The 54,717-nt window shown below is 64.0% G+C and carries 54 protein-coding genes (1 of these 54 cut by a window edge); 28 read left to right on the plus strand and 26 right to left on the minus strand.

Annotated features, from left to right (window positions below):
• The 4 genes in view from AC1DVV_RS20440 to AC1DVV_RS20455 are tightly spaced (at most 60 nt apart) and all read right to left on the minus strand, a layout consistent with a single transcriptional unit that may run on beyond the window.
• Positions 1-701: the 5' portion of an ABC transporter substrate-binding protein gene (locus tag AC1DVV_RS20440; protein ID WP_457281808.1), read on the minus strand. The gene continues 652 nt to the left of window position 1, outside the view; the window shows 701 of its 1,353 coding nt (coding positions 1-701); its start codon is at positions 699-701; its stop codon lies beyond the left edge, outside the window.
• A 40-nt stretch (positions 702-741) separates the two neighbouring features.
• The gene (locus tag AC1DVV_RS20445; RefSeq protein WP_457281809.1) at positions 742-1,647 is read right to left on the minus strand and encodes an NAD(P)-dependent oxidoreductase; all 906 of its coding nucleotides are present in this window, start codon (positions 1,645-1,647) and stop codon (positions 742-744) included.
• 60 nt (positions 1,648-1,707) lie between these two features.
• A complete protein-coding gene (locus AC1DVV_RS20450; protein WP_477701560.1) occupies positions 1,708-3,651 on the minus strand; it encodes a bifunctional 5-dehydro-2-deoxygluconokinase/5-dehydro-2-deoxyphosphogluconate aldolase in 1,944 nt (647 codons plus the stop codon).
• Complete coding sequence (locus AC1DVV_RS20455) at positions 3,648-4,538, minus strand: MurR/RpiR family transcriptional regulator (RefSeq protein WP_457281811.1); 891 nt, start codon at positions 4,536-4,538, stop codon at positions 3,648-3,650. Before AC1DVV_RS20455 ends, AC1DVV_RS20450 begins: the two co-directional genes overlap by 4 nt.
• A gap of 180 nt (positions 4,539-4,718) precedes the next feature.
• Here AC1DVV_RS20455 and AC1DVV_RS20460 point away from each other — a divergent pair, with 180 nt between their 5' ends.
• Genes AC1DVV_RS20460 through AC1DVV_RS20475 form a run of 4 tightly spaced genes read left to right on the plus strand, consistent with a single transcriptional unit; the run spans position 4,719 to position 7,856 of the window.
• Positions 4,719-5,738, plus strand: coding sequence for a branched-chain amino acid ABC transporter permease (locus AC1DVV_RS20460; RefSeq protein ID WP_457281812.1), 1,020 nt, complete (start codon positions 4,719-4,721; stop codon positions 5,736-5,738).
• The gene (locus AC1DVV_RS20465) at positions 5,735-6,478 is read left to right on the plus strand and encodes an ABC transporter ATP-binding protein (protein WP_457281813.1); all 744 of its coding nucleotides are present in this window, start codon (positions 5,735-5,737) and stop codon (positions 6,476-6,478) included. The genes AC1DVV_RS20460 and AC1DVV_RS20465 overlap by 4 nt, the downstream gene beginning before the upstream one ends.
• A complete protein-coding gene (locus AC1DVV_RS20470; protein WP_477667003.1) occupies positions 6,475-7,221 on the plus strand; it encodes an ABC transporter ATP-binding protein in 747 nt (248 codons plus the stop codon). The genes AC1DVV_RS20465 and AC1DVV_RS20470 overlap by 4 nt, the downstream gene beginning before the upstream one ends.
• A 5-nt stretch (positions 7,222-7,226) precedes the next feature.
• Positions 7,227-7,856 (plus strand): ATP-binding cassette domain-containing protein, encoded by a 630-nt coding sequence (locus AC1DVV_RS20475; RefSeq protein WP_477667004.1) that lies wholly within the window; start codon positions 7,227-7,229, stop codon positions 7,854-7,856.
• Between the two features lie 20 nt (positions 7,857-7,876).
• Here the strand turns inward: AC1DVV_RS20475 and AC1DVV_RS20480 are convergent, their stop codons facing one another.
• Positions 7,877-9,679 (minus strand): sigma 54-interacting transcriptional regulator, encoded by a 1,803-nt coding sequence (locus tag AC1DVV_RS20480; RefSeq protein ID WP_477667005.1) that lies wholly within the window; start codon positions 9,677-9,679, stop codon positions 7,877-7,879.
• A 257-nt stretch (positions 9,680-9,936) separates the two neighbouring features.
• Between AC1DVV_RS20480 and AC1DVV_RS20485 the strand changes: the two genes are divergently transcribed.
• The 8 genes from AC1DVV_RS20485 (at position 9,937) to AC1DVV_RS20520 (ending at position 21,062) form a co-directional block, all read left to right on the plus strand.
• Entirely contained in the window at positions 9,937-11,391 is a 1,455-nt protein-coding gene (locus tag AC1DVV_RS20485; RefSeq protein WP_477667006.1) for a benzaldehyde dehydrogenase, read from the plus strand.
• Positions 11,392-11,479: 88 nt separating this feature from the next.
• Entirely contained in the window at positions 11,480-12,247 is a 768-nt protein-coding gene (locus AC1DVV_RS20490; RefSeq protein ID WP_477667007.1) for a coniferyl-alcohol dehydrogenase, read from the plus strand.
• Between the two features lie 84 nt (positions 12,248-12,331).
• Positions 12,332-14,011, plus strand: a complete 1,680-nt coding sequence (locus AC1DVV_RS20495) for a DUF1302 domain-containing protein (RefSeq protein WP_457281819.1) — start codon at positions 12,332-12,334, stop codon at positions 14,009-14,011.
• A 23-nt stretch (positions 14,012-14,034) separates the two neighbouring features.
• The gene (locus tag AC1DVV_RS20500; protein WP_457281820.1) at positions 14,035-15,393 is read left to right on the plus strand and encodes a DUF1329 domain-containing protein; all 1,359 of its coding nucleotides are present in this window, start codon (positions 14,035-14,037) and stop codon (positions 15,391-15,393) included.
• On the plus strand, positions 15,393-16,472 hold the full coding sequence (locus tag AC1DVV_RS20505; protein WP_477667008.1) for a WD40/YVTN/BNR-like repeat-containing protein: 1,080 nt from the start codon (positions 15,393-15,395) through the stop codon (positions 16,470-16,472). Before AC1DVV_RS20500 ends, AC1DVV_RS20505 begins: the two co-directional genes overlap by 1 nt.
• A 39-nt stretch (positions 16,473-16,511) precedes the next feature.
• On the plus strand, positions 16,512-18,938 hold the full coding sequence (locus tag AC1DVV_RS20510; protein WP_457281822.1) for an efflux RND transporter permease subunit: 2,427 nt from the start codon (positions 16,512-16,514) through the stop codon (positions 18,936-18,938).
• The gene (locus AC1DVV_RS20515; RefSeq protein WP_457281823.1) at positions 18,935-20,074 is read left to right on the plus strand and encodes an ABC transporter substrate-binding protein; all 1,140 of its coding nucleotides are present in this window, start codon (positions 18,935-18,937) and stop codon (positions 20,072-20,074) included. Before AC1DVV_RS20510 ends, AC1DVV_RS20515 begins: the two co-directional genes overlap by 4 nt.
• A gap of 31 nt (positions 20,075-20,105) precedes the next feature.
• Positions 20,106-21,062, plus strand: a complete 957-nt coding sequence (locus AC1DVV_RS20520; RefSeq protein WP_477667010.1) for an alpha/beta hydrolase — start codon at positions 20,106-20,108, stop codon at positions 21,060-21,062.
• Positions 21,063-21,071: 9 nt separating this feature from the next.
• Here the strand turns inward: AC1DVV_RS20520 and AC1DVV_RS20525 are convergent, their stop codons facing one another.
• On the minus strand, positions 21,072-23,189 hold the full coding sequence (locus tag AC1DVV_RS20525; RefSeq protein WP_477689699.1) for an acetoacetate--CoA ligase: 2,118 nt from the start codon (positions 23,187-23,189) through the stop codon (positions 21,072-21,074).
• Positions 23,190-23,282: 93 nt separating this feature from the next.
• Between AC1DVV_RS20525 and AC1DVV_RS20530 the strand changes: the two genes are divergently transcribed.
• The 5 genes from AC1DVV_RS20530 (at position 23,283) to AC1DVV_RS20550 (ending at position 27,408) form a co-directional block, all read left to right on the plus strand.
• Positions 23,283-23,726: a ribonuclease HI family protein gene (locus AC1DVV_RS20530; RefSeq protein WP_457281826.1), complete on the plus strand. Its 444-nt coding sequence runs from the start codon at positions 23,283-23,285 to the stop codon at positions 23,724-23,726.
• A 107-nt stretch (positions 23,727-23,833) separates the two neighbouring features.
• Positions 23,834-24,226 carry a RidA family protein gene (locus AC1DVV_RS20535; protein WP_477667011.1) on the plus strand — a complete coding sequence of 131 codons (393 nt, stop codon included), beginning with the start codon at positions 23,834-23,836 and terminating at the stop codon, positions 24,224-24,226.
• Between the two features lie 76 nt (positions 24,227-24,302).
• Complete coding sequence (locus AC1DVV_RS20540) at positions 24,303-24,923, plus strand: TetR/AcrR family transcriptional regulator (RefSeq protein ID WP_457281828.1); 621 nt, start codon at positions 24,303-24,305, stop codon at positions 24,921-24,923.
• A 226-nt stretch (positions 24,924-25,149) separates the two neighbouring features.
• Positions 25,150-26,034 carry an alpha/beta hydrolase gene (locus AC1DVV_RS20545; protein ID WP_477667012.1) on the plus strand — a complete coding sequence of 295 codons (885 nt, stop codon included), beginning with the start codon at positions 25,150-25,152 and terminating at the stop codon, positions 26,032-26,034.
• Between the two features lie 87 nt (positions 26,035-26,121).
• Complete coding sequence (locus AC1DVV_RS20550) at positions 26,122-27,408, plus strand: solute carrier family 23 protein (RefSeq protein WP_457281830.1); 1,287 nt, start codon at positions 26,122-26,124, stop codon at positions 27,406-27,408.
• A gap of 151 nt (positions 27,409-27,559) precedes the next feature.
• Here the strand turns inward: AC1DVV_RS20550 and AC1DVV_RS20555 are convergent, their stop codons facing one another.
• From AC1DVV_RS20555 to AC1DVV_RS20565, 3 genes are all read right to left on the minus strand, one after another.
• Positions 27,560-28,711, minus strand: coding sequence for an ABC transporter substrate-binding protein (locus AC1DVV_RS20555; RefSeq protein ID WP_457281831.1), 1,152 nt, complete (start codon positions 28,709-28,711; stop codon positions 27,560-27,562).
• 247 nt (positions 28,712-28,958) lie between these two features.
• Positions 28,959-29,309 (minus strand): hypothetical protein, encoded by a 351-nt coding sequence (locus AC1DVV_RS20560; RefSeq protein ID WP_457281832.1) that lies wholly within the window; start codon positions 29,307-29,309, stop codon positions 28,959-28,961.
• A 191-nt stretch (positions 29,310-29,500) separates the two neighbouring features.
• The gene (locus AC1DVV_RS20565; RefSeq protein ID WP_457281833.1) at positions 29,501-30,808 is read right to left on the minus strand and encodes a hypothetical protein; all 1,308 of its coding nucleotides are present in this window, start codon (positions 30,806-30,808) and stop codon (positions 29,501-29,503) included.
• 171 nt (positions 30,809-30,979) lie between these two features.
• Between AC1DVV_RS20565 and AC1DVV_RS20570 the strand changes: the two genes are divergently transcribed.
• The 3 genes from AC1DVV_RS20570 to AC1DVV_RS20580 all read left to right on the plus strand — a co-directional run bounded on the left by AC1DVV_RS20570 (position 30,980) and on the right by AC1DVV_RS20580 (position 33,189).
• Positions 30,980-31,402: a hotdog fold thioesterase gene (locus AC1DVV_RS20570; RefSeq protein ID WP_477667014.1), complete on the plus strand. Its 423-nt coding sequence runs from the start codon at positions 30,980-30,982 to the stop codon at positions 31,400-31,402.
• Positions 31,403-31,730: 328 nt separating this feature from the next.
• A complete protein-coding gene (locus tag AC1DVV_RS20575) occupies positions 31,731-32,843 on the plus strand; it encodes an ABC transporter substrate-binding protein (RefSeq protein ID WP_457281835.1) in 1,113 nt (370 codons plus the stop codon).
• A gap of 40 nt (positions 32,844-32,883) precedes the next feature.
• Positions 32,884-33,189, plus strand: coding sequence for a hypothetical protein (locus tag AC1DVV_RS20580; protein ID WP_457281836.1), 306 nt, complete (start codon positions 32,884-32,886; stop codon positions 33,187-33,189).
• A 206-nt stretch (positions 33,190-33,395) separates the two neighbouring features.
• On the opposite strand, the gene AC1DVV_RS20585 is transcribed toward AC1DVV_RS20580, so the two are convergent.
• Positions 33,396-33,965 carry a cob(I)yrinic acid a,c-diamide adenosyltransferase gene (locus AC1DVV_RS20585; protein ID WP_457281837.1) on the minus strand — a complete coding sequence of 190 codons (570 nt, stop codon included), beginning with the start codon at positions 33,963-33,965 and terminating at the stop codon, positions 33,396-33,398.
• Between the two features lie 178 nt (positions 33,966-34,143).
• Between AC1DVV_RS20585 and AC1DVV_RS20590 the strand changes: the two genes are divergently transcribed.
• A complete protein-coding gene (locus AC1DVV_RS20590; protein WP_457281838.1) occupies positions 34,144-34,542 on the plus strand; it encodes an EF-hand domain-containing protein in 399 nt (132 codons plus the stop codon).
• Between the two features lie 96 nt (positions 34,543-34,638).
• The gene (locus AC1DVV_RS20595) at positions 34,639-36,060 is read left to right on the plus strand and encodes an FAD-binding oxidoreductase (RefSeq protein WP_457281839.1); all 1,422 of its coding nucleotides are present in this window, start codon (positions 34,639-34,641) and stop codon (positions 36,058-36,060) included.
• A gap of 317 nt (positions 36,061-36,377) precedes the next feature.
• On the opposite strand, the gene AC1DVV_RS20600 is transcribed toward AC1DVV_RS20595, so the two are convergent.
• The 9 genes from AC1DVV_RS20600 to mnmG all read right to left on the minus strand — a co-directional run bounded on the left by AC1DVV_RS20600 (position 36,378) and on the right by mnmG (position 45,114).
• A complete protein-coding gene (locus AC1DVV_RS20600) occupies positions 36,378-36,890 on the minus strand; it encodes a hypothetical protein (RefSeq protein WP_477689700.1) in 513 nt (170 codons plus the stop codon).
• A 63-nt stretch (positions 36,891-36,953) separates the two neighbouring features.
• Positions 36,954-37,583, minus strand: coding sequence for a hypothetical protein (locus AC1DVV_RS20605; RefSeq protein WP_477701561.1), 630 nt, complete (start codon positions 37,581-37,583; stop codon positions 36,954-36,956).
• Between the two features lie 233 nt (positions 37,584-37,816).
• Positions 37,817-38,755 (minus strand): ParB/RepB/Spo0J family partition protein, encoded by a 939-nt coding sequence (locus tag AC1DVV_RS20610; protein WP_457281842.1) that lies wholly within the window; start codon positions 38,753-38,755, stop codon positions 37,817-37,819.
• 24 nt (positions 38,756-38,779) lie between these two features.
• Entirely contained in the window at positions 38,780-40,093 is a 1,314-nt protein-coding gene (locus AC1DVV_RS20615) for a serine hydrolase domain-containing protein (RefSeq protein WP_477667018.1), read from the minus strand.
• A complete protein-coding gene (locus AC1DVV_RS20620) occupies positions 40,090-40,674 on the minus strand; it encodes an RBBP9/YdeN family alpha/beta hydrolase (protein ID WP_457281844.1) in 585 nt (194 codons plus the stop codon). Before AC1DVV_RS20620 ends, AC1DVV_RS20615 begins: the two co-directional genes overlap by 4 nt.
• A gap of 97 nt (positions 40,675-40,771) precedes the next feature.
• The gene (locus AC1DVV_RS20625; RefSeq protein WP_457281845.1) at positions 40,772-41,542 is read right to left on the minus strand and encodes a ParA family protein; all 771 of its coding nucleotides are present in this window, start codon (positions 41,540-41,542) and stop codon (positions 40,772-40,774) included.
• Positions 41,543-41,657: 115 nt separating this feature from the next.
• On the minus strand, positions 41,658-42,293 hold the full coding sequence (locus tag AC1DVV_RS20630) for a LysE family transporter (RefSeq protein WP_477701562.1): 636 nt from the start codon (positions 42,291-42,293) through the stop codon (positions 41,658-41,660).
• Positions 42,294-42,448: 155 nt separating this feature from the next.
• Positions 42,449-43,117 (minus strand): 16S rRNA (guanine(527)-N(7))-methyltransferase RsmG, encoded by a 669-nt coding sequence (gene rsmG / locus AC1DVV_RS20635; RefSeq protein WP_457281847.1) that lies wholly within the window; start codon positions 43,115-43,117, stop codon positions 42,449-42,451.
• Entirely contained in the window at positions 43,117-45,114 is a 1,998-nt protein-coding gene (gene mnmG, locus AC1DVV_RS20640; RefSeq protein WP_457281848.1) for a tRNA uridine-5-carboxymethylaminomethyl(34) synthesis enzyme MnmG, read from the minus strand. The genes rsmG and mnmG overlap by 1 nt, the downstream gene beginning before the upstream one ends.
• Before the next feature lie 339 nt (positions 45,115-45,453).
• Between mnmG and AC1DVV_RS20645 the strand changes: the two genes are divergently transcribed.
• Positions 45,454-46,032 carry an NADPH-dependent FMN reductase gene (locus tag AC1DVV_RS20645; protein ID WP_477689703.1) on the plus strand — a complete coding sequence of 193 codons (579 nt, stop codon included), beginning with the start codon at positions 45,454-45,456 and terminating at the stop codon, positions 46,030-46,032.
• A gap of 1 nt (position 46,033) precedes the next feature.
• Here the strand turns inward: AC1DVV_RS20645 and AC1DVV_RS20650 are convergent, their stop codons facing one another.
• Positions 46,034-46,663 (minus strand): FMN-dependent NADH-azoreductase, encoded by a 630-nt coding sequence (locus tag AC1DVV_RS20650; protein WP_477667019.1) that lies wholly within the window; start codon positions 46,661-46,663, stop codon positions 46,034-46,036.
• A gap of 24 nt (positions 46,664-46,687) precedes the next feature.
• A complete protein-coding gene (locus tag AC1DVV_RS20655; protein ID WP_457281851.1) occupies positions 46,688-47,011 on the minus strand; it encodes a DMT family transporter in 324 nt (107 codons plus the stop codon).
• 95 nt (positions 47,012-47,106) lie between these two features.
• On the opposite strand from AC1DVV_RS20655, the gene AC1DVV_RS20660 reads away from it, so the two are divergent.
• From AC1DVV_RS20660 to AC1DVV_RS20670, 3 genes are all read left to right on the plus strand, one after another.
• Positions 47,107-47,493 carry a winged helix-turn-helix transcriptional regulator gene (locus tag AC1DVV_RS20660; RefSeq protein ID WP_457281852.1) on the plus strand — a complete coding sequence of 129 codons (387 nt, stop codon included), beginning with the start codon at positions 47,107-47,109 and terminating at the stop codon, positions 47,491-47,493.
• 119 nt (positions 47,494-47,612) lie between these two features.
• Complete coding sequence (locus AC1DVV_RS20665; protein WP_457281853.1) at positions 47,613-48,626, plus strand: Bug family tripartite tricarboxylate transporter substrate binding protein; 1,014 nt, start codon at positions 47,613-47,615, stop codon at positions 48,624-48,626.
• 108 nt (positions 48,627-48,734) lie between these two features.
• Complete coding sequence (locus AC1DVV_RS20670; protein ID WP_457281854.1) at positions 48,735-48,998, plus strand: YkgJ family cysteine cluster protein; 264 nt, start codon at positions 48,735-48,737, stop codon at positions 48,996-48,998.
• Between the two features lie 7 nt (positions 48,999-49,005).
• On the opposite strand, the gene AC1DVV_RS20675 is transcribed toward AC1DVV_RS20670, so the two are convergent.
• Positions 49,006-49,671, minus strand: coding sequence for a Crp/Fnr family transcriptional regulator (locus tag AC1DVV_RS20675; protein ID WP_457282083.1), 666 nt, complete (start codon positions 49,669-49,671; stop codon positions 49,006-49,008).
• A gap of 173 nt (positions 49,672-49,844) precedes the next feature.
• Between AC1DVV_RS20675 and AC1DVV_RS20680 the strand changes: the two genes are divergently transcribed.
• Positions 49,845-50,615, plus strand: a complete 771-nt coding sequence (locus AC1DVV_RS20680; RefSeq protein ID WP_477667020.1) for a class II aldolase/adducin family protein — start codon at positions 49,845-49,847, stop codon at positions 50,613-50,615.
• Complete coding sequence (locus AC1DVV_RS20685) at positions 50,612-51,499, plus strand: bile acid:sodium symporter family protein (protein ID WP_477667021.1); 888 nt, start codon at positions 50,612-50,614, stop codon at positions 51,497-51,499. The genes AC1DVV_RS20680 and AC1DVV_RS20685 overlap by 4 nt, the downstream gene beginning before the upstream one ends.
• On the opposite strand, the gene AC1DVV_RS20690 is transcribed toward AC1DVV_RS20685, so the two are convergent.
• The 4 genes from AC1DVV_RS20690 to AC1DVV_RS20705 all read right to left on the minus strand — a co-directional run bounded on the left by AC1DVV_RS20690 (position 51,496) and on the right by AC1DVV_RS20705 (position 54,612).
• On the minus strand, positions 51,496-52,341 hold the full coding sequence (locus tag AC1DVV_RS20690; RefSeq protein ID WP_457281857.1) for a transglutaminase-like domain-containing protein: 846 nt from the start codon (positions 52,339-52,341) through the stop codon (positions 51,496-51,498). The two genes, AC1DVV_RS20685 and AC1DVV_RS20690, sit on opposite strands and share 4 nt — an antisense overlap.
• An 89-nt stretch (positions 52,342-52,430) precedes the next feature.
• Entirely contained in the window at positions 52,431-52,745 is a 315-nt protein-coding gene (locus tag AC1DVV_RS20695) for a hypothetical protein (protein ID WP_477667022.1), read from the minus strand.
• A complete protein-coding gene (locus AC1DVV_RS20700) occupies positions 52,746-52,931 on the minus strand; it encodes a DUF1328 family protein (RefSeq protein WP_457281859.1) in 186 nt (61 codons plus the stop codon). It lies immediately after the preceding gene.
• Between the two features lie 274 nt (positions 52,932-53,205).
• Positions 53,206-54,612 (minus strand): AsmA family protein, encoded by a 1,407-nt coding sequence (locus AC1DVV_RS20705; protein ID WP_477667023.1) that lies wholly within the window; start codon positions 54,610-54,612, stop codon positions 53,206-53,208.
• Positions 54,613-54,717: the final 105 nt, after the last annotated feature.

The following is a 54,717-nucleotide window of genomic DNA, read 5'->3' on the forward strand; positions in this document are numbered from 1 at the left end:
AGCTCCTCAACGATGCGCCCGCCGTTGGCTTCCACGATCGCGCGTGTCGCCTTGGAGGTGGTGTGGCCCCACACATAGTCGTTGGTCAGCAGCACCCAGTTCTTGCCGCTGGCCTTGATGGCGTTCTTGACGATCGCGTTGGAAAAGTTGGTGCCGTTGCCGTCCCAGACGAACTTGGTGCGGTGGCAGTCCTTGCCGGCCTCGGTCGGGCTGCTGGAGTTGGTGTTAAAAAATACCGTGCCGTATTTTTGCGCAACCTGCGAGATGGCATTGGAGACGCCTGAGTGCACTGCACCGATCAGGAAGGAGGCCTCATTGCGCGTGATCATGCGTTCGGCCACGCGCGAACCGGTGGCCGGCGTCGTTTCCGTGTCGATATGGATGGCCTCAATGCGTCGGCCCAGCACACCGCCCTTGTCGTTAAATTCCTTGATGGCCATCATGGCGCCCAGGCGCTCTTCGGCGCCCGAGGCTGCGTACAGGCCCGAAGCGTCCATGGTCAGGCCAATGGTCAGCGGTTTCTTCTGGCCGGTCTGCGCCCAGGCGTGGTTGTGCTTCCACGGCCCCATGAAGGGCGCCGCGCCGTACAGGCCCGCGCCCACCAGCGCCAGGCTTGAGTGCTTGAGCAGCGCGCGGCGCGAGGTGGCCTTGCTGTCGGATTGGGATTCAGGTGTTGCGTGGTTGTTCTTGATGTCGCTCATGGTTTTGTCTCCTGCGTGTAAATGGGTCAAACGGGTTGGCTTAACGGGGAACGATCTTGACGTCGTTGAGTTTTTCCTGTGCTTCGAAAAGGGAGGCGATCAGCTTGTCGCCGAAACCGGCGTTGCTGGCCTGGATCAGGCTTTGGTGCGTGGCCTCACCCATGAAGCTGGTGACGGGCAGCATCTCGGCCAGATGGGTGTAGTAGCGCAAATCTTTTTGCGCATTGGCGATGCCGAATTTGAAGCCGGTGACGTCGCCTTCCTTGAGCGTTTTCGTTGCCATCATCTGGAAGATGCCGCAGTTCACGCCGCCGGCCGAGATCACGTCATAGAGGCGGTTGAGGTCCAGCCCGCTTTTGGCCGCCACCGCAAAGGCCTCGGCAATCGAGGCCGCAAAGCTCATGGCCATCATGTTGTTGACCAGCTTGAGCACGTGGCCGTGGCCGGGCGGTCCGACGTGGAAGATGTTTTCGCAAAAAGCCTTGAGCACGGGCTCCAGCGTTGCGAAGTCTTCGGGCTCCGCGCCCACCATGGTGTTGAGCCGGCCTTCCTCGGCTTCCTTGGGCGTGCGAGCCAGTGGCGCATCGACCAGCTTGATGCCTTTGGCCGCAAGGTCGTTGCGGATACGGGTGCTGGAGGCAGGCTCGGCCGTGGAGGTGTCAACCACGATGAGGTCTTTGCGGCCGCTGTCCAGCAGGCCATCCTTGCCGTAAACGATGTCTTCGACCTGGGGCGAACCCGTCACGCAGATGAAAACGATGTCGCTGGCCTGTGCGCATTCGGCATTGGTCCTGGCCTCTTTCGCGCCGGCGGCAATCAGGTCGGCCAGGTTGTCCCTGTTGCGGTTGACCTTGAAGGTGAGGGCGAAGCCCTTGGCCAGCAGATTCTTGGCCATGCCGTGGCCCATCATGCCGATGCCGATGAATCCGATTTTGGGTATTGTCATGTTTGTCTCCGTTTTCTTTCCCGTTGTAGCTTGTCTGTTCTGTCTGTTGCGTTTGGCGGCTTAGTTCACGGCCTCAGTGGCGGCGGCCGAAACAGTGGCCCCTGCGCCCGCCCTCGCCTGGTCCCACAGCGAGATCAGCCGCGCATAGCGCTCGGCAATGGCCTTGACCACCGCCGCGTCGTCCATGGCGCCTGAGAACCAGCCAGTTGCGGCATCGGCAAAGATCGAGCGCCCCACGGCAAAGCCGCGGCAGATGGCGTGCGGCGCTGCGATTCGAAAGCTCTGATCCAGTTTTTCCTCGCTGGCCTCCAGGCCCAGCACCAGCACACCGCGGCAATGCGGGTCGTGCTGCGCCACCACGGCCGCGATCTTTTCCCAGGCAGCCGCACTATCGGCTGGCGGCAGCTTCCACCAGTCGGGGAAGATGCCGGCCTGGTAGATTTGTTCGAGCGCCATCGGTACGGTGTCGCCATCCGCGGGCATGTCCTTGGGTGGGATCACCTCGATGAGGAACTCGTGAAAGCTGTCCACGCTGGCTCGCTGCAGGTCGGCCAATTTGGCCAGCTGGCTGTCGCGCAAGGCCGGCTTGTCATGCGGGTGGTAATACACCAGGCATTTGGCGACGTGCTCGCCGGGCCAGGTTCGCATGACCGCGCCCAGGCCGGCGCCGGCTTCGAATTGCAGCGGTCGTGAACCCGGCAGCTCGACCGGCCTTGCGACCCACCAGCCTTTGCCGGTCACCGTTGGAAGTACCTCTTCACCAAAACGTCCGTCAACGATTACACCGACGCCACCGCGCTGGCCGGCTCCGAGCCGCGCACCTTCGGCGATCAGGGATTTGAAAAGGGGGATGCGTTCGCCAAGCGCGCCATGGCGTGCCGCCACCTCTTCCAGCTGCATGCGGTGGTCGAACGCCAGGATGACCAGTTCTTCCCAGCGGCGCGTGCGCGTGCTGACACGGTGCAGGTGTTCGAGCTTCGCGTCTTCGCGCAGGCGCCGAGTGGCCGAGCCATGCACTAAAAAAAACTGCAGCTCTTCCCAGCTCGCCATGGCTGGCGCACAGCCATGGCGCGACACCACCAGAGCGCCGCAGGCGTTGGCATAGGCGCAGCAGCGCGTGAGCGGCTCCCCCGGGATCCAGCCGCGCAGAAACCCCGACATGAACGCATCGCCGGCGCCCAATACGTTGTAGACGTCCACCGGAAAGCCGGGGCCTTGCAAACCTTTTTCCAGTGAATCGGGAATCGCGCCATCGAACACCACGCAGCCCATGGGCCCGCGTTTGACCACCAGCGTGGCCTGCGTCAACTCGCGCAAGCGGCGCAGGGCTGCGAGCGTGTCGGTGCTGCCCCCCGCGATATGAACTTCTTCTTCAGTACCGACCACCAGATCGCAGTGACCGACGACGGTTTGCAGATGCGCGCTGACTTCGCCCGAACGCACAAAGCGCTGCTCGCCCATGCCGGGGCTGGTCAGGCCCCACAGCACGGGACGGTAATCAATATCGAGCACCACGCGCGTGCCCGCGGCTTTGGCCATCATCATGGCACGCTTGCAGCTTTCATAGGTAAGCGGCTGCGACAGGTGCGTGCCCGAAATCAGGAGTGCCTTGGCCGAAGCAATGAAGGCCGCATCGAAGTCGTCCGGACTGATCGCCATGTCGGCGCAGTTGTCGCGGTAGAACACCAGCGGAAAAGTGTCGCGGTCCTGGATTCCCAGAAACACCAGTGCCGTCAGGCGCTTGGGATCGGTGGCGACATGGCTCACGTCCACGCCTTCGGCCGCCAGGGTTTCGCGCACAAAACGGCCGTTATGCTCGTCACCCACACGGGTCAGCATGGCGGGCTTCAGACCCAGGCGCGCCACGCCCACCGCGGTGTTGGCCGGCGAGCCACCCAAATATTTGGTGAAGCTCTGCATGTCTTCAAGACGGCCGCCGATTTGCTCGCCATACAGGTCCACTGCGGCGCGGCCGACACAGATCAGATCCAGCGGGCGGCTCATACGGCCCCCTTGCGAGTTGGCTTGGCTGCGGCCTTGCTGTTCCTGGTTTTGGCTTTTGCTGCGCCCTGCTCAGCCAGTTGATGACCGGTGCTGACCACCAGTGCCTGTGCCAGGCACAGCGGTGCGACCAGCGAGCGGAACGGCTTGGAGGAATCGTCGGCCAGCTCCAGGCAAACCTTGGCATGCGCCTTGAGCGGCGAGAGCGGGCCGTCGGTAATGGCAATTACCAACGCTCCCAGTTTGGCGGCCTCTGCTGCAGCCGCGATGACTTCGGGCGAATAGTTGCGAAAGCTGGCGGCGATCAACACATCGCCGGGCGCAATGGAGCGCAGGCTTTCGCGCAGCATGCCGCCCGTTCCGTCGAGCAGGTGGGTGCGCAGTTCGAGCTGGCTCAGCGCATAAGCGAGGTAGCCCGCCACCGGGAAAGCGCGGCGCTGGGCCAGCACATGGATGCGCGGCGCCGAGGCCATGAGCTTGACGGCCGCTTTCAGGTCGGCCTGGGCGATGCTTTCCTCGAGGTGGCCGAGTTCGGCCACCGATTCGCCCACCAACTGGTGCAGTACACCGGCCGGTGCTCGCTCGCCGTTGAGCTGCTTGCGGCGCATCTGGTCTATGCGTTCGCGGTAGCTGTCGGAACGCTCCAGCAGGTGGCCGCGGAACACCTGCTGCATTTCGGAAAAACCGCCGTAACCCAGCGCGTTGGCGAAGCGGATCATGGCCGAAGGCTGCACTTCGGTGGCCTCGGCCACCGTCGCCACCGTGCCCAGCGCCAGGTCGTTGGGCTGCTCGAGCGCGAAGCGCGCGATGCGCTGCAGCTGCTTGGACATGTCCGGGTAAGTCCGGCCAATCAGCGCCTTGAGTTCTTCGTAAGTCGTTGCAGAGTCCATATGTCGTTGCCGCCTCGGGAATGCGATGGACGGGCCGGGCCTGCGTCGCATCAAATTAGAATAAATATTCTTGCTTATTTAAATAATAGAACGTATATTCTGTTGTGTCCAGCCCTTTTTCAGCACTTATTTTTCAAGCTCCACTCATTCACCCAGAAAAACCGAAGAGACAAGGTCCCCATGCAACTCGCTTCCGGCCGCGCGCCGCTGATCCCTCTGCCGATGCTCGCCACATTGCTGGTGCTGCTGTCCACGCCGCTGTGGGTGGGCCGCGTCGGGCTGTACCAATACCTGGCCCTGGAAATCATGATCTGGGTGTTGTTTGCGATGGGCTACAACCTGCTCCTGGGTTTCACCGGCCTGCCCTCCTTCGGGCACGGTGCATTCTTTGGCACGGGCGCCTACGCCTTCGGCCTGCTGCAACTCAAGGTCTGGCCCAACCTGTGGTTCGACCTGGCCGGCGCGGTGCTGGTCACAGCCGCGCTCGGCGCGCTGGTGGCGCTGTTCATCTCGCACAGGCGCGGCATTTATTACGCATTGCTCACCATCGCATTCGGGCAGGTGTTCTGGTTCATCGCCAACAAATGGCATACCGTCACGGGCGGTGAAGACGGGCTGCTGAACATCAAGCGCCTGCCGGCCGATTTTGGTTTTGTGTCTTTCAATCTCTCCGGCAACAACGCCCTCTTCTTCTTTTGCCTCGTGCTGTTCGGGTTGGTGCTGCTGGCGCTGTGGCGGCTGATCCATTCGCCATTGGGTCGCATCTTCAGTGCCATCAAGCAGAACGAGACCCGCGCCGCCTTTGTGGGCTACAACGTGTGGCTTTACAAGTGGCTGGCCTTCACGATCTCCACCGCGGTGGCGGGCCTGGCCGGTGCGCTGTTCGCCATGGCGCAGCAGTCGGCCTACCCCAACGTCATGAGCCTGCACAACTCGGGATTCGTCGTGATGATGGTGCTGATAGGCGGCGGCCTCGTAAGCTTTTGGGGCCCCATCATCGGCGCCACTTTCTTTATTCTGGCGCGTGACCTGTTGGGCGCCTACACCGAGACCTGGCTGCTCTGGTATGGCCTCGTCTTCATGGCGATGGTGCTGTTCAAGCCCGAAGGCATTGCCGGCGCGTGGCAGGCCTGGAAGGCACGGCCGCGGCGCACTGTGGTGGCCAAACCCGTGACAACCCCCGCCGGAGGTGCACTGTGAAGCTCTTCGAGGCCAGCGGCCTGTCCAAACGCTTTGGTGCCCAGGTGGTGCTGCAAGATATCACCCTCAGCTTCAGGGAAGGTGAGCTCAATGGCATCATGGGCCCCAACGGCGCGGGCAAAACCACCTGCTTCAATGTGCTGACCGGCCGCTACAAGCCCGACCGCGGCCGTGTGACCTTTGCCGGCGAGGACATCACCGGCCTCTCGCCGCGGGAGATTGCCCGCAAGGGCGTGTCGCGCTCCTTTCAGATCATGAACCTCTTCGACAGCTACACCGCGCTTGACAACGTGCTGGTGGCCACGCCGCACGTGCGCAGACAGGGCTTCAACCCCTGGCGCGATCTGGGCGCCGACAGCACGGCGCAACAACTGGCCGCGGCCATCCTCGAGCGCGTCGGCCTCAAGGGCAAGGAGCACGTGCTGGCCAGCAGCCTGTCTTACGGCGAGCGCCGCGCGCTGGAGATCGGTGTGGCACTCGCAGCCGAGCCACGCATGCTCTTCCTCGACGAACCCACCGCCGGCCTGGGCGCCGAAGGCACGGCGCGCCTGATGGAGCTGGTGAAAGAACTCAAGCGTCAGCTCACGATTGTGATCATCGAACACGACATGAATTTCCTTTTCAAGCTCGCCGACCAGATCTCCGTCATCCACTGGGGCCAGGTCATCAGCCAGGGCACACCTGACCAGTTGCGTGAAAACGAATGGGTGCGCCGGTCCAACCTGGGGGCGCTGGCATGAGCGCGGTCCTGAAGTCCGTCATCAAAACCGTGTCGCCGCAGGCCGACATGCTGGCGGTGAACCGCATAGACACCTACTACGGCGAAACGCAGGTGCTGTTCGACGTGTCGCTGAAAGTCGGCGCCGGCGAAGTGGTGGCACTGCTGGGCCCCAACGGCGCAGGCAAGACCACGCTGCTTCGCTCCGTGCTCGGCCTCACGCCGCCACGCAAGGGCAGCATTGCCTTCGACGCGTGCGACATCACCCGTATGCCCACGCACGAGATCGCCAAGGCCGGCATGGGCTGGGTGCCGGATGACCGCCGCATCTTCCCGACGCTGACGGTAGCGCGCAATCTGGCTATCGCCCGCAAGACCACGCGCTTTCGCCCCTGGCAGGAGAAGGAGTGTTTTGAAATCTTCAGCGCGCTCGAATACCTGATGCACCGCGAGTGCGAAAACCTCTCGGGCGGCGAAATGCAGATGGTCGCAATCTCGCGTGCGCTGCTGGGCTCGCCCGGCCTGGTGCTCTTCGACGAACCCAGCCAGGGCCTGGCGCCCAAGGTGGTGCAGGACGTGATGAAAACCATCAGCCGGCTCAAGGCCGAGGGCATTGCGGTGCTGGTGGTCGAGCAAAACGTGCAGAGCGCGCTGCAGGTGGCCGACCGCGCCTATGTGATGAACCAGGGCGTGATCGTCCACGAGGGCCCTGCGGCCGAATTGCGCAACGATGCCGCCTTGTGCCGGCAACTTTTGGGAGTCTGACCCGCATGAGCCATCCACTCCATCCACTGCTACGCGTCGAGAACGTCGCCAAGCAATACCAGCGCGGCGTCTTCCGCAAGACCACGACCTTTTCATTGACCGCCGATTTCGAAGTGCACAAGCCCTGCGTGGTCGGTGTCATGGGCCCTAACGGCTCGGGCAAGACCACGCTGTTCGAGTTGATCACCGGCAGCAACCTGCCGAGCGCGGGCCGTGTGCTGGTCAACGGCCAAGACATCCACCAGGTACGCACGCGCGAGCGGGATCGCCTCGCCATTCACTACCACCAGTCCTACCAGGTGCGGTCTTTCCAGAAAACCAAACCCGACTTCATGTTGGAACACGCACAGAACGACTCGCCGCTGGTGCATCTGTTCGACGAGCCGCAGTTCAATACGCAGGACGGCTACATCGGCTTCATGCTGGACTTCTTCGCCAAACTCAGGGCCAACGGCCGCCTGGTGTTTTTATGCCTGCATCCCAACGAGCCCTACCACGTCGACATCCTGCGGCAATGCTGCGAGCGTTTCATCTTTGTACAAAAAGGTGCGGTCAGCGAAGCGCCTGACTTCGACACGCTGGCGCGCGACGAGAAGGTCAGGGCCTACCTGGGGGCGCTGGCGCCGGCAGCTTGATCCACGGCGCCGCACGCGGTTCAAATCAGGCTGTGTTTTCTGGCGCGGTAAGCCAGCTTCGCCCGCGTGGTGTTGAGCCGCCGCGCCGCCGCTGAGAGATTGCCCTGGCAGGCCGAGATGGCGCGTTCCAGCATGTCGCGCTCGGTTTGCTCCAGGGACCGCTGCGAAGCGGCGGTCCCTGCCGGCACGGGATGCGCGCCGGCCGGCGCCCCCTCGAAGTTCAAGGTGCCTGAACTGCCCTGCATCCGCAAGGTCATGACCTCGGTGCTCAAGGTCTCGCCGCCGGTGAACAGGTGGTGCACGTCGATCAAGCCGTCGGCATCGGCCATGATCACGGCGCGCTCGATCAGGTTTTGCAGTTCGCGGATGTTGCCGGGGAAGTCGTAGTTCAGCAGCGTGCGCACCGAGGCCTGCGTGAAGCCGCCGGTGTTGCAACCGTGTTTGCGCCGGTAGTGGTTCAGAAAATGGTTCATCAGCAGGGGAATGTCGTCGCGCCGCTCGCGCAGCGGCGGCAGGTGGATGGGGAACACATTGAGCCGGAAGAACAGGTCTTCGCGGAATCGGCCTTCACGCACGGCCTGGCGCAAGTCTTCATTGGTGGCGGCCACCACGCGCACGTCGACCGCGATGCCGCGCGTGCCGCCCACGCGTTCGACCTCGCCCTCCTGCAGGGCGCGTAGCAGCTTGCCCTGGGCCACAAAACTCAGCATGCCGATTTCGTCCAGGAACAGGGTGCCGCCGCTGGCCCGCTCAAAGCGGCCTGGCCGCGAATGGCTGGCCCCGGTGTAGGCGCCGCGCTCCACCCCGAACAGCTCGGACTCGATCAGGGTTTCCGGGATGGCCGCGCAGTTCACCGCGATAAACGGCAGCTCTTTGCGCGGGCTGATCCTGTGCAGCATGCTGGCAAACTTTTCTTTGCCCACGCCCGACTCGCCCGTGAACAGCACGGTGGCTGTCGTGCGCGCCACCCGGCTCAATTGATGGCAGGCCGCGTTAAAGGCCGATGAGGCCCCCACCATCGCGTCGCCGGCCGGCACGTCGCCGGTCGCCAGGTCGGCCGGGCCCGCTTCGCTGCGCGCATAGGCCGCGGTGTCGACAAACTCCCTGGCGTTCAGGTAGCGCATGTCTTCTTCGATGTTGTCCCACTTGTCGGCGGACTTGCCGACCACGCGGCATTGCGCCTGGCCCATGGACCGGCACATGGTTTCCCGGAAAACGATGAGGCGGCCGAACAGCGTGCTGACATAGCCCGTGGCGTAACCCACCTGCATCCAGCAGGCCGGGGAGCCGCCTATGCCGTAGGCGGCGATGTGTTCATCGTCTTCGCTGGAGTTGTGCCAGATGAATTCGCCTTCATAGCCGCTGGTGTCCGGGTCGTAGGTCACGCTGACCAGTTCGACCTTCACCACGCCCTCCAGCGCGTGCAGGCGCGTGCCGGCCATGGCTGCAGCCGGCGGGTCGGCGTCGGGCCAGTGCTTGCGCACCAGCTGGGCATCGCGGGCGCCGCTGACATAACCGGCGCGGGTGAACAGGCCGCGGGCTTTTTCGATGCCCAGGCTGTCAATCATTTCGCGGCGCATGGAGCCCAGCGCCTCGGTGTGCAGCAGCACCATGCGCTGGTCCTGCAGCCAGATGCGCCCGTCGCCCGGCGAGAAGAACAGGCATTCGCTGATGTCAGCGATCGTCGGGTGCGTGTCACCGCCGATGTGCGTGCTGGCAAACCCGCCCATGGCTTTGGCCACCGACGCGCTGTCGAAGCTGCCCAGCGCGACACCGGTGGCCCGGGCCACCTCGGCCAGGGAAATGCGATCGGATACGCGCATGGCTTGCTCCTCAATTTGATCAATTGGTGAAATTTGATTCAACTTTATAACCATTTGATCAGAAAAGTATGGGTGATTTCCATGTGCTGCACCGCAGCAAACATACCTAGGGTATGTCCCGGGTTTCCCAGTGAAAAAACTTTGGGTGCAGCGCAGCAAGCGGACTCTTTCGCGCGGCGCTGGTACATGCATTGCGATACAGGAGCACGACGCGCCGATGTGGCGAGCTGATCAAACAACCGTAAGGACAAAAGCAAATGGGTGTATCCGACGCGATGGCATTTCTGGATTTTTCCGCGCTGACGCAAGCGCCGCTAGGCGGCGGGAAGCGCGACGTGGTCGAGCCGGCGACCGGGAAAGTGATGTGCACGGTGGGCATCGCCAATGCGGCGGACGTGGCCGCGGCCACGCGGGCGGCGGCCAACGTGCAAAAGCCCTGGGCCGCCCTGCCCCCGCGCGAGAGGGCCGACGTCTTCCGCCGCGCCGGCGCGCTGTTCCAGCAGCACTTTGATGAACTCGCTCTGTATGCCACGCGTGAGACGGGCGGCATCCTGCCCAAGGGGCAGCATGAGATTCGCGAAGCCATCACCATCTGCCACCTGGCCGCCGCCATGCCGCTGCAGCCCCAGGGCCATGTGCTGCCCAGCGTACCGGGGCGCACCAGCATCGCCCGCCGCGTGCCGCACGGCGTGGTGGGTGTCATCTCGCCCTTCAACTTTCCGCTGATCCTGACGCTGCGCGCGGTGGCCCCGGCGCTGGCCGCGGGCAACGCCGTGGTGATCAAGCCCGACACCCGCACGCCGGTGACCGGCGGCCTGATGATCGCGCGCATTTTTGCGGAGGCCGGCCTGCCCAGGGATTTGCTGCATGTGCTGCCCGGCGACGCCGAAGCCGGCGAAGCTTTGGTCACCGACCCGCTGGTGCCCATGATCGCCTTCACCGGCTCGCCCGCGGTGGGCCGGCGCATCGGCGAGCTCGCGGGCAAGCACCTGAAGAAAGTGTCGCTGGAACTCGGCGGCGCGAACTCGCTGATCATCCTGGACGACGCCGACCTGGACATCGCCGCGAGCAACGCCGCCTGGGCCGCCTACCTGCACCAGGGCCAGATCTGTATGGCCGCCAACCGCATCCTCGTTCACCAGAGCATCGCGGCCCCGCTGCTGCAGCGCCTGGTCGCCAAGGCCACGCACCTGCCGGTCGGCGACGGCGCCACAGGCCAGGTTGCGCTCGGGCCGCTGATCGATGCGCGCCAGCGCGATCGCGTGCATGCCATCGTGCAGGACAGCATCAAGGCCGGCGCGAAGCTGGAAGCCGGCGGAAGCTACGACGGCCTGTTCTACAAGCCGACGGTGCTGTCCGGCGTCAAGCCCGGCATGCGCGTGTTCGATGAAGAGACCTTCGGCCCGGTGGCCAACATCGTCACTTTCGGCAGTGACGAGGAAGCGGTCGCGCTGGCCAACAACAACAGCGGCAGCCTGGCCTGCGCCGTCATCTCCCGCTCCGTGGGCCGCGCCATGGCCGTGGGGCAGCAGCTCAAGGCCGGCATGGTTCACATCAACGACCAGACCGTCAACGACGACTGCGTCAACCCTTTCGGCGGCCCCGGCATCGCGGGCAACGGCACCAGCGTGGGCGGCCCGTCCGACTGGGAGGAATACACGCAGTGGCAGTGGATGACCGTCAAGGACACCGCGCCCATGTTCCCGTTCTAACGGAACGCTTCGACTTTTCGGCTTTTTCGATTTTTTTGGCTCACCACATCAAGGAGACCTTCATGAATCCGCATACCCGGGAGGCTTTATGAGCCTGCAAGGCAAAACCATTGTCATCACCGGCACCTCGTCCGGCATCGGCGCCGAGGTGGCCAGGCTGGCGCGCTTCCAGGGCGCCACGGTCATCGGCATGGACCGCAACGATCCCAGCCTGACGCTGGGCGGCTTCATCAAGGCCGACCTCGGCACCGCCGCGGCCATCGATGCCGCCGTGGCCCAGTTGCCGGCGCAGGTTGACGCGCTGTGCAACATCGCCGGCGTACCCGGCACGGCTGACGGCGAGCTGGTGGCCCGCGTGAACTACCTGGGCCTGCGGCATCTGACGGAAAAGGTGCTGGCGCGCATGCCGCGCGGCGGCAGCATCGTCAACGTGGCGTCCATCCTGGGCGCCGAATGGCCGCAGCGGCTGGCCCTGCACAAGGAGCTGGCGGCAGCCAAAGGATTTGAAGCCGGCGCCGCATGGCTGCGCGGCCACCCGGTGCCGCAGGCGACCTGCTACCAGTACTTCAAGGAAGCCCTGATCGTCTGGAACGCCACGCAGTCGCAGGAGTGGTTCCTGGGCAAAGGCGTGCGCATGAACTGCGTGGCGCCCGGCCCGGTGTTCACACCCATCCTGGGCGACTTCGTGGCAATGCTGGGCCAGGAGCGCGTTCAAGCCGATGCGCATCGCATGCTGCGCCCTGGCTTTGCCGACGAAATCGCACCCGTCATCGCCTGGTTATGCAGCGACGCCGCGCGCTGGGTCAGCGGCGCCAACATTCCCGTTGATGGCGGCCTGGCCTCTACCTATATCTAACTACATCTAACGCTGACACGCCACGGGTGCGAGGGCACCCATCCCCCATTCACGTAACAACGACACATAACGAGGAGACATTCGATGAACAAGGTATTCACCCCCTTCAGGCCAGCCACGCTGGCCTTGGCCTGCGGCCTGGCTTGCGCACTGCCGGTCCACGCCCTGGAATTGGACAACGGCGACCCCGACACCAAAATCCGGCTGGACTTCACACCCAAGTACAGCCTGGCCTGGCGGCTGAAGGACCCGTCCGCACTGCTCACCTCGCCGGCCGCCCGCGGCGATGGCGGTGTGACCAATGAAAACGACGGCGACCTCAACTTCAAGAAGGGCCTGATCTCCAACCGCGCCGACCTGTTGACCGAATTTGACTACAGCCGCAGCAACTGGGGCCTGCGCATCAGTCACTCCGCCTGGTACGACTCGCAGTACCTTCGCGCCAATGCCAATGACGGCACGGCCGGCGTCAGCAACTTCGCCGGCCAGGCCGCCAACCAGTTCGTCCCGGCAACCCGGGAGCAGCATGGCCGTGGAGACGAATTCCTCGACGCCTTCGTCTGGGGCAAGGGATCCATCGGCAGCATGCCAGCCTCGATCCGCGTCGGCAAGCACGCGCTGCAGTATGGCGAGAGCGTGTTCTTCGGCCAGAACGGCATTGCCAACGCGCAAGGCCCGGTGGACATCGCAAAAATCGTCTCGGTGCCGAACTGGCAATTCAAGGAAGTACTTCTGCCGGTGGAGCAGATTTCCGGCACGCTGCAGGTGGCCGATGGCGTGACGCTGGGCGGCTACTACCAGCTCAAGTGGCGGCCCAGCAAGATTCCCGGGGTCGGCAGCTATTTTTCGAACCAGGACTACATAGGCGGCGGCCGTGTCTATCTCGGCGGGCCGGTGCTGCCCACCGACACCAGCCGCGACCAGAAGCCGGGCGACAGCGGCCAGTTCGGCGCCCAGTTGCGTTGGGCGCCGGCCGGCGGCAACTATGAGTTCGGCGTGTACGCGGCACGCTACAACGACAAGACCCCGGCCGTTCCGGTGTTCGACCTGATCAACGGCAATGTGCACAACGTCTACGCCAAGGGCATCAAGACTTTTGGTGCCAGCGTCACTTCGTCGATAGGACAGCTCAACTGGGCGTTGGAGGGCTCGGTGCGCACCGACGCGCCATTGGCCAGCGATCCCGCCGTGCTGGGCGGCGCACCCTTCATGCCACCAGTCAACTGCGACGGCTCGCCCTCCAACCCGTGCTATGCAACCGGCAAGACGGCGCACCTGAATCTGTCGGGCATTTACGTACTCAACAAGTCCAGCCTGTGGGACGGCGGCGCCCTGGTGGCCGAACTGGCCTGGAACCGGCTCATGAGCGTGACAAAAAACCCCAGCGCCGTTGGCTTTGGCGGGCTGGACCCGAACGCAACGCGGAACGCCGCGGCGTTCCGCATGATCTTTGAGCCGCAGTACTTCCAGGTGCTGCCGGGCCTGGACCTGTCCATCCCGCTGGGCCTGGGCTACAACTTCGGCGGCCGTTCCGCAGCCGTTATCAACTTTGCTGGCGGGGCCAGCCAAGCGGGCGACGTGAGCATAGGCATCAAGGGCAAATACCAGAACGTCTGGAACTTCGCCCTGAACTACACCGCCTTCTTCGGCAAGGAAAACACCCTGACCGTCACGGACCCCAGAACCCCCACCCGCATGCTGTCTTATGGGCAAACACTGAAAGACCGCAACTACGTTTCCTTCACCGCTTCCCGCACTTTCTGAAAAACATTACAGAGACAACCATCATGATGCAGACCGCAAAACTTTCATTGCTCGTGGCCGCCCTGCTGGCCGGCGCCATGTCCGCCCAGGCCGCTGTCACCGCCGAAGAGGCCGCCAAACTCAAATCCTCGCTGACGCCCATGGGCGCCGAGAAAGCCGGCAACAAGGAAGGCACCATTCCGCCGTGGGAAGGGGGCCTCGCCAAGGCCACCCCGGGCTACAAGAACGGCGACGCGCGGCCCGACCTCTACCCCAACGAAAAACCCATCCTGTCGATCAACGCCAAAAACATGGCGCAGCACGCCGACAAGCTGACCGACGGCGTGCAGGCCCTGATGAAGAAGTACCCCGACTTCCGCGTCGACGTGTACCCCACGCACCGCACCGCGGCGGCGCCGCAGTCGGTGTACGACAACACCTTCAGGAACGCCACCCGGGCCAAGACCATTGAAGGTGGCTACGGCATGGAAGGCGCTTTTGGCGGCACACCATTTCCGATTCCCAAAGACGGCTATGAAGCCATGTGGAACCAGCGCACAGCCTGGCGCGGCGGCAACTTTTCCATGCCGATGCGCGTGTGGGTGGTGACGTCCGATGGCAAGCGCACCATGGCCTCCGGCGGCACGCAAACCATACGCCAGGCCTTCTACGACAAGGACGGCACCGCCGAGAAGTTCGACGGCTATTACCAGTACGGCAAGCTGGTGGTCAACGCGCCGGGCTCCAAGGCGGGCGAAGCCATTCTCGCGCTCGACGGTGTTTCGGATGCCGCGCCGCGCGGCCTGTGGCAGTACCTGGTGGGCCAGCGCCGCGTGCGCAAAGCGCCTTCCGTGGCCTACGACACACCCGACTCGGTGACCTCCGGCATCGGTCTGTTCGACGAGGCCTTCACGCTGTTTGGCCCGATCGACAAGCACGAATTCAAGCTGGTGGGCAAGAAGGAAATCTACATTCCCTATAACAACAACCGCGCCGCCTCGGCCAAGATCGAAGACCTGGTGACGCCCAACACGCTGAACCCTGCGCAGGTACGCTGGGAGCTGCACCGGGTATGGGAAGTGGAAGCCACACTGGCTGCCGGCAAGCGCCACGTGGTGCCCAAGCGCAAGTACTACATCGACGAAGACTCCTGGCAGATCGCGCTGTTCGACGGCTGGGACGCCAAAGGCCAGCTCTGGCGCACCAACTACGCACTGATGCTGACGGCACCGGACATTCCGGCCGTGACCAACGTCGTGCTGTGGGGCGGCTATGACATGCAGACCGGCGCCTATTACCTGAACATGGCTTCCAACGAGCTGCCCAAGCAGTACGAAGTGCAGCCGCCGATTCCGCGCTCCTTCTTCAGCGCTGAATCGCTCGCCAGCGAAGGCGCTCGCTGATGACCGGAAGTGCCCAGCCTCGCGCTGCGCGGCGGGCAGCCCTGATGGGGCTGCTCGGCTGGGTGGCCTCCGCTGCACTCCCCGCGTGGGCTGCCAACGGGCCCGCCGTGTTGTCACAGCCGGCGCTGGTCACGCCCAAGGCGTCAGGCGCGGCCACATTGGCCGTGACACGGGCCGGCACCCGGCTCGTGGCGGTGGGAGAGCGCGGCACGGTGTTGCTGTCGGATGACCATGGCGCCACCTGGCGACAGGCGCAGGTGCCTGTGCAAGCCACCTTGACGGCCGTGTGTTTCGCCGATGAACGCACCGGCTGGGCCGCAGGACACCTGGGCGTGATTTTGCGCAGCGTCGACGGCGGGGCCACCTGGGAAAAGCAGCTCGATGGCATCCAGGCGGCCGAGCTGGTGAAGCAGGCTGCGCAGCGCAGTGGCGACAGCCAGGCCATGGCGCAGGCAGAGCATCTGGTTGAAGAAGGTGCAGACAAACCATTTTTTGACCTGGAATTTGTGGATGCCCGGCGCGGCTTTGCCGTCGGTGCTTACAACCTGATTTTTGCTACCGAAGACGGCGGCAAGACATGGACCGCGTGGGGGCCGCGGCTGCCCAACCCGAAAGCCCTGCATCTGTACGGCGTGCGCGCCCACGGCCGCACGCTGGTGATCGCCGGTGAGCAGGGCTTGCTGCTGCGCTCAAGTGACGGCGGGGCCAGCTTTACCGCGTTGCAGTCACCGTACAAGGGCAGCTTTTTCGGCCTGCTGCGCACCCGAGGCGGCGCGCTGGTGGCCTACGGCCTGCGCGGCTCAGCCTATCGCTCGACAGACGAGGGCGTGCACTGGGACAAGCTCGACACCGGCGTGCCCATGGCGGTGGGAGCCGGCATGGCTTTGCCGGACGGCGGTTTTGTGCTGATGAGCCAGGCGGGCGACGCCCTGATGGGCACCGCAGGCGGGCCCGGCCTGCGGCGCATCCCGGCACGCGAGCCGGTTCCGGTTTCCGGCGTTGCCCTGGCGGCCGACGGCAGCCTGGTGCTGGCAAGCCTGCGTGGCATGCGGCACTTGCCCGCACTGCCGGCTAACTGAAAACAACGAAGAGACATACGCCGCCAACAGCGAAACTTTATGCACGCCGATTCCTCCTCCTCCGCTTCCTCTTCAGATACCCAGCCCGTCGTCGCGCGGCTTGAAGACTTTGACACGCGTTCGGGCACGCTGCTTGAGCGCGCTTTTTTCAATCACCGGCCCTGGGTCATGGCGGTGTGCCTGCTGCTGACCCTCGTGCTGGGCTGGCAGGCCACCAAGCTGCAGCTCAACGCCAGTTTTGAAAAAACCATTCCGACGGGCCACCCCTACATCGTCAACTACCTGGCCCACAAGGCCGATCTCGGCGGCCAGGCCAATGCGCTGCGGCTGGTGGTGGAGGCCCGGCAGGGCACGATCTTCGACAAGGCCTACCTCGATGCGCTGCAGAAGATCAACGACGAAATCTTCCTGCTGCCCGGCGTGGACCGGCCTTTCATGAAGTCGCTGTGGACATCCAACACCCGCTGGGTGGCCGTGACCGAAGAAGGCCTGGACGGCGGGCCGGTGATCCCCGATGCCTACGACGGCTCGCCTGCCAGCCTGGCCGGGCTGCGCGCCAACGTCGAGCGCTCGGGGGAAATCGGCCAGCTGGTGGCGGGCGACTTCAAGTCCAGCATCGTGTTTGTTCCCTTGCTGGACCGCAACCCGGACACCGGCAAGGCACTGGACTATGGCGATTTGTCACGCCAGATCGAAGTCCTGCGCGCCAAGCACGGCAGCGATGCGCTGCAGATCCGCGTCACCGGTTTCGCCAAGGTGGCTGGTGACCTGATCGAGGGCCTGCATCAGGTGTTGCTATTCTTCCTGCTGGCACTTGCCATCACCACCGCGGTTCTTTTTGCCTACACCCGCTGCGCCCGCAGCACCGCGCTGGTGGTGGCGTGTTCGGTGGTGGCGGTAGTCTGGCAGTTCGGCTTGCTGGCATTGCTGGGCTATGAGCTTGACCCCTATTCGGTTCTGGTGCCCTTCCTGGTGTTTGCCATCGGCATGAGCCACGGCGCACAAAAGATGAATGGCATCATGCAGGACATAGGCCGCGGCACGCACCGTGTGGTGGCGGCCCGCTATACCTTCCGGCGCCTGTTCGTCGCAGGCCTGACCGCCCTGCTCTGCGATGCTGTGGGCTTCGCGGTGCTGGTCATCATCCAGATCAAGGTCATCCAGGACCTGGCCCTGATTGCCAGCATCGGCGTGGCGGTTCTGATCTTCACCAACCTCGTGCTGCTGCCCATCCTGTTGTCTTATGCGGGTGTGGCCCCTGCTGCGGCGGCGCGCAGCCTGCGCCAGGAAGCATCACAGGGGGCGCAACGTTCATGGCTATGGGCCTTGCTGGACCATTTCACGCAAAAGCGCTGGGCCACGGCAGCAGTGGTCGTTGCGGCGCTCATGGCCGCAGGCGGCTATGCCATCAGCCTGCACTTGAAAATCGGCGACCTCGACCCCGGCGCGTCCGAGCTGCGGCCCGGCTCGCGCTACAACCAGGACAACGCCTACCAGATCGCCCACTACGCGGCCAGCGCCGACATCCTGACTGTGATGGTGACCACACCCGCGGATAAATGCACGGCCTACGGCACGCTGGCCAAGGTGGACGCCCTGGCCTGGCAGCTTGAACAATTGCCCGGGGTGGAGTCCACCAACTCGATGGCCGCGCTGTCCAAGCTGGCCATGGTGGGCTACAACGAAGGCAACTTCAAGTGGTTTGAGCTGCTCCCCAATGAAGGCGCCCTGGGCGGGGTGCAGACGCGCGCGCCGCGCGAACTCTTTAACCAGAGCTGCTCATTCCTCGCGCTGTACGTCTACCTGAAGGACCACAAGGCCGAAACCCTGGCGCGCGTGGTGGCCGATGTGGACCGCTTCGCTGCGATCAACAACACGCAGGACGTCACCTTCAAGCTGGCCGCGGGCAGCGCCGGCATTGATGCGGCGACCAATATCGTGGTGGGCAAGGCCATGCGCGAGATGCTGCTGTGGGTGTATGCAGCGGTGGTGATTTTGTGCTGGGTCACCTTTCGCTCCTGGCGTGCGGTGGTGGTGGCGGTACTGCCGCTGGTGCTGACCTCGATCCTTTGCGAGGCGCTGATGGTGGGCTTGGGCATGGGGGTGAAAGTTGCCACGCTGCCGGTGATTGCGCTGGGCGTGGGCATCGGCGTGGACTATGCCCTCTATGTGCTCAGCATCACGCTGGCCCGCATGCGGGAAGGCGCCAGCCTGTCCGAGGCCTACCACCACGCGCTGCAGTTCACCGGCCGCGTGGTCCTGCTCACCGGCATCACGCTGGCGCTAGCCGTTGGCACCTGGGCTTTTTCGCCCATCAAGTTCCAGGCCGACATGGGCATTTTGTTGGCCTTCATGTTTGTGTGGAACATGGTGGGGGCGCTGGTCCTGCTGCCCGCGCTGGGCTACTTCCTGCTGCGGCCGGCGGTGGCCCTGCCCATGCCGGTCAATGCACGAGTGCCGGTATGAGCCGGCGTAGCGACACACTGACCCGCCGCACGCGCAGGCTTCTTGGCACGGCGATGCTGCTGGGCGCGGCCGCGGCAAGCCATGCCGCGCCCGACACCCTGGTCGTCGGCCAGTCTCTGCCGCTCACCGGTGCGGGCTTTCCGGTCGCCAACCGCGTGCTGGCCGGCGCCCGCGCGCATGTGGAGCGCGTCAACGCGTCGGGCGGAATTGCCGGGCGACGCGTTGAACTGGTGACGCTGGATGACGGCGGTGACCCACGGCGTGTGGCGGCCAACCTGCGCATCCTGGTGGGCCAGCACAAGGCGGTGCTGATTGCCAATTGCCTCGGTGAACGGGCCTGCCTTGAGGCTGCCCAGGCCACGCGCGAACTTCGCGTGCCGCTGGTCGGCCCGATGTCGGGCGCGTCGGCTTTGCGTTCCCCCGATGTCCGCCATGTTTTCAGCCTGCGACCGGATGATGCGCGCGAGGCCGATGCACTGGTGCGCCAGCTGGCATCCATCGGCGTCACCCGGGTGGCGGTGCTGGCCGACGGTTCCGAACCGGCGCGCACCGAGGCGCTGGTGGCAGCCTTGCAACGCGACGGCCGGCAGGTCACACGCATCACCGCCGACGCGCGGCTGGCGTCCATCGAAGCGGCATTCCGCGACGTGGCCAAGGCCGCGCCGCAGGCCCTGGTCCTCAACCTGGGCAACGAGGTGCTGGATGCGCTGGGGCGGCTTCCGGCCTCAGCCTATGACAGCGTGCCGTCCACCGTCGCCACTTTGTCGACGGCGGGGCTGACGCAGCTGACACGGCTGTTCCGCAACCGGCTGGTGGGCTACACCAGCGTGGTGCCGAATCCCGAGGTGGCCCGCCTGCCCATCGTGCGCGAGCTCGAGCGCGATGCAGACGATTTCATCGGCCCCGAAGCTATGACCTTCGAAGGCCTGGAGTCCTACCTGAATCTGCGTGTCTGCACGGAGGCACTGCGCCGCGCCGGGCCCCGCGCCGACGGGCTGCGCCTCGGCGAGGCGATTGAAAGCCTTGGAGCACTGGACCTGGGCGGCTTCAGGCTCTCGTTCGGCCGGGAGCGGCACCACGCCTCGGACCATGTCGAGATCGGCATGCGCGCCCGCGACGGCAAATTGTTGCGATGAACACGTTACCCACCCATGAGGAGACTCTCGAATGAATGCTGTTGTGAAGCCGGTGCTGGAGACGGCCGATATGGACCCTGGCCTGGCCGGCTTTCTGGCCCAGGCCGCCGCGCAAGGCAATCCGCCGCTGGAAAGCCTGCCACCTGCCATCGCACGGCAGGTTTACCGCGAGCTGGCCGACACATTGGGTTTGCCGGCCCCGGCCATCGGGAAAGTGGATGACACCAGCTTTCCCGGTCCGGGCGGCCCCGTGCGCCTGCGCGTGTACAGCCCCGACACCATCGGCCCCTGGCCTGTGCTGCTGTATGCGCATGGCGGTGGTTTTGTAATCGGCGACCTGGAGACCCATGACAAGGTCTGCCGCACGCTGTGCCACCACACCGGCATGCTGGTCGTGGCGGTGGATTACCGGCTGGCGCCGGAGCACCCCTTCCCCGCCGCACCTGACGACGTCGAGGCCGCCTTGCGCTGGGTACTGGCAAATGCCTCTGCGTTGGGCGGCGACGCAAACCGTATCGCGGTGGCCGGCGACAGCGCCGGTGCACAGCTGGCACTGGTGGCATCACGGCGCGTGAACGCAAAAGCCGTTCGCGCGCTCGGCCTGATCTATCCGGTGGCACAACACCCCAGCCAGCCCAGTGCCTCCTACCCGGAGAACGAAGGCAAATTTCTCAGCATGGGCGTGATGCAGTGGTTTATGGCCAGCTATCTCGGCAAGCAGGCCGGTGCGGACAAGCATCCTGACTTTGCCTTGCTGGACTCAGGGGGCCTGGCGAACCTTCCCGCCACCTGGGTGGCCACCATGGGCCACGACCCGTTGCGTGACGAAGGCCATGCCCTCGCACTGCGCGTGGCCTCGACCGGGGTGGAGGTGGCGCACCGGCACTACCCGGAGGCGATTCATGCCTGTATCCATTTCACTGCCGTATCGCCTGTCGGTTTGCGGGTCATGACGGACCTGGCGCAGTGGTTGCGCGCGCGGGTGTGAACCGCCTGCTCAATCCCGCCGATCACCTGCGGCACGCTTTTGCGCGAAAGCCACGTACCAGTCCAGGCAACCGGGGTTGGCCATCGCGTCGCGGTTCACCACCTTCTCCAGCGGCTGGCCCAGCAGCAGTTTCTTGATCGGCAATTCCTGCTTCTTGCCCGAGAGCGTGCGCGGAATTTCCGGCACGGCGAAGATGTCGTTGGGCACAAAGCGCGGCGACAGCGCGGTCTTGACGGCCTGGTTGAGTTTGGCTTTCATCGCGTCATCCAGCTCGTGGCCGGGACGCAGTACAACGAAGAGCGGCATGTAACTTTCACGGCCCAGGTATTCAAGGTCGACCACCATGGAGTCCAGCACTTCGGGCAGCGCCTCAATCGCGCTGTAAAGCTCGCTGGTGCCCATGCGCAGGCCGTGGCGGTTGATAGTGGCATCGCTGCGGCCATAGATGATGCAGCTGCCCGAGGGCGTAACCTTGAGCCAGTCGCCATGCCGCCACACGCCGGGGTAGGTGTCGAAGTAGCTCGCGAGGTAGCGTTGGTTGTCCTTGTCGCCAACGAAGTAAAGCGGCATGGACGGCAGCGGCTGCGTGCAGACCAGCTCACCGACTTCATCGACAACGGACTCGCCCTTGTCGTTCCAGGCCTCGACCGCGCAGCCGAGGATGCGGCATTGCATTTCGCCGGGAACCACGGGCAGTTCGCGGTTGCCGCCTATAAACGCACCGGCGAAATCAGTCCCGCCGGAAATATTGCACCACCAGATCGGTGCCCCCACGCTTTTCACTTCGTGTAATACGCTGCCCCTCGAGGGGGCTGCCTGGCCTTGGGGCGGCCCGGCGGTCAGGCGTCTTCGGTTTTCCCGATCACGTAGCTTCTCGAACTGCGCGGTTCCCCATCGCTGCGTGTCCTCACTCAGCGGTGATCCCGTCGTGCCCAGCGTGCGCAGCCGGCTCAGGTCTCCGCACTGCGCGAGGTCAATGCCCGCCTTCATGCAGTTGGCAAAGAAGGCCGCGCCCGCTCCGAAGAAGGTAGCGCGGGTGTTGGCGACAAAGCGCCACAGTGTGGTCCAGTCAGGTGCGTCCTTGTTCGTGCCCGCCGGGTTGCCGTCGTAGATGCAACAGGTCGTGCCGTTAAGCAGGCTGGCGGCCTGCACGTTCCACATGATCCAGCCGGTGGAGCTGTACCAGTGAAATCGTTCCGGATTGACCGGGTCGGCACAACTGGGTGCCAGGTCGTTGTGCAGGCGCAGCAGCGCCAGCCCCACCAAGGCCACGCCACCATGGCCGTGGACGATAGGTTTGGGCAGGCCGGTGGTGCCGCTGGAATAGACGATCCACAATGGGTGGTCAAACGGCAGCCAGAGTGGCTCGAAGGCCGCTGTTTGTGCATCGTTTCGGGCTGTGGCGCTTTGCAGGTATGCGCAACCAGCTATCAAATCAATAGCATTTGAATTGCCGGGCAGCACCTCGTGAAGGATCACGTGCGTGACGCTGGGCAACGCCGCAACCAGCTCCGCCACCACGCTGCGGCGGTCGATGTCCTTTCCGCCGTAGTGCACGCCGTTACAGGCAATCAGCACCTTGGGCTCAATCTGGCGAAAACGGTCCAGCACAGCGGGCGTGCCCATGTCGGGCGCGCACACGCTCCACACGGCGCCTATGCTGACCGTCGCGAGGAAGGCGACCATGGTCTCGGGCGTGTTGGGCAAGTAGGCGGCCACGCGGTCGCCGGGCTGTACGCCCTGCGCCTTCAGGTGCAAGGCCAGCGACGCCGACTGCCGGCGCATCTCGGCCCAACCCAGTTCCCGCGCTGCTTCGCCGTTCGCCAGGCTGGCTTCACCGTGACTGACGATGGCAGGCACGCCCGCCGCGTCGGCCGCGGCCGTGTGGCGGAACACCTGCTGCGCGTAGTTGCCCTGCGCACCGGGAAACCACTCAGCCCCCGGCATGCTGCGCCGGCCCAGCACGGCCGTGTGCGCGGTGGGCGACTGCAGTTCGAAGTAATCCCAGATGCTTTGCCAGAAGGCGTCGAGGTCGGTGACCGACCAGCGCCACAGCGCGTCATAGTTGTCGAATGACAGGCCGCGTGTGGCCTGCAGCCAGTTTTGGTACTTGCGTATCTGGAACATGGCCGTAACCATAAACCAGGACGAGGCGGATGCGACCCGGTGGTATCCCCGCCATGGCCTATATTGGCTAACTCCGCATGAAAGAAGTGCTCATTGAATAGCGCCCCCTGGATCATCTACTGCGACGGCAGCGCCGTGCCGAACCCTGGCCGTATGGGCCTGGGTGCAGTCGTTACCGGGCCGGACGGCAGCCGGCATCCGCTGTCTATCACCGCGGAAGGCCGAGGCTGCAACAACGAAGCGGAGTTGCGTGCGCTGATGGCGGCCATGCAGTACGCCGGGCAGCAGGGTGCAACGGCGCTGCTTGTTCACTGCGACAACAGCGTGGTGGTCCAGCAGCTGGCGGGAACTGCCACGGAGCCATTCCTGCGCCTGGCTCCGCTGTTCGAAGAGGTGCGCGCCGTGCTGCACTCCTTCGCGAGCGCGCGGCTGGTGTGGATACCTCGCCACCGCAACCGGGAGGCCGATACGCTGGCCCGGGCGGCGGTGGGGCTGATGCCCAAAGGCCCGACGCCAACGATCAGGCGTCGCCGTTAGCCGCAGGTGTGAATGCTTCGTTCCCGCGCGAAGCAAAGAAGTGCCGTAGCCGCGTACAAATGTGGATGTACCCGCATCACCCCGCACACCCTGCCCAGGAGCAACGCATGGCCAAAGAGATTATTCGCGTCGAGCCCCTTTCAACCTGGCTCGAGCGGTGGAAGGCGCCCACTTCGGTCATGACGCGCCATGGCGATACGGTCTATGTCTCTGGCCTTCCGCCGTTTGATCCCGCCACGGGTGAGGTCATCAATGCAAGCCTCGAACGCCAGACCGAGCTGGTGCTGGAGCAGATGAAGCTCTGCCTGGAAACAGCGGGTTCGTCGCTGGACCAGGTGCTGAAGTGCAACATCTATTGCACATCGGTCGAGAAATTTGCAACGGTCAATGCTATTTACGCCCGCTACTTTCCCCAGGATCCACCGGCCCGGATTTTCATCTGCGTGCCGGCATGGCCAGGGCACTTTGACATCGAGATCGATTGCGTCGCCGCCTGCTAGCCCTGCGCGGAAGATCCGAAACCCGTGACGCGGTGAGGGGATTGCACTTTCGCACAATCGTGCTAATATTCGCCGCATGGACGCCAAAACCCAGAAAAGCGAAATGACCCGCGCCGCCATCATCGGCGCAGGCATTGACCTGGCTGCGGCGGAAGGTCTGGAAGCCATCACCTTGCAGGCTGTGGCCGACCGCATCAGTATTTCCAAGAGCGGCGTGTTTTCACGCATCGGCTCGCGCGAGGCTTTGCAGAAGGCCGTGATCGAAGAGTTCGGCCGGCGCTTCATTGCCGACGTGTTCGTGCCCGCCATGCAGCAGCCCAAGGGCCTGCCGCGGCTGGAAGCCATCGTGCAGCGCTGGATTGTGCGCACGCGCGATGTGGAAGCCAAGTCAGGCTGTATTTACACGGCGGGCGCCTTTGAGCTGGACGACCGCGAAGGCGAGCTGCGCGACCTGCTGTTCAGCGAGGTCACCCGCTGGCGCGCCACGTTGCGGCGCACCGTGCTGCAGGCCATGGAGGCCGGTCAACTGAAGGCCGACACCGATGCGGAACAGCTGGTCATGGAAATCAGCAGCATTGCCATGGGGATGTTTCACGATGCCCGTTTTCTACGCGATGCACGCGCGGCTGAACGGGCCCAGGCAGCCTGGGAGCGCCTGATCAAGAGCTACCAGACCGAGACAGTCACCAAAAAGTAAGAGACAAACTGGGCGGAAAGGGCAGCCATGCCATTTTCGATGTGTTGGCAAGTTTTAATTTCGCACGACTGTGCGGAGAAATGAGGAAATCATGTTGATCCTGATCATTGGCTTTGGCATTTATTTTGGCGTTCGCGCCGTGATGGCGGTGCAGGCTTCGCTGCGCACACTGCCGCGCAGCAATGAAGACTGGGTCTGGTACTGAAAACCGCGGAGACAGCAGACCATGACACGCACATCGCTCCAGGCCACCGCGGCCTTTTATAACGCCAGCCCCCTGACACGCATTTTCCGCTGGGGGCTGGGCGCTTCGCAGCAGCTCTGGCCGGCGCTGGCTGTGCGGGCGGCTTACCGCCTGTTCGGCACACCGCTGCCGCCCAAGTGGGTGAGTCGCCGCAGAAAGTGGAGCCCCGACTGGCACATTGAGCAATGGCCTTTTGAAGACGCCAGCGTGACGATGTACAGCCGCCCCGTCGCGCCTGCCGGCCCGGTGGTGCTGTTGGTGCACGGCTGGGGCGGACACGCCGGGCAGATGCTGGCGCTGGCGGAGGTCTTGAGCGCGCAAGGCTTGCGGCCCGTGATTGTTGAGATGCCGGCGCATGGCCGCAGCAGCGGCTCGGTCACCAACCTGCCGCAGTTTGCGCGCGTGCTCGAGTACGTGACCGCACGGCTGCAGCAACAGGGCCATACGCTGCGCGCGGTGGTGGCGCATTCGCTGTCGGCGAACGCCGGCGCTTATGCCGCCAGCCGCGGGCTGGCGGCCGGCCGGCTGGTGTTGCTGGCGCCGCCTGCCTCGCCGCTCGAATACACGCGGCTGTTCGCCCACGTATTCGGCCTGCGCGAATCCACGCGCGCGGCCATGCAGCGGCGCATCGAGGCGCGCGAAGGCATTTTGATGCCGCAGTTCGAGCCGGCGATGGTCGGCCCGCGCATCGCCCTGCCCACGCTGGTGGTGCATGACCGGCAGGACAGCATCAACCGCTTTGCCGACGGCGTGGCCTATAGCGAGGCGATCGCCGGCGCACGCCTGGTGGCCACCGAAGGCCTGGGCCATCGCAAAATCCTCAAGGATGATGAGGTGCTGCGCGAGGTGGCCGCCTTCCTGGCCTGAGAACCTGTTTATCTCCATACGGCACCGCTCTTGTGCGGCGCGCGCATTCCCCCTAGCATTGCCTCACTTTTATAACAAGGAGACATGATGGGAATGCTGGACTGGACAGAAAAAAGCAGCGCGGTATTGCAGCAGGGCGGCGTCATCGGGCCCGACGAGCGCCTGCCGTGGCCGCAGACCGCGGTGATGGGCGTGCAGCACGTGATCGCGATGTTCGGCGCCACGGTGCTCGCACCCATCCTCATGGGCTTTGACCCCAACATCGCCATCCTGATGAGCGGCATCGGCACGCTGATTTTCTTCGTCATCACCGGCGGAAAGGTGCCCAGCTACCTGGGTTCGAGTTTTGCCTTCATCGGTGTGGTGATTGCCGCCACGGCCTACGCCGGCAAGGGGCCCAATGCCAACCTGGGCGTGGCCCTGGGCGGCATCATTGCCTGCGGCGTGGTGTATACGCTGATCGGCTTCATCGTGCAGTCCATCGGCACCGGCTGGATAGAACGTTTCATGCCGCCCGTGGTCACCGGCGCCGTGGTGGCGGTGATCGGCCTGAACCTGGCCAGCATTCCCATCAAGAATATGGCGGCCGGCAATTTCGATTCATGGATGCAGGTGGTGACGTTTGTGAGCGTCGCCCTGGTGGCCGTGATGACACGCGGCATGGTGCAGCGGCTGCTGATCCTGGTCGGCCTGATCGTGGCGAGCGTGATTTATGCAGTGCTGACCAACGGACTGGGTCTGGGCAAGCCGATGGACCTGTCGGGCATTGCCAATGCCGCCTGGGTCGGCCTGCCGGGCTTCACAGCACCGGTGTTCAGCGCCAATGCCATGCTGCTGATTGCGCCCGTCGCCATCATCCTGGTGGCGGAAAACCTCGGCCACATCAAGGCGGTGACGGCCATGACGGGCAAGAACCTCGATGTCTACATGGGCCGCGCCTTCATCGGCGACGGCGTGGCGACCATCGTCTCGGGCAGCGCGGGCGGCACCGGCGTGACGACTTACGCCGAGAACATCGGCGTGATGGCGGCGACCAAGATCTATTCCACCGCCGTCTTCGTGGTGGCGGCGCTGATCGCCGTGGTGCTGGGCTTCAGCCCCAAGTTCGGCGCGCTGATCCAAGCGATTCCGCTGCCGGTGATGGGCGGCGTGAGCATCGTGGTGTTCGGCCTCATCGCCGTGGCCGGCGCCAAGATCTGGGTCGACAACAAGGTGGACTTTTCGGACAACCGCAATTTGATTGTTGCCGCCATCACGCTGGTGCTCGGCACCGGTGACTTCACGCTGAAGTTCGGCCAGTTCGCACTGGGTGGCATCGGCACCGCGACCTTCGGCGCCATCCTGTTGTACGCCTTGCTGAGCCGCAAACCCTGATCAACGAATCGCTATCTATTTGATAGCTGCTAGCGCAAGTGCTGATTGGGCTTCAGCTTCTTTTTAATGCCAAGAGCCCCGGTTGACCCAACAACCGGGGCTTTTTTCTGGCTGGCGGCAACAGGCGCTGCCAGCCAGGATCAATGGTCCATCAGCCCAGGAAACGTCCACCTGCGCCGAGAACACCCAGTTCGACAAATTTCGAACCCGCGAACGGCGGCGCGGCATAGTCGACACTGAAACCGCCGAGGTCGAACTTCTGCAGGCCGGCCAGTGCGGTGCGCAGCTTGGCGCGCGTCAGGTCGCGGCCGGCGCGCTCCAGACCCGCGGCCATCACGTGGGTGTTGATGTAACTCTCCAGGCTGCCGAGCGAGAACTCCTGCTGGCCGATGGCGCGCATGGCGGCCTGGTACTCACGCACCACCTCGAGCCTGGCGCGATACGGGTCGGGGAACACCATGGTCAGCGCCAGGCCGGAACCGGCCGCGCCCAGCGCCTTGATGCCTTCGCCTGACAGCGTGACACTCAGGCCCGCGATGGGCAGCATGGGCGAAACTTTCTTCAGCGCGGCAATCACGCCGACCGAAGCCGAGCCGGCGGTCCCCAGCAGCACGGCGCCGGGCTTGCCCGCGACGACCTGGCTGACGACGTCGTTGAGGTTCTTGCCGTCGACGGCGAGCGCCACCTGCGCAGCGGCCTTCGCGCCCTGCGCCTGGAGTGCGCGATTGACGTCGGCCAGCACTTCCTTGCCGTAGTCGTTGTCCAGATAAACGACGGTAAGGTCCTTCATGCCCATGCTCACGAGCCGCTGCACCAGACGCTGGGTTTCGTCGGTGAAGCTGGCGCGCACGTGGAACACGTTGCGCATTCCGGGCTTGCGCAGCGACGAGGCGCCCGAGCGCGGCCCGACGTAAGGCAGGTTGGACTCTTCAATCACCGGCATGATGGCGGCGTTGTTGGGCGTGCCGACGCAGGACATCAGCGCAAAAATGCTGCCGTCACCGATCATCTTCTTGACGTTGTCGGCGCTGCGCTGCGGCACATAGGCGTCGTCCATCATCTGGAACTGCAGCATGCGGCCATTCACGCCGCCCTTGGCGTTGATCTCGCCCATGGCGGCATCGACGCCCTGCTTCAACTCGGCGCCCACACCGGCCAGCGGGCCGCTGGTCGCGCCCGTGCTGCCGATGGTGATGGCCTTGGCCGTCAGGCCTTCCTGGGCGTAGGCGTTGCGGATGAAGGCAGGGGCGGCGGCAAGGGCAGCCATTTGAGGGGCAAACGAAAGGAAGCGGCGGCGAAGCATCGCAAATCTCCAAAAGGTGGGGTAGCCGTGAAGGCCAAAAGACAAGGCCGAGTGACCTTGCAGGGTAAAAACCGCTCGCCAACCGGCGCACAGCAGCGCGCCAGAAGGGCAAAGCAAATCATTTAGGATTAAATGATTCTAGGGGTAAACCCTTACCAATTGATGACAAAGCGCAGGCAGCTGTGAAATTGCCGGGGCATGGCCCGGCTTATCGCCGGCAAAGCCGGTTTAGCCGGTTTAGCCGGGATTACTTGGCCTGGGGTTGGCCGGTAGCCCTGGCAAGGGCCGCCTTGGTTCTGGCGAGTTCGCGTTCCAGGTCGGCACGCTCGCCGATTTCCTGTTCCAGGGTTTCATTGACCTGCGCGAGGTCTTCAGCGGATTCCTGGATGCGGGTTTCGAGGGCGTCGGTTTTCTGCAGGGCCTGAGCCACTTCGCCGGCTTGCACATGCGGCGGGAGTTCCTGCTTGAGCACCGTATTGATCACCAGCAGCTCGGCGGCCGATTGCTCCACGGTGTCCTTGACGGCTTCGTTTTGCCCGAGCGCGCGCTCCAGGGGAGTCGATGCGGTGGTGGAAGCGGCAGACTGCTGCTGTGGCATATCGATGGCCTTATGGTCGGTTGATGCGGGTCGTTGAAACGTGGGTATCCGCAAAAAATGATGGTGTTGGCTTGCGCTGCTTCAGCGGGATTTTAACCACCTGCGGCAAATTCAGAGGGCCAGAAGCTCAGCATCGGATGTGGGTATTGACGGCAACCGGACCCGCCGGGCGCAGTTGATGGATCGGACCCTCAGCGCGATTTGGGCGGTGCGGCGGGTGCCTTGCCGCTGCGCGCCGCGCTGGCAGGCTGCGCCGGGCCCGGGCTGAAAATCTTGCCCAGTGTGGAGCCGATGCGGGCCCCAATGGCCGTGCCAACACCCGGCAGTACCGCAGTGCCCACCACGGCGCCCGCAATGGCGCCGCCCGACACGGAGAATTTGACGTTGTCGAGCGGGCCGCTGACCGTCAGCGGGATGCCCACTATGCCGTCCACCAGGTCAATGGCAAACTCGCCCGCGATCTGCCGGTTGGCAATTTTGGCGTCACCCGAGGCGGTGAGCGCACCGGAGCTGGCCCTCACGCCGGTGTAGGTCACCACCATACCCTCGGGCGTGTTCTGCGTGTCGAGCTGGCCCGTGATGGTGTCCAGCGGTGTCTGGCCGGCGTGTTCCTTGCCGGCCGTGCGCACGGCTTTTTCCAGGTCAAAGCGCAGCAGCATGGACTTGCCCACCGTAAAGGGGGTTTTGGTGTGCAACGACTGCGCCAGCTCGGCCACCGTGTCGCCGTTGGCCGACAGTGTGGTTTCGCCGGAGGCCCGGCCTGCAACGACAGACCGGCGATTGAAAGCAGCCAATGCACTTTCAACTTCGATATCGCGGGGCTGCAGGGTGCCTTCGAGATGCATGCGCCCGTTGGCGCGAAACTCGAGCCGGACTTCCCCATCGGCCGTGCCGCCGCCCACCCGAATGCGTGTATCCCAGCGGTCTTCCTGGCCCTGGCGTGTCAGGCTCAGCTGGGTGGTGGGCTCGACATTGGGACGCCTCAGCGCGGCCTTGCGCGGACGCCAGCCGGGGTCAAAATCAACCTCGCCGTCATACACCACAGAGATGCCGCGGCGCGAGATCCAGGTCACGTCGTGAAACACAAAGCGCGCCAGCGGCAGTTCATCGCCGGCCATCTCGTCTTTTTTTTCACGCTGTTTCCCCAATCCGCGCAGCGACAGCTGGGGCACCACGGCACCTTCCAGATCGGCGCGGTCAATTTTCACGCGGCGTTGCCACAGGGCGAAGAGGTCCGGATAGACGGTGAGTTTTTTAATCAGAATCGGCTGGGGCTGTTCCGTGCTGGCCTCTTCAATCACCACCGCCGGCGAAGGCAGCAAACGCCAGTGCAATGCACCGACACGGACCTTGACGCCCAATTGCGCCTCAAGCTCGGTGGCAGCACGCTGCGCGAGTTCCTCGTCACTCGGCAACAGCCGGAGTGCGGCGAACCACAGCAAGCCGAGGGCCAGTGCGACACCCAGCAGCCCTGCCAGCCATTTGTGCGAACGTGTCATCGGCCCGATGGAGCCGGGCAGCCCCGGTCCCGGTAATCCAGGTTCATGTATTCCGTGTGTCTCATACGGCCAGCTTAAGCCCGGCCGCCGCTGCAGCCTACGCGACAAGGTGCCCAAGCGCTGTAGGCCGCAACCTTATAGTGAGGGGGTATCAGCCCTGTGAGAACCCTCATGCGCATCTGGAAACAGCCCATCTCCGTCGAACTGCTCACGCACCACAATGCCGACAGTGCGGTCACCCATCTGGGCATCGAATTCCTGGAGGTGGGTGACGACTTCATCCGCGCCCGCGTGCCGGTAGACCGCCGCACGGTGCAACCCTATGGCTTGCTGCATGGCGGCGTATCGGTGGTGCTGGCGGAGACCCTGGGCTCTTGCGGCGCGGCCTATGCGGCACCCGAAGGGCACCGCGCTGTCGGGCTGGACATCAATGCCAACCACCTCAAGGGTGTCACCAGCGGCTGGGTCACCGGCACCACGCGGCCCGTGCACATAGGGCGCAGTACGCAGGTTTGGCAAATCGAGCTCACCAATGACGCGGGCGAACTGACCTGTGTCTCGCGCATCACGATGGCGATGCTGCGGCCGGGGTGAGGCGATTCGAAGGGTGATAGGTGTAATGGCGCACCCACCCTTGATGGCTACGCACAAGCAGCATATTTACAAATAGCAACAATTCTCCCGCGCCAGATATCCACCCTGCACTTTGCCTGGCCAGGCGCACATTCACGGCCACGGTTATCGGTGTTTTCAGGGGCTGTGATGAGGCCTTCCCTCCGAAAGCCGCGCCAGAGGCCAAATCTGCTCATAACGACAGGGTTCAGCTCCATATTTTTTTCGTCTCAAGAGATGGTTTGAATCGTATTTGATCTTATAGATGCGCATTTGTATCGTTCGCCGACAAGAAGACGAAAGGTAACAAATGGACACAAAAACTGTAAGTCGATGGGCCACAGCGCTGCTGGCAGCCGTCCTGTGCGGCGCGGGACACGCACAGATTTTGATCGGCCAGACAGCCGGTTTCACGGGTCCCGTGGCCGCGGGCGTCAAGGAAAACACCGACGGCGCACGACTGTGGCTGGACGCGGTGAACGCGCGGGGCGGGATCGCGGGCCGGCAGCTGGAGCTGGTGTCACTGGACGACAAGTTCGACCCCAAGCTCGCCGGCGAGAACGCGCAAAAGCTGGCCGAGCGCGGCGCCGTCGCCTTGTTCCTGACGCGCGGCACGCCCCCCACCGAAGCCGTGTTGCCCGTACTGCTAGCCAACCACATGCCGCTGGTCGGCCCCTCCACGGGCGCGATGATCCTGCACCAGCCGGTCAACCGCTATGTCTTCAACGTGCGCGCAACCTACCAGCGAGAGGCCGAGAAGGCCATCGAGCACCTGCACACGCTGGGCATCCAGCGTATCGCTGTGGTGCATGCGGACGACTCCTTTGGCCGTGACGGGCTGGAAGGGGCCAACAAGGGCTTTACGCAGGCGAAGCTGAAGCCCACCAATATCCTGAAAGCGGACCGCAGCAAGCCCGACTACAACCAGCTTGTTCCACCCATTCTGGCAAGCGATGCACAAGCCGTGCTCTGGATCGGCTCGAGCAACGCCGTGGCGGAAGGGGTGCGGGCCCTGCGCGCCACCAAGTCGTCCGTGCGCGTGGTCACCTTGTCCAACAATGCATCGACGGGCTTTATCAAGGCGCTGGGGGAGTATTCACGCGGCGTCATCGTCACGCAGGTCTACCCGGCGGAGCGCTCCTACGCCTACACGATGGTGCAGGAAGCCAACGACCTGGCCAAAGCCAAGGGGATAGCGCTGTCGCCGGCGATGCTGGAAGGCTATGCCGCTGCCAAGGTGCTGGTGGAGGGCCTGCGGCGCGCGGGCAAGAACCCGACGCGGGAGACGCTGCAGGCGGCCCTGGAAGGCATGAAACGCTTCGACCTGGGCGGGCTGGAAGTGAGCTTCAGCCCCGACGACCACACGGGCCTGGACTTCGCGGACCTCTCCATCGTGAGCCTCGAGGGCCGCTTTGTGCGCTGACGCCCAGCTGTATCGAGGCCCTCCACATGAGAAGACCGCCATGGCATGGATGAAGTCGCTGCACAGCCGGCCGCATGAAAGTGCCCTGGAGCCATCGACGCTGGACCTGGACCAGCTGCGCCATCAGCTCCACGATACGCTGCAACGATGCGAAGGGCCCATGTGCGAACGCATGCACTGGCGCATCGACGAGGCGCACACCGCACAGCACCTTTGGCAGCTGCGGGGAGAGATCTTCCAGCTGGTCGCCCGCCAGTTCTATCAGGAGGAGGCAGCGCGGCGCATCAATGCGCTGCTGCCCGCCTTCTCCGGCTGGCTGCCGGCGCACATGCTGACGCGGGTCTAGAAGCGCCATTTTTTTGGCCAGAACCCGACGGCAACTTGAGATCAAGATGTTTTAGTGCTGCAACGCTTGATGATCGCGCGCAATTAGCTATCTTATTGATAGCAAAACCGCCAGCTCCAACCGCACCCGAACGGGACCTGTTTACAGACGCCGGCTGGCCGGCATGGCTGCAGTTCACGCGGAGAACACCGCGCAGGCCGTTGTTGTTATTTCGTACCGGCGGCCTGTGCCATGCGTTCGCTCTTCCAGTACACGTCGTCACCGCCGTTCATGCGGTTGAGTACGCGCGACAAAACGAAGAGCAGATCGCTCAGGCGGTTAAGGTAGTGGCGCGGCGATTCCTTGACCGGCTCGGCCGCACCCAGCGCGACCACCGATCGTTCGGCACGGCGCGCCACCGTGCGGCACACATGCGCAAGCGACGCGGCACGCGAGCCCGCCGGCAAGATAAATTCCGCCAGGCGCGGCAGCTTCGCATTGTGTTCGGCCAGCGCGTCGTCGAGCAGCGCCACGGCTTCGGGCTTGAGCAGTTCAAAGCCGGGAATGGAGAGTTCGCCGCCCAGGTTGAAGAGCTGGTGCTGCACCTCCACCAGCAATTCGCGCACGCCCGGCGGCAGCTCTTCGCACAACAACACGCCAATGTGCGAATTCAGTTCATCGACATCGCCCATGGCATGCACACGCAGGCTGTCCTTGGACACACGCGTGTTGTCGCCCAAGCCGGTGGTGCCGTTATCGCCGGTGCGCGTTGCGATCTGTGAGAGTCTGTTGGCCATGGTCTGAGACGCGGTGAAGCGCGGTGAAAGTGCATGAAGCTCCAAGCGTTACGCCGGGCAAGAAAATGTGTCGTCGTACGCCATCATGTGAGTGAGGAAACACCCTGCAAAACTGCTGGCCGCAACGGACAGGCTGGGTTGCAATGGTTGCTTGTTCACTCCTTGAAAGACTCTTCGCATGACCATGCACACGACAGCAACACAGCATACAAAACATTCTATTCCCGGCTTCGAGTTGCGCAGCGTGCTCCTGGTGGCCGCACTGGCCGTGGGTGCAGCCGGCGCCGCACGGGCGCAAACTGCAACGCCCTCGCCCGCCAGCCCCAACAGCCCTCCTGCGCAGGTGGCGCCTTCATCCCCGGGTACGGGCGGCGCAGCCGGCGCCGTGCCGCAAAACCGTGTGACCAGTAAAGACATTGAAGCGGCTTTCAACCGAGCGGACGCCAACAAGGACGGCAAGCTGGACCGCCAGGAAGCCGAGCACTTTCCCGCCGTGGCACAGCGCTTCGAGCAAATCGACACCAACCACGACACCTTTATCTCGCTGGGCGAGCTGATCAAGGCAGCAAGTTCCTGACCGGCGCCGCGCCGTCACCAAGGGGGTTTTCACCGGGTCAATGGCTGGCAGGAACGACGGACACGTCGTAAACTGTGCCACCGACCCGGAGACACCATGAACGCCCCCCTGCCCACGCACCTGCTTCCCGAAATCTGCCAGCGCGAAACCCCTGCCGCGCTGATCGACGCGCTGAAAGCCCGCTTTGCCGAGCGCTGCTCCACCGCCCTGGTGGTGCGCGAGCAGCATGGCCGCGATGAGTCCTCCTTCGCCGCGCCGCCGCCTTCGGCCGTGGTGTTTGCCGAAAGCACGCAAGACGTGGCAGATGCGGTGAAGCTGGCCGCCCGGCACAACGTACCGGTGATTCCTTTCGGCGTGGGCACATCGCTGGAAGGCCACCTGCTGGCCGTGCAGGGCGGCATCAGCATCGACGTGAGCCGCATGAACAAGGTGCTGTCCATCAATGCCGAAGACCTGACCGTTACCGTGCAGGCGGGCGTGACGCGCAAGCAGCTCAATGAAGAGGTCAAAAGCACCGGCCTCTTCTTCCCCATCGACCCGGGCGCCGATGCGACCCTGGGCGGCATGAGCGCCACGCGCGCCAGCGGCACGAATGCGGTGCGCTACGGCACCATGCGCGAGAACGCGCTGGCACTGGAGGTCGTCACCGCAGACGGCAGCGTCATCCGCACCGGCACGCGCGCCAAGAAATCATCGGCGGGCTACGACCTCACGCGCCTGATGGTGGGTAGCGAAGGCACGCTGGGCGTGATCACCGAAGTCACCGTCAGGCTGTACCCCCTGCCTGAAGCCATCTCCGCTGCGGTGTGTTCCTTTCCGAGTATCGAAGCCGCCGTGCGCACCACCATCGAAATCATCCAGCTGGGGGTTCCGATTGCGCGCGTGGAGCTGATCGACCACAACACGGTGCGCATGGTGAATGCGCACTCCAAGCTCACGCTGCGCGAAGAGCCCATGCTGCTGATGGAGTTTCACGGCTCACCTGCCAGCGTGAAAGAGCAGGCCGAGCTGGTGCAGGAGCTCGCCAGCGGCCACGGCGGCAACGCGTTTGAATGGGCCAGCACACCGGAAGAGCGCACGCGCCTGTGGACGGCACGGCACAACGCCTACTTCGCGGCCATCCAGTCGCGTCCCGGCTGCCGCGCGATTTCCACCGACACCTGCGTGCCGATTTCGCGCCTGGCCGATTGCCTGCTGGAGTCGGTGGCCGAAGTCGATGCCAGCGGCATTCCCTACTTCCTCGTCGGCCATGTCGGCGACGGCAACTTCCACTTCGGCTATTTGATCGACCCGACGATTCCCAAGGAGCGCGAAGTGGCCGAAGCGCTGAACCACAAGCTGGTCACCCGCGCGCTGGCGCTCGAAGGCACCTGCACCGGCGAGCACGGCGTGGGCCTGCACAAGATGGACTTTCTGGTAACCGAAGCCGGTGACGGCGCAGTCAACATGATGCGCACCATCAAGCGCGCGCTCGACCCGAAGAACATCATGAACCCGGGCAAGATTTTCTCGCTGTGAAGCGAGCTCTACTGCGCGTTTGCAGTGGATGTGAAAAGCCCGCTAAAAAGCGGGCTTTTGAACTGAGGCCCTCTTCACCAGCTCGTGCCGTGCGATCTATAACCACCCCCGTCCGGGCTCACTTCGTGTAGCCCGTTCCCCCTCGAGGGGGCGGCGCCTGCGGTCTGGCAAAGCCAGTCCCGCGGCCCCCGCTTGATAGTGCCCAAAGAATTCTTCAACCCAGCTTGAGCCCCGGAACCGGCTTTGCCGGGCCGGAGGGCGGGCGGCCCCCTCGGGGGGCAGCGACCCACACGCAGTGGGGGAGCGTGGGGGCTCAATTATTTCTGGATATCGCTCATCTTGCAGCCTTTGGCCAGGAACACGCCAGTGAGATGTTCCTTGCGGCCCTGCGCCTGCTGGCTCTGCAGGGCAATGGCCTGTTGCTGCGCGGTTGCGGCCTGCTGCTGGGCGACGCCACTGTTGGCGGCCTGTTGGGCCGTATTGCCTGCCAGCTGCTGCACGATGCCGCCAAACATGCCGCCCAGGCCGCCGCCGAATCCGCCAAAGCCGCCGGCGTTTTGCGCCGCCGTATTGGCCGCTGCGGTGGCCAGCGCAGTTTGCACCACCGCTCCGGCAACCTGACTACCTGCATCTGTGGGAGCCGCAGTGGCCGGTGCCGCGGTGTACTGGGCGGCGCGCGTGACCACGCTGTCCATCTGTCCGATCTCGCCATAGATCTGCTGGCACGTGAGGTCGTTGTCCGTCATCTTTACGCGCTCGATGGTTTGCGCAGATGCGGTGGCAGCCACCAGGGAAAGCGCCAGCGCGGCGGCAAGGGAGTGTTGTTTCATGACCGGTCCTGCAGTAGGTAAGGTTGATGGAGGTTGGGGGAAACGGGGGTAAAAAATTGGAGGCTACTTCTGCATTTCCGAGAGCTTGCAGCCCCTGGACAGGAACAAGCCAGTCAGGTGATCCTTGCGCGCCCTGGCCTGGGCCCCCAGACCAGCACCAGCCGCCTGAACTGGCGCCGGTACGGTGGCGGTGGCGGCAGCTGCGGCACCGGTGCGCGCCAGCAAGGAGCCCAACATCCCTGCGCCCAGCGCACCGGCCAGGCCGCTGGGCTGCGCGGGCGATGGCGCAGCGGAATTGCGCCCGTTTTGCTGGGCCGCCGCCATGTTGTTGGCGATTTGTTGCTGGTACTGGGTCGAAAGCCCCTGCTGCGTGGCCAGCGCGGCGGTCGGCGCATGCATTTGCGCCAGCGTGAGCGCGCCACCGGGCACGACGGCAACGGGCGTGGCAGTGGCCGCGGGCGCTGCGCTGACAACCGGCAGGCCCGGGCCCGCCAGGGCCATGGTGGTGTCCATCTGCTGCGCCTCGGCGTACATCTGCTGGCAGCTGAGGTCGTTGTCCGTGAGCTTGACGCGCTCAATGGTTTGCTGCGCCTTTGCGGCCTGAGGCGCCAAGGCCATCACCACCGCAAGGGTGGCGCAGGCGCCAAGGCCGGCAAACCCTTCTCGCCAGTCTGGCTTGATCCAGTCTGTCATGTCGGAGACGGTGGTGACGCCGAACCGGGCCAGGTGAGCGCTACGGAAAGAACGATTCGCCAGGTAATTCATACGCAAACACACAAATAATTACATGTAGTAACAATAAGGATGTAGGCGCCAGCCGTCACCCGCTTTCTGGAGAAAGCCTTGTAAGAGTCACAAAAGTCGTGAATTAGTTCACATTTTGACTATCGCCACCCGATTCATCGGCGAAAAATAACCCAAACAGTCTATTTATTGCCGCGCAAGCGTTCGATCAGGCCGTTGAGTTCGTCCATCGATGAGAACTGGATCGCCACCTCGCCCATGTCTTCGCGCCGGCCGTTGCGCTTGACCTGTTTTTTGATGCGCACTTCCACATTGGCCATCAGCAGGTCGGCGAGTTCTTCCTCCACGCGGCGGGTGTCGCGGGACTTTTCCTTGGTGGCTTTTTGCGGCTTCAGTGAAAACTCAGCGCTGAGTTTTTTGACCAGGCTTTCGGCCTCGCGCACCGACATTTTTTTGGCCGATATCTGGTTGGCCGCGGTGATCTGTGCCGCACGGTCCAGGCCCAGCAAGGCGCGCGCGTGACCCATGTCCAGGTCGCCCGCCATCAGCATCGTTTGCACCGGATCAGCCAAATTCAAAAGCCGCAGCAGGTTGGAAGCAGCACTGCGCGAGCGGCCGACGGCCTGCGCGGCGAGCTCGTGCGTGAGGCCGAATTCCTTGACCAGGCGCTGCAGGCCGTGGGCCTCTTCGAGCGGGTTCAGGTCTTCGCGCTGGATGTTTTCGATCAGCGACATCGCGGCGGCCGACTCGTCGGGCACGTCGCGCACCAGCACCGGCACCTCGTCCAGCCCGGCCAGCCTGGCCGCGCGAAAGCGCCGCTCGCCGGCGATGATTTCGTACTTGCCGTCGTTGGCGCCGCTGGTCAGCCGGCGAACCAGGATGGGCTGCATGATGCCCTGCACCTTGATGGACTCGGCCAGCTCATAGAGCGCGCCTTCATCCATGCGGGTGCGCGGCTGGTACTGGCCCGGGACCATATCGGACAGGCGCAGCGACGCCGGCAAGCCGGGGCTGTTGGCCGTGCTGCTGGCGTTTTCCGCGTCGGTGGCGGTCTCGCTGACCTTGGGGCCGAGCAGTGCTTCGAGCCCGCGGCCCAGGCCCTTGGGTTTTTTGGTGACCATGGTTTTTTTCTTTCTTTCAATTCGTCATTGCGAGCCGGGCGTGAGGTCCCCGCCCAGTGATTGCAGCACGCCGCGCCAAAGGGCGTCGCGCTCTTCATAAGGTTGCGCATCCTGTTTGCCGCCGGCCTGTTCCCACACCGAGGTGAGCACCATCACAATGCCGGTGGACGGCTGCACATATACCGTCTGGCCGTGGATGCCCTGCATGGCAAAAGTGCGTGCCCGCAGCGGCATGAGCCAGAACTGGTAGCCATAACCAAAGTAAGGCGTGGCCTTGCGCGGCTTGAACGCGGGCGGCTGGCGCGCCGGATCCGTGGCGTCCAGCAGGTAGTCCAGCGGCAAGACCTGCAATGCGCCGGGTTTGCCGGTGGCCTTGTCGATGGCACGGCCGTCATTGGCCAGCAACTGGCCCAGCCGCGCCCAGTCGCGCAGGGTGGCGTTGAAGGCTCCGTAGGATTGCTCCTGCCCGTCGGCGGAGACACGCCAGAAGGCATCATGTTCGGCGCCCATGGGCTTCCACAGCCACTCCGTGGTGAGCTCGGACATGTTCCTGCCGGTGGCGGCCACCACCACGCGGCCCAGCACGTCGGTCTCGGAGCCGGCGTAGACAAACTTTTCGCCGGGGGGTGAATGCCGGTCGGTGATGGACTTGAGCACATCCAGCGGCATGCCCGCACCAGGCGTCCCGAACGAGGCGCGCGACAGGCGCGCGATGTCGTCCTTGCCATCGTAACGTTCGGTAAACGTCAGCCCTGAACTCATGCGAAGCAGCTGGCGAATCGTAGTGGCGCCATAGGGGCTGCCGGCAAGGTCTCTTGCGTATTTTTCGGTGGGGTCGTCGAGCGAGGCAATCAACCCGAGCGAGAGTGCCTTGCCGACCAGCAGCGAGGTCACGCTCTTGGCCATGGAAAAAGATAAAAACCGCGCGTCGTCCTTACGGCCGTAGCGGTAGTGCTCGGCGACGATCTCGCCGTTTTTCAGGATCAGCAGGCCAGTGGCGCGCTGGCGGTCCAGGTAGTCGGCCAGCGTGTAGTTCGTGTTCTTGTAGCGGTAGCTGACCGCCGCCGGGCTGGCTGCGCGCGGCAAGGGGCTGGCCTCGGCCGGGTGCCCGACCACGCGGATCCGCACCCCGGGCACTTTGTCGAGCGCCGACCAGGAGCCAACGCGAAAAGGGTTGAGCTGCCAGTTGTTCACGTTGCCCAGCGGATAATTTTGCGATTTTCCAAGCAACTCTTCATCAGGCTCGGCATGCAGAGAGGCACTCGCCCCTGTCGCCAGCACTATCAGGGCGAGTTGCAGGTAGCGCGCGCGCGTGCGTTGGTAAAAAAATGAGGTCATAGGCCAGGGGTGATGCCGGGTGAAGGTTCAATGGCCGGCGAGGTCAGGTCCTTGAGCTGCAGCAGCCGCAGGTACGCTTCGGGCCAGCCGCCCAGGCCGCTCTCGGCATTCAGGTGCCCGCAAGGTCCGGTGTCCACAAAGGTAGAGCCCCACGCGGCCGCGAATTGCCGCGCCCGCTGGATCGCGCAGAAAGGATCGTCAATGCTGGCAAACAGCGCGCTCTCAAACGGCAGTTTGTTCAGCGGCACTGGCGACCAGCTGGGCAGCAGCTCACGCACGTCTTCGCGGTCGACGTCAGGCGGGGCCACCAGCAGCGCACCTTTGACGCGGTGAATGTTCCTGGAGTGGCTGGCCCAGGCCGCCACCAGCATGCAGCCCAGGCTGTGCGCCACCAGCACCGCAGGTTCGTCGCAGGACAACAGCACCTCTTCCAGGCGCGCCGTCCAGTCGCCGCGCAGTGGGTGCATCCAGCTGTGCTGCTCCACGCGGGTGTAGCCGTCGACCTCCTCCCACAGCGTTTGCCAATGGCCGGGGCCGCTGTTTTTCCAGCCGGGAAGAATGAGGACGTTGTCGGGTTTCATGAAAAGAAGAATCAGCTTGCTATGATTTTAATAGCTGCTTGCGCCCGTGCTTATTGGTCTGCAGGCATTTTTGCTTACAGAACAGCACTTGTGCGGTTCACATCGCCTTGATGCGCCCCACCATTTCTTCGGCAAACGTGACGAAAGCCTGCGCGCCCCTGGAGGCCGGGTCAAACACGACGCCCGGCAAGCCGTAGCTGGGCGCTTCGGCCAGGCGCACGTTGCGCGGGATCACGGTGTTGAACACCTTGTCGGCAAAGTGTTCCTTGAGCTGGTCGCTCACCTGCTGCTGCAATGTGATGCGCGGGTCGAACATCACGCGCAAGAGCCCAATGATCTGCAGGTCCTTGTTGAGGTTGGCGTGCACCTGCTTGATGGTGTTGACCAGGTCGGTCAGGCCTTCGAGCGCAAAGTATTCACACTGCATGGGCACGATCACGCCGTGCGCGCAGCACAGGCCGTTGAGCGTCAGCATGCTGAGCGACGGCGGGCAGTCGATCAGCACGAAGTCGTACTGGCTGTCGACCTCGGCCAGCGCCAGCTTGAGGCGCTTTTCGCGGCGCTCGACATCGACCAGTTCGACCTCTGCGCCGGCCAGTTCGCGATTCGCGCCCAACACGTCGTAGCCGCACTTCTCGCTGTGCACGCGTGCCTCGGCCACCGAGGCCGATTCCAGCAGCACGTCGTACACCGTCATTTCCAGCTTGCGTTTGTCGACGCCTGAACCCATGGTGGCATTGCCCTGCGGATCCAGGTCAATCATCAGCACACGCTGGCCGACTTTGGCCAGGCCTGCGGCCAGGTTCACCGTCGTTGTTGTCTTCCCTACCCCACCCTTTTGGTTGGCTATGCAGAATATTTTGGCCATCAAAGAGCCCCCACGCTTTTCACTGCGTGTAAGGCGCTGCCCCCCGAGGGGGCTAATTTTTCTAGGGGCGGCCCGTCGAAAAATTGCATTTTGTTATTCATGTGATTTTTGTTATTCATTTGGAGACCGCGAGCTTGAGGCCGAAGCCGATCAGGAAAACGCCGGCCAGCTTGTTGAGGGCCGCCGTGATTTTCGGGTTGGCGCGTATGCGCTCAGCCAGGTGGTAGGTGATCATGACCGAGGTCAGGCCATACAGGAAAGTCAGGCCCGCAATCGTGGCCGCCATCACGGCAAAAGTCTTCAGCCCCTGGTGCAGGGCCGGGTCGACAAACAGCGGGAAAAAAGCCATATAGAACACAATGGCCTTGGGGTTCAGCAAGGTGATCATCATCGCCTGCTGAAAGTAGTGGCGCGGCTTGATATTGAGCAAGGGCGCGTCACCGGGCTTGGCCATCAACATCTTGATGCCCAGCCAGGCCAGGTAAATGGCACCCGTCCACTGGACGATATGAAAAGCCGTCGGGTAGGCCGCCATGATGGCCGACACCCCCGCGACCGCCGCCCAGAGCAAAACCTGGTCGCCAGCAATCACGCCAAAGGTTGCACCCAGGCCGCCCGCGATGCCACCCTTGCTGGTCGAGGTGATCAGCGCCAGGTTGCCCGGACCGGGAATCAGCAAAAAGACAATGATGGCGACGACAAAAGCGCCGTAGTCGGCCACACCAGTAGTAGCGACGAATGAGCCCAACATGGAGGTTCTCCAGAAAGTAGAGAGAAGTGAGGCTGTGAGTTTACGACAGGGGTGTGCCGCAGAAATGCCAAACCAGCCCGATCAGGGCTGATTCAGTGTCCGCAGAGGTTTCTTTTTGTGCCCGAACAACGGGCTGAGGCGCTCGGCCCCGGTTTTCAGGCCGGGCTGGCGGCGGCTTTCGCCTGCATCCAGACAATGCAGCGCTCGGCGTCCAGCCCCGGAACTTGCAGTTGTTCCACGTGAAACACTTCAGCGCCGGCTGGCAGGGCGGCAATTTCGTCGGCCGGGTGTTTGCCCTTCATGGCCATCCACACACCTTGCGGTGCCAGCGCGTCGGTCGACCAGTTGGTGAAATCGACCAAGGACGCAAAGGCCCGGGAGCAAATCACGTCAAAAGGGGCGGTGATGGTTTCGACCCGGGCGTGCAGGCCGGAGAGGTTGGGTAGCTTCAAAGCCAGCGCCGCTTGCTTGATAAACGCGGCTTTTTTGGCCACCGTATCCACGCAAGTCACCGCTACATTGGAGCAGCAAATCGCAATAACGACACCCGGAAGGCCGGCGCCGGAACCCACATCCAGCAAGCGAGCACCCTGCTCCAGCCCGGCTTTTTTCAGTTGCCGGCGCAGCGGAAGCACCGCCGCCAGGCTGTCCAGCAAATGGTGGGTCAGCATTTCAGCCGGGTCGCGCACGGCGGTCAGGTTGTACACCTTGGTCCATTTGCCGATCAGGTCCTGGTAATCCAGCAACTGGCCGACTTGTGCATCGCTCAAGTCCAGCTGCAGCGCCTTGAGGCCGGCGCGCAAATCCTGTTCACCGCCCCGCATCAGGCTTGGGCTTTTTCGGTGGAAGCCCCGGCCGCCTGGAGCGGCGTCGTGTTTTTCCAGAGGTTTTTCTTCAGGTGCACCAGTAGCAGGGAAATGGTGGCGGGCGTGATGCCGGAAATCCGGGAGGCCAAACCCAGGGTTTCGGGCCGGTGTTTGGCCAGGGTCTGGCGCGCCTCAAAGCTCAGGGCGGGCACCTGCAGGTAATCCAGATCCGTCGGGAGTTTCAGGTTTTCGTAGTGCGCGGCCCGCTCGACCTCGGTCTTTTGCAGGTCGATATAGCCGGCGTACTTGGCCGTGATCTCGATCTGCTCGATCACGCTTTTGGCCATGTCGTCGCTGGCCGCTGCTTCGGCGGCCAGTTCGGGGTTGGCGTACTTGCCCTCCTCCAGTGACATCAGTCCGGCGTAGTTCACATCCGGGCGGCGCAGCAAGTCGAGCAGGTTGTACTCCCGCTCGATGGACTTGCCCAGAACCCGCTCAGCTTCGGCCACCGGCAGGTTGTTGGGGTTGACCCAGATTGCCCGAAGCCGGGCTGTTTCACGTGAAACAGTGTCGCGCTTGCGGTTGAAAGCATCCCAGCGGACGTCGTCTACCAGACCCAGTTCCCGGCCCTTTTCGGTCAGCCGCATGTCGGCGTTGTCCTCGCGCAGCATCAGGCGGAACTCGGCCCGGCTGGTGAACATGCGGTAAGGCTCGGTCACACCCTTGGTGATCAGGTCGTCGACCAGTACGCCCAGGTAGGCTTCGTCACGCCGCGGCAACCAGGCTTCTTTCTCCTGGCATTGCAGTGCGGCGTTGATACCGGCGAACATGCCCTGGGCCGCCGCCTCTTCATAACCGGTGGTGCCATTGATCTGGCCGGCAAAAAACAGCCCGCCAATGGCGCGCGTTTCAAAGCTGGATTTCAGCGCCCGCGGGTCAAAGTAGTCGTACTCGATGGCGTAGCCGGGTCGCAGGATATGGGCGTTTTCCATCCCCGCCATGGAACGGACCAGGTCGTACTGGATGTCAAAAGGCAGGCTGGTCGAAATACCGTTGGGGTAGATCTCGTGCGTGGTCAGGCCTTCCGGCTCCAGGAAAATCTGGTGGCTGTCCTTGTCGGCGAAGCGGTTGATCTTGTCTTCCACACTCGGGCAATAGCGCGGGCCGACGCCGTCGATCTTGCCGGTGAACATGGGGCTGCGGTCAAAACCGGAGCGGATGATCTCGTGCGTGCGCTCGTTGGTATGGGTGATCCAGCACGGCATTTGCCGCGGATGGGCAATGCCGCCACCCATAAAGCTGAACACCGGCACCGGCCCTTCAGTGCCGCCCGGCATGCCGTCACCGGGTTGTTCGGTGCATTTGCTGAAGTCGATGGTACGGCCGTCGATGCGCGGGGGTGTGCCGGTTTTGAGCCGGCCTTGCGGCAGCTTGAGTTCCTTGAGCCGGGCCGAAAGCGATACCGCCGGCGGGTCGCCCGCCCTGCCCGCCGAATAGTTATTGAGCCCAACATGGATCTTGCCGTCCAGGAAAGTGCCGGCCGTCAGCACCACGGTGCGCGAACGAAAGCGAATGCCGACCTGCGTCACCGCCCCGACAACCCGGTCGCCCTCGACCATCAGGTCGTCGACCGCCTGCTGGAAGAGCCACAGGTTGGGCTGGTTCTCAAGCTTGCGGCGAATCGCCGCCTTGTACAGAATGCGGTCGGCTTGCGCGCGGGTGGCCCGCACGGCCGGGCCCTTGGAGCTGTTCAGGATGCGGAACTGGATGCCGCCTTCGTCGGTGGCCAGTGCCATCGCGCCGCCCATGGCGTCCACCTCCTTGACCAGGTGGCCCTTGCCGATCCCGCCGATGGACGGGTTGCAGCTCATCTGGCCCAGGGTCTCGATGTTGTGGGTCAGCAGCAAAGTCTTGCAGCCCATGCGTGCGGAAGCCAGCGCGGCCTCGGTGCCGGCATGGCCGCCACCGACCACGATCACGTCAAATTCTTGCGGGTAAACATAAGGCGAGTGCATCACGCCTCCTTCGGGTAAAGCGGCTTTCAGGCTGGGGCGCCTGCATGCCATGGAGCGGTCCGGTGTCGATGGTGGCCAGGCCTGCCGCAGCCGCACGGCACGCCATGCGGTGCCCTGGCCCATCGGTCCCCACAGGACGAAGGCGTGATTTTATCAGGCGAGGCCTGATTTGTGCGGCCCGCCGGAGGGCATGGCCTTGCTTGGCCTCAGGGTTTAGCTATCAAATTAATAGCTGCCCGCGCTTTCCCTGCTTGGGCTGCAGACCCAAAAGACTTCTAAAAGACGATTGTGTGCGGCAGAGGGCCCAAAGCCTGCACCCTAACGGCCACAATAGCGGGCATGAAACTACTCGTCTTTGCTGGCAGCATCCGCCAAAACTCCTTCAACCGCAAACTCGCCCAGGTGACCGCCACACTGGCGCGCGCCAGCGGCGCCGAAGTCACCCACATCGAGCTGGCCGACTTCGACATCCCCATGTACAACGCCGACCTGGAGGCGCAGGGCACGCCGCCCGACGTGATGAAACTCAAGCAGCTCATGTTTGAACACCCGGCGTGGATCATCTGCTCGCCCGAGTACAACGGCAGCTACACCGCGCTGCTCAAGAACACCATCGACTGGGTCTCCAGCCCCGTCAAGAGCGACCCGGCCTGGCACGAAGGCTTCAAGTCTTTCACTGGCAAAGTCGTGGGCGTTCTCAGCGCCTCGCCCGGTGCGCTGGGCGGCCTGCGTTCGCAAAGCCATCTGGTGCCGTTGCTGCTCAACGCGCAGTGCTGGGTCGCGCCCAAGGCTTTTGCCCTGGGCCGCGCCGGCACCGCTTTTGACGCGGACGGCAAGCTGCTCGATGATGCGCACCTCAAAAATGTGCAGGCGGTGATCGACCAGGTGCTGTTTGCCAGCGCCCGGCTGGCGACATAACTTAACGGGTTGAGGCCAAGGTGCGGGCGCGTTCCATCGCACCGGCCCTGGTCGCCGCCAGTTCTTCGGGCGGCACCAGCGTCGGTGCGGCGCTGATTTCCGCCGTCACCGCAATGTCCAGGAAACGCAGCCAGCGCCGCATGTATGGTTTCTGGAAATCGGATTCATCTTCCTCGGGCCGCAGCAGATACGCGCCTGCGCTTGAATACACCAGCGTCGCACTCTTGCCTGGCAGCAGCGCCTTATAACCGGCCTCTCTTGACCAGCTCCAGTTCTGCCCCGGCAAGGTCACTACATCGATGAAATGCTTGAGCCGATAGGGAATGCCGAAATTCCACATCGGCAGGCTGAAGAGATACCGGTCCGCCGCATTGAAGCGCTGCGACACCTCCACTGCCCGCGCCCACAGCGCCTGCTGCGGCGCTGTCGCATTCTGCGCGCGCAACACGGCAAACTTGGCTGCGATCATGTCGGCGTCAAAAGGCGGCAGGTCGATGTCCCACACGTTGATCGTGTCCACGGTGACGTCTGGATGCGCCTGGCGATAGACGTCCAGCCAGGCGGTGGCGACGGAAGTTGAAGTGGATGCCGCCTGCATCGGCGAGGCTTCGATATAAACCAGATGGGTCATGCGTTTCTCCGTGCGATGGGTTGATCAAACAGTGCCATCCAGCAAGCGCAGGCCCACCATGCCGGCCACGACCAACGCCACGCAGGTCAGGCGCAGTGCCGAGGCGCTTTCGCCCATCCAGAGAATGCCAATCAGCGTCACGCCGACCGAGCCGATGCCCGTCCAGATCGCGTAGGCCGTACCCACCGGCAAGGTCTTGACGGCATGCGTCAAAAAGAAAATGCTGGCGCCGGCCGCGGCCACCCCCAGCACGCTGGGCCACAGGCGCGTCCAGCCTTCGGAAGATTTCAGGAACAAAGCCATTGCGATTTCGACAATGCTTGCAGCGAGTAAATAGAGCCAGGCCATCAGGGGACTTCTTTCAGGAACAGGGTTAATCGGTTGAAGAGCCACCAGCTTAGGTTTACGATTACCCATAGGCAAGTACGCACCTTCTGGTAACCATGACAATTCCCGGCGACCCACCCACCGACGCTTCAAATGTGTTTAGCCAGGCCTGCCCGTCGCGGCAAGCGCTGGAGCTGGTGGCCAGCAAGTGGGCTTTGCTGGTGATCCCGGCGCTGGCTGACGGCCCGGTGCGCAACAACGAACTGATGCGCCGCATCGAAGGCATCTCGCAAAAGATGCTGACGCAGACACTCAAGGAGCTGGTGCGCAATGGCCTGGTGCTGCGCTTTGACCGCCAGACCGTGCCGCCCCATGTGGAATACCAGCTCAGCGCGCTGGGCCAGTCGCTCAGCGAAACATTGATCCCGCTGGACAACTGGGCCGAGCGCAACCACCAGAACCTGAAGGCCGCGCGCGAACGTTTCGACGCATCCTTCATCTAGCGCATGGGGGTTAGCCTCATTAGCGGAATCACGTAGCGCCGCACCTCATGTTCGGTCCTATATTGGACCGACACGCCGGCGATGAAAACGGCGGCGACCACAACATGGAGACACATCAGATGAAACACCTCAACACGCGCCGCGGCGCATTGCAGTTTGGCCTCAAGGCCGGCAGCGCCGCAGCCGCTGTCTCGGCCTTCCCCGGCCTTCTTCTCGGCAGCGCGCACGCGCAAAGCACCTGGCCCAGCAAACCCATACGCCTGCTCGTACCCTTCGCGCCCGGCGGCAGCTCGGAAATCGTTGCGCGCTCAGCGGCCAACGAACTCACCAAGAGCCTGGGCCAAACCGTGTTTGTGGAAAACAAGCCCGGCGCCAGCGGCAACATCGCCATGCAGGAGTGCGCAGCCTCCACCGACGGCCACACCATCATCCTGGGCCACATCGGGACCATGGCGGTCAACCCCTTCATCTTCGACAAGCTGCCCTTCGACACCAACAAGGACTTCAAGCCCATCTCGCTGCTGGCCAAGGTGCCCAGCCTGTATGTCGTCAATTCCAGCGTGCCTGCGAACAACCTGAAAGAATTCATCGCGCTGGCCAAGGCCAAGCCCGGCCAGCTCAACTACGGCTCGGCCGGCAACGGCAGTGCCGGCCATCTGGCGTTTGAATATTTGAAGATGGCCACCGGCATTTTTGTGCTGCACGTGCCCTACCGCGGCACCGGCCCGCAGCTGACCGACCTGCTGGCCGGGCGGCTCGAAGCGGCGAGCGTAGGTGCGCCAGCCATATTGGCGCACATCAAGTCAGGCAAGCTGCGCTGCATTGCCACCGGCACCAAGGAGCGCCTGCCCCAGCTGCCCGACGTGCCTACCGTGGCGGAAAGCGGCTACCCCGGTTTTGAAATGACGCAGTGGTATGGCCTCAATGCGCCGGCCAACATGCCGCAGGCCAACATCGACCGCATCGCCGAAGCCTGCAACAAGGCCATGCGCAATCCGCAGGCCACCGAACGCCTGCGCGGCGACACCGCCCAGCCGATCGGCGACACCCCGGCGCAGTACGGCGCTTTCATCAAGACCGAGCAGGTGCGCTGGAAGGAAGTGGCGGCACGGGCAAAAATCAAACCCGACTGATTTTTGCCCCACAAACGGCCCCACAGGCCTTTTTTGAGCATCAAATACGGCTCCAGCCCAATAGAAATCTGCGCGAGCAGCTATATTTTTCATAGCAAACCACCAGCCATGAACTGCCGTCCCGGCTGCGGCGCCTGCTGCATCGCGCCCTCCATCAGCTCCGCCATACCCGGCATGCCGCACGGCAAGCCGGCCGGCGTGCGCTGCGCGCAGCTGGACGATGCCAACCGCTGCCTGATTTTCGGCCAGCCCGAACGGCCTGCGGTGTGCGGGCAGCTCATGGCGTCTGCCGAGATGTGTGGCGCCGACGCGGGAAGCGCGATGGTCTGGCTGACCCGGCTGGAAAACGACACGCGGCCCGGCCGGCATTGAACCCGCCCTAGCGCGATACGTTGCCCAACGCCTCCAGCCGCGCAGGCGAAACAATTTCAATGCAGCGGTAACCGAGCGCGATGGCGCCACGCTGCACCATCACCTTGAGTTCCACCGACAGCGTCTGCCGCGAGATGCCCAGCATCATGGCCAGCGCCTCCTGCGAAACCCGCACCACCGGCCGCGCCTTCAATGCCATCGTGGCATCGCCGCGCGCCAGCAACAGCAGGCGGCGCGCCACCCGGGCGCGCGTCGAACGCAGCGCGGCGTCTTCCACCATGCCGTAGAGCGAGCGCACGCGCGCGGCCAGCAAGCCAGCAATGGCCCGCGCAAACGGCGCACCCTGCATCAGCAGGGTAAAAGCGGCCTGCGGCACCACCAGCACCTCCACCGCCGACAAGGCCGTGGCATCGTGCGTGCGCGGCTCGCCGTCCATCAGCGAGATCTCGCCGATCCAGTTGCCCGCCTCCAGCACCACCAGAATCGCCTCGCGCCCATCCTCCCGCAGCGAGGAGATCTTCAGCAGGCCGCCGAGCAGGCCATAAAAGCCGCCGGGTGCATCCCCCTGGCGAAACAGCATTTCGCCGGGCCGCAGGCGCAGCACCTCGGACGACGCCAGCAGCGCCTGACGGTCCGCCGCCGGCAGCGCACCGAACCACGGGTTGGCCGACATGCGGGCAAGCAAGGATGGCGGTGAGAGCGGTGAAAGGGGCGAAGGTGTCTTCGGAACGACAGGCATGCGGTCAATTGTCAAATTTTTGACAGTTCCCCGTCAAGCACCCACGTATCGTGGGCAGTTCATGCCGCAGAGCACCTTTATTCATACACACCACGGAGACAACCCTCATGCACATCCCCTCCCTCAAGGAAGTCGTCAGCGCCGAAGAATGGCAACTGCGCTGCGACCTCGCCGCCTGTTATCGCCTCGTCGCGCTCTACGGCTGGAGCGACCTCGTCTTCACCCACATCAGCGCCAAGCTGCCTGAGACCATTTCCGGCGCCGGCAATCACCATTTCCTGATCAACCCCTACGGCCTGATGTTCGACGAGATCACGGCCTCCAGCCTGGTCAAGGTCGACGGCCAGTGCAACAAGATCATTGATACGCCCTTCCCGGTAAACCCGGCCGGTTTTGTGATCCACAGTGCGGTCCACGACGCGCGCGCCGACGCCGGCTGCGTGCTGCACACCCACACGCGTGCCGGCGTGGCCGTGAGCGCGCAAAAGTGCGGCGTGCTGCCCATCAGCCAGCAGTCCACCTTCGTGCTGGCGTCCCTCGCGTACCACGCGTACGAAGGCGTGGCCTTCCGCGACGATGAAAAGCCGCGCCTACAGGCCGACCTGGGGCAAGCCAACTTCCTGATGCTGCGCAACCACGGCCTGCTGGTAGTGGGCAAAACGATTGCCGACGCTTTCCTGAGCATGTACACCTTCGAGAACACCTGCCGCATCCAGCTCGACGCCCAGGCCGGCGGCGAACTCACCGAAGTCAACCCGCTCATCGTCAAGGGTGTGGCCGAGGCCATGCGCGTGCAGACCGGCGGCCTGGGTGGTGCTTTTGTCTGGCCCTCGCTGATTCGCAAGCTCGACAAGCTCGACGAAAGCTACAAGTCATGAGCGGCGGCTCACCTGTCGTCGCGCAGCTGCTGATCGCGGCACTCGCGCTGGTCATGCTCGGCCTGGGCATGACCCTGAAGGTCGAGGACTTCACCCGCCTGCTCAAATACCCCAAGGCCGTGGCGGTGGCACTGGTGCTGCAGGTCATCGTGCTGCCCGTTGCCTGCTACGCGATCATCGTCCTGCTGAATGTGCCGCCGCTCTTTGCGGTGGGGCTGATGCTGCTGGCCGCTTCGCCCGGTGGTATCTCGGCCAACCTGTTCAGCCACCTCTTCGGCGGCAACGTGGCCATGAACATCTCGCTGACCGCCATCAACACGCTGCTGTCCATCGTCACCATGCCGATCATTGCCAACTGGGCCATCAACACCTTCGCCAAAACAGGCCAGGTGGTGCCGCTGCAGTTTGGCAAGGTGGTGGAGGTGATCGTCATCGTGCTGGTGCCGGTGGCCATCGGCATGTGGCTGCGCACGCGCAAACCCGCCTGGGCCGCGCGTAGCGAAAACCCGACCAAGGTCTTCAGCATCATCGTGCTGGCCGTGGTGGCCGTAGGCGCAGTCGTCAAGGAGTGGCAGGCGCTTGCCAGCACCTTTGCGGCCGTCGGCCCGGCGGTATTGGCTTTCAACCTCGTGAGCCTGCTGGCCGGTTACTACGTCTCGCGGGCCACGGGGCTGGACAAGCCCATCTCAACCGCCATCAGCTATGAGATCGGCATTCACAACGCAACGCTGGCCATTTTCATCGCGCTGGCCGTGCTGAACAACTTCCAGCTGGCCCTGCCGGCGGCGATTTACTCCTTCAGCATGTACATCACGGCCACGCTGTTCGGGCTGCTGGTGCTGAAGCGCCGCAACGCGCCAGCCATAGCGGCGCCCGCTGGCTAGACCGTGACCACGGTCAGCGCGGGGGAATGCACGCCGGTCGAAACGCCGGGCAGGATGTCTCCCTCGGTGATCGAGAGTTCCTTGCGCAGCATCTGCACACCGCCAAAAATGGTGGCAAAAGCCACGTCCTTGGCGTCGCGGCCTGTGCCCACGCGCACCAGGCGGTCGATAGGCGCCATGCGTGTCGGGTCGAAGATCACCCATCGCCCCTCCAGCCAGGCTTCAAACACGGCATGGAAATCTTCCGGCGGCTCGTCAAAATGCACATACCCCACCACCAGCCGCGCGGGAATGTTCAAGGCCCGGCACAGCGTGATGCCCAGGTGTGCAAAGTCGCGGCAGACACCGGCGCGCTGCACAAACACCTCCTGCGCGGTCGTCGTGGAATTGCTGAAACCCGGCAGGTAGCCAATCGAGTCGTGAATCCAGGCCTCGATGGCACGCACCCTGCCAATACCCGGCGGCAAGTGGCCAAACAGCTGCTGCGCGGCCCGGCTCATGACGTCGGATTCGCAATAGCGGCTGGGCATCAGGTAGCGCAGCACTTCATCCGGCACCGCCGTCACGGGGGTTTCGTCCAGGTGCAGGGGCACCGGGGCCGGGTGCAGCTCCACGCGCGCATGGTAGTTCACCGAAAGCACGCCCTTGGGAGCGTCCAGGCGGATAAAGCGGTTGCCGCTGCGCTCATCCGAAAAGTTCCGCACCTTCATGCTGGGCGTGATGGTCAGCCGCTCTTCCACAACATGATGGCCTTCGTGAAAAGCCGCCTCGATGTGAAACAGGAAATGGGCAGGATGAGTGACCTCGTATTCCAGCAGCAGGTCAATAAGGGTGGTGTGCATAAGCCTGAACCGGTGAAAAGAAACCTTGTGGATGCGTGACGTGCAGTAGCGGCACGGTTTGCAGGAATGTGCGTCAGGCGGCCGCGCAGTCAGAGACGTGTGCGGTGGCTGACTTCCCGGTTCTCGGCCGGTGCAAACCAGTTTTTGCAGGTCACAAACACAATGCGGGCCGCGCGCTCCAGCACATCGGCAGACGGTGCAGCCGGCCGGCGCGCACGCAAGCGGTTGATCAGTAAAAACTCGGCAATGCTGGCCTGGAAACCCAGCGGCCGTTTGGGCGCCACACCGGCAGGCGACGCAGGCAAGCGCGCAGCCTCATTGCCCGGCTGTCGCCACGGGTGGAACAGCCGCTGCCGGAACCGCGCGGCCATGGTGCTGGCCGGCATGTCGGTGCTCGCAGCCATCTACTTCAGCGCTTTCTTTGCAGCGCCTACACCCAGCGCAGCCAGCACGATGAAGATAACCGCGAGGATCAGGAACAGGCCGAACAGGATTTTGGCAATGCCTGCTGCGCCCGCTGCCACACCACCGAAACCGAGGGCAGCGGCAACCAATGAAATCAGCGCAAAAATAATCGCGTACTTGAGCATGATGGCCTCCAGAAAGTGGCCTCTTGCGCGAATGCGCAGGATGAGGCGTTACGGCGTTACGCACGTCATGGGCATCAAAGTGTGAAGTCAAGGTGAGTCAACGCAGCCCATGACCCATAAGCCCATGCTAAAAGCAGGCGACGATTTTCCGAATCAGCAGCGCCCGCATGGCCCTGTAGGACAAGGACGCAGCGGCTCAGCACAATTTCAGGATCGCTATGCCTTTAGGAGCAGTCAAGCGCCTGTTGACGCGCCCAACCGGAGAGTGCCGGGCCTACTTGCCAAAGATGCCCCGCAGGCTTTTACCGACCTTTTCGCCCACACCAGCGCCGGCCCCGGTGCCCACGCCAGGCAGCAGCACGGTGCCGATGGCGGCCCCCAGCAGCGCCGCGCGTGACAGCGTGACTTCCGGGTTGTCCAGCGTGCCGCCCACCACCAGCGGCACCCCCACGGCGCCACCAATGGCACTGCCGATCTTGCTGTCGCCGGCCAGGGTCACACTGACCTGCCCGCTCAGGGCTTTCGCGGATGAGACCGCCACATTGCCGGTGGCGCTCAATGCCCCGGAGCTCGCCACCAGGTTGGTCAATTGCGCCGACCGCCCCAGGGTGCTGACCTGCCCGGCCAAGGTATCCAGCCGGGTCTGGCCACCACGGCTCAGCCCCACCGTCTTGACCGCCTTGGCCAGGTCCAGCCCGTTCACCACTGCATCGCGCACCGTGAAGGTGGTGTGGCTCTGCAGCGCATCCACCAGCGCAGCCGTGGTGGCGGCGCGCGCATTGAGCGTGGTCGTGGCGTCAAGCTGGCCGGTCAGGGCCTTGGCGGGCGCCGTCAGTGCGGACACCTCGACACCGCTGGTTTTCAGCTGGCCCTGCAGCACCAGTTCTTCCGCCGAACGCGCCACCGGCGGCGCCTTGGCGCCCGGCTTGGCGGCGGCCGTTGCTGCTGCGGCCGCCACAAAACCGCGCTGCAGGCCCAGGCGGCCTTCCAGCTTGCCGCCGCCCACCTTCACAAGCAAGTCCCACTGTGCGGCACCGCCGGCCTCGCCGGCTTGCGCTTCCACGCGTTGCAGCGTTGCCTCCAGACCCTGGAGGTTGCCTTCTGTCAATTTGATCGAAGCGTTCTCCGGCAGGCCATCGGCGCCCAGGCTGGCCTCGCCCTTGACCGTGGTGCGTGCGCCGGTGGTGTTCACCCAGGTAACCTCGTCCAGCACCGTGCGGCGCGGCAACCAGTCAAGCCGGTTCATTTCCGGGCCCGTGTTGGCTGCAGACGCCGGTGCGCCCGGTTTGACAGGCACCGCCTGCTTCTTCTTTTGCAGCAGCAGGAGCAGCGCGTCAATGCCCTGCTGCGGCAACACCGCCCGGCGCACCCGCAGGGTGGCCACTTCCAGGCGCCCCTGCAACAGCGGGCGCCATTCGGGCCGCACTTCCACGCGCTCCAGCGTCAGCGGCGGCTTGCTTTGCACGGAAATACCGCTCAGCGCCACAGCGGGCAAAGGCCAGATGTCCACCGCCACCCGGTCCAGGGTCAGGGGAACGCCCAGCGCGGCCGACGCCTCCCGCTCAACGCGCTGGCGGAAGTCGTCCGTGCTGACCCAGCGGTGCAAGGTGTAGGCCACCACGGCCAGAAGCACCATCAAGCCGAGGGCCAGGAACACCAGCCATTTGAAAAGTTTTGCCATGCGGCTATTGTGGCGCGCCCGGCCAGCAATAATCCGCTGTTCCGGCTAGCATGAGGGGCTGTGCGACATTCCCGCCACACTCCCACCGCACTCCGCTACCCCACA

The sequence above is a fragment of the Polaromonas sp. P3_B4 genome (assembly GCF_056402835.1).

Bases quoted from the DNA above. Each gene is read 5' to 3' on its own strand.
- AC1DVV_RS20445 (WP_457281809.1), bottom strand. From the start codon at position 1,647: ATGACAATACCCAAAATCGGATTCATCGGCATCGGCATGATGGGCCAC.
- AC1DVV_RS20450 (WP_477701560.1), bottom strand. From the start codon at position 3,651: ATGAGCCGCCCGCTGGATCTGATCTGTGTCGGCCGCGCCGCAGTGGAC.
- AC1DVV_RS20455 (WP_457281811.1), bottom strand. From the start codon at position 4,538: ATGGACTCTGCAACGACTTACGAAGAACTCAAGGCGCTGATTGGCCGG.
- AC1DVV_RS20460 (WP_457281812.1), top strand. From the start codon at position 4,719: ATGCAACTCGCTTCCGGCCGCGCGCCGCTGATCCCTCTGCCGATGCTC.
- AC1DVV_RS20470 (WP_477667003.1), top strand. From the start codon at position 6,475: ATGAGCGCGGTCCTGAAGTCCGTCATCAAAACCGTGTCGCCGCAGGCC.
- AC1DVV_RS20475 (WP_477667004.1), top strand. From the start codon at position 7,227: ATGAGCCATCCACTCCATCCACTGCTACGCGTCGAGAACGTCGCCAAG.
- AC1DVV_RS20480 (WP_477667005.1), bottom strand. From the start codon at position 9,679: ATGCGCGTATCCGATCGCATTTCCCTGGCCGAGGTGGCCCGGGCCACC.
- AC1DVV_RS20485 (WP_477667006.1), top strand. From the start codon at position 9,937: ATGGGTGTATCCGACGCGATGGCATTTCTGGATTTTTCCGCGCTGACG.
- AC1DVV_RS20490 (WP_477667007.1), top strand. From the start codon at position 11,480: ATGAGCCTGCAAGGCAAAACCATTGTCATCACCGGCACCTCGTCCGGC.
- AC1DVV_RS20495 (WP_457281819.1), top strand. From the start codon at position 12,332: ATGAACAAGGTATTCACCCCCTTCAGGCCAGCCACGCTGGCCTTGGCC.
- AC1DVV_RS20500 (WP_457281820.1), top strand. From the start codon at position 14,035: ATGATGCAGACCGCAAAACTTTCATTGCTCGTGGCCGCCCTGCTGGCC.
- AC1DVV_RS20505 (WP_477667008.1), top strand. From the start codon at position 15,393: ATGACCGGAAGTGCCCAGCCTCGCGCTGCGCGGCGGGCAGCCCTGATG.
- AC1DVV_RS20510 (WP_457281822.1), top strand. From the start codon at position 16,512: ATGCACGCCGATTCCTCCTCCTCCGCTTCCTCTTCAGATACCCAGCCC.
- AC1DVV_RS20515 (WP_457281823.1), top strand. From the start codon at position 18,935: ATGAGCCGGCGTAGCGACACACTGACCCGCCGCACGCGCAGGCTTCTT.
- AC1DVV_RS20520 (WP_477667010.1), top strand. From the start codon at position 20,106: ATGAATGCTGTTGTGAAGCCGGTGCTGGAGACGGCCGATATGGACCCT.
- AC1DVV_RS20525 (WP_477689699.1), bottom strand. From the start codon at position 23,189: ATGTTCCAGATACGCAAGTACCAAAACTGGCTGCAGGCCACACGCGGC.
- AC1DVV_RS20535 (WP_477667011.1), top strand. From the start codon at position 23,834: ATGGCCAAAGAGATTATTCGCGTCGAGCCCCTTTCAACCTGGCTCGAG.
- AC1DVV_RS20540 (WP_457281828.1), top strand. From the start codon at position 24,303: ATGGACGCCAAAACCCAGAAAAGCGAAATGACCCGCGCCGCCATCATC.
- AC1DVV_RS20545 (WP_477667012.1), top strand. From the start codon at position 25,150: ATGACACGCACATCGCTCCAGGCCACCGCGGCCTTTTATAACGCCAGC.
- AC1DVV_RS20550 (WP_457281830.1), top strand. From the start codon at position 26,122: ATGGGAATGCTGGACTGGACAGAAAAAAGCAGCGCGGTATTGCAGCAG.
- AC1DVV_RS20555 (WP_457281831.1), bottom strand. From the start codon at position 28,711: ATGCTTCGCCGCCGCTTCCTTTCGTTTGCCCCTCAAATGGCTGCCCTT.
- AC1DVV_RS20560 (WP_457281832.1), bottom strand. From the start codon at position 29,309: ATGCCACAGCAGCAGTCTGCCGCTTCCACCACCGCATCGACTCCCCTG.
- AC1DVV_RS20565 (WP_457281833.1), bottom strand. From the start codon at position 30,808: ATGACACGTTCGCACAAATGGCTGGCAGGGCTGCTGGGTGTCGCACTG.
- AC1DVV_RS20570 (WP_477667014.1), top strand. From the start codon at position 30,980: ATGCGCATCTGGAAACAGCCCATCTCCGTCGAACTGCTCACGCACCAC.
- AC1DVV_RS20575 (WP_457281835.1), top strand. From the start codon at position 31,731: ATGGACACAAAAACTGTAAGTCGATGGGCCACAGCGCTGCTGGCAGCC.
- AC1DVV_RS20580 (WP_457281836.1), top strand. From the start codon at position 32,884: ATGGCATGGATGAAGTCGCTGCACAGCCGGCCGCATGAAAGTGCCCTG.
- AC1DVV_RS20585 (WP_457281837.1), bottom strand. From the start codon at position 33,965: ATGGCCAACAGACTCTCACAGATCGCAACGCGCACCGGCGATAACGGC.
- AC1DVV_RS20590 (WP_457281838.1), top strand. From the start codon at position 34,144: ATGACCATGCACACGACAGCAACACAGCATACAAAACATTCTATTCCC.
- AC1DVV_RS20595 (WP_457281839.1), top strand. From the start codon at position 34,639: ATGAACGCCCCCCTGCCCACGCACCTGCTTCCCGAAATCTGCCAGCGC.
- AC1DVV_RS20600 (WP_477689700.1), bottom strand. From the start codon at position 36,890: ATGAAACAACACTCCCTTGCCGCCGCGCTGGCGCTTTCCCTGGTGGCT.
- AC1DVV_RS20605 (WP_477701561.1), bottom strand. From the start codon at position 37,583: ATGACAGACTGGATCAAGCCAGACTGGCGAGAAGGGTTTGCCGGCCTT.
- AC1DVV_RS20610 (WP_457281842.1), bottom strand. From the start codon at position 38,755: ATGGTCACCAAAAAACCCAAGGGCCTGGGCCGCGGGCTCGAAGCACTG.
- AC1DVV_RS20615 (WP_477667018.1), bottom strand. From the start codon at position 40,093: ATGACCTCATTTTTTTACCAACGCACGCGCGCGCGCTACCTGCAACTC.
- AC1DVV_RS20620 (WP_457281844.1), bottom strand. From the start codon at position 40,674: ATGAAACCCGACAACGTCCTCATTCTTCCCGGCTGGAAAAACAGCGGC.
- AC1DVV_RS20625 (WP_457281845.1), bottom strand. From the start codon at position 41,542: ATGGCCAAAATATTCTGCATAGCCAACCAAAAGGGTGGGGTAGGGAAG.
- AC1DVV_RS20630 (WP_477701562.1), bottom strand. From the start codon at position 42,293: ATGTTGGGCTCATTCGTCGCTACTACTGGTGTGGCCGACTACGGCGCT.
- rsmG (WP_457281847.1), bottom strand. From the start codon at position 43,117: ATGCGGGGCGGTGAACAGGATTTGCGCGCCGGCCTCAAGGCGCTGCAG.
- mnmG (WP_457281848.1), bottom strand. From the start codon at position 45,114: ATGCACTCGCCTTATGTTTACCCGCAAGAATTTGACGTGATCGTGGTC.
- AC1DVV_RS20645 (WP_477689703.1), top strand. From the start codon at position 45,454: ATGAAACTACTCGTCTTTGCTGGCAGCATCCGCCAAAACTCCTTCAAC.
- AC1DVV_RS20650 (WP_477667019.1), bottom strand. From the start codon at position 46,663: ATGACCCATCTGGTTTATATCGAAGCCTCGCCGATGCAGGCGGCATCC.
- AC1DVV_RS20655 (WP_457281851.1), bottom strand. From the start codon at position 47,011: ATGGCCTGGCTCTATTTACTCGCTGCAAGCATTGTCGAAATCGCAATG.
- AC1DVV_RS20660 (WP_457281852.1), top strand. From the start codon at position 47,107: ATGACAATTCCCGGCGACCCACCCACCGACGCTTCAAATGTGTTTAGC.
- AC1DVV_RS20665 (WP_457281853.1), top strand. From the start codon at position 47,613: ATGAAACACCTCAACACGCGCCGCGGCGCATTGCAGTTTGGCCTCAAG.
- AC1DVV_RS20670 (WP_457281854.1), top strand. From the start codon at position 48,735: ATGAACTGCCGTCCCGGCTGCGGCGCCTGCTGCATCGCGCCCTCCATC.
- AC1DVV_RS20675 (WP_457282083.1), bottom strand. From the start codon at position 49,671: ATGTCGGCCAACCCGTGGTTCGGTGCGCTGCCGGCGGCGGACCGTCAG.
- AC1DVV_RS20680 (WP_477667020.1), top strand. From the start codon at position 49,845: ATGCACATCCCCTCCCTCAAGGAAGTCGTCAGCGCCGAAGAATGGCAA.
- AC1DVV_RS20685 (WP_477667021.1), top strand. From the start codon at position 50,612: ATGAGCGGCGGCTCACCTGTCGTCGCGCAGCTGCTGATCGCGGCACTC.
- AC1DVV_RS20690 (WP_457281857.1), bottom strand. From the start codon at position 52,341: ATGCACACCACCCTTATTGACCTGCTGCTGGAATACGAGGTCACTCAT.
- AC1DVV_RS20695 (WP_477667022.1), bottom strand. From the start codon at position 52,745: ATGGCTGCGAGCACCGACATGCCGGCCAGCACCATGGCCGCGCGGTTC.
- AC1DVV_RS20700 (WP_457281859.1), bottom strand. From the start codon at position 52,931: ATGCTCAAGTACGCGATTATTTTTGCGCTGATTTCATTGGTTGCCGCT.
- AC1DVV_RS20705 (WP_477667023.1), bottom strand. From the start codon at position 54,612: ATGGCAAAACTTTTCAAATGGCTGGTGTTCCTGGCCCTCGGCTTGATG.